Annotated in this window: 43 protein-coding genes (2 of these 43 cut by a window edge); 31 read left to right on the top strand and 12 right to left on the bottom strand. The window is 63.2% G+C overall.

All coding sequences use genetic code 11. The features are described 5' to 3' along the window. The 3 genes from ACOY6C_RS12875 to ACOY6C_RS12865 form a co-directional block, all read left to right on the top strand. On the top strand, window positions 1-495 hold the 3' portion of the coding sequence (locus ACOY6C_RS12875; RefSeq protein ID WP_420905875.1) for a 5-formyltetrahydrofolate cyclo-ligase. Its footprint begins 186 nt before the window's first position; only the last 495 of its 681 coding nucleotides appear in the window; its start codon lies beyond the left edge, outside the window; its stop codon occupies window positions 493-495. A gap of 221 nt (window positions 496-716) precedes the next feature. Then, complete coding sequence (gene rny / locus ACOY6C_RS12870) at window positions 717-2,276, top strand: ribonuclease Y (protein WP_420905874.1); 1,560 nt, start codon at window positions 717-719, stop codon at window positions 2,274-2,276. Window positions 2,277-2,659: 383 nt separating this feature from the next. Beyond that, window positions 2,660-3,805 carry a glycosyltransferase family 4 protein gene (locus ACOY6C_RS12865; RefSeq protein ID WP_420905873.1) on the top strand — a complete coding sequence of 382 codons (1,146 nt, stop codon included), beginning with the start codon at window positions 2,660-2,662 and terminating at the stop codon, window positions 3,803-3,805. Here ACOY6C_RS12865 and ACOY6C_RS12860 read toward each other — a convergent pair. After that, entirely contained in the window at window positions 3,802-4,197 is a 396-nt protein-coding gene (locus ACOY6C_RS12860; RefSeq protein ID WP_420905872.1) for a hypothetical protein, read from the bottom strand. The two genes, ACOY6C_RS12865 and ACOY6C_RS12860, sit on opposite strands and share 4 nt — an antisense overlap. 155 nt (window positions 4,198-4,352) lie before the next feature. Between ACOY6C_RS12860 and ACOY6C_RS12855 the strand changes: the two genes are divergently transcribed. The 12 genes from ACOY6C_RS12855 (at window position 4,353) to ACOY6C_RS12800 (ending at window position 16,131) form a co-directional block, all read left to right on the top strand. Then, window positions 4,353-4,808 carry a CBS domain-containing protein gene (locus tag ACOY6C_RS12855; RefSeq protein WP_420905871.1) on the top strand — a complete coding sequence of 152 codons (456 nt, stop codon included), beginning with the start codon at window positions 4,353-4,355 and terminating at the stop codon, window positions 4,806-4,808. After that, complete coding sequence (tsaE, locus tag ACOY6C_RS12850) at window positions 4,805-5,314, top strand: tRNA (adenosine(37)-N6)-threonylcarbamoyltransferase complex ATPase subunit type 1 TsaE (RefSeq protein ID WP_420905870.1); 510 nt, start codon at window positions 4,805-4,807, stop codon at window positions 5,312-5,314. Before ACOY6C_RS12855 ends, tsaE begins: the two co-directional genes overlap by 4 nt. Then, window positions 5,307-6,278, top strand: coding sequence for an aminoglycoside phosphotransferase family protein (locus ACOY6C_RS12845; RefSeq protein WP_420905869.1), 972 nt, complete (start codon window positions 5,307-5,309; stop codon window positions 6,276-6,278). Before tsaE ends, ACOY6C_RS12845 begins: the two co-directional genes overlap by 8 nt. Before the next feature lie 78 nt (window positions 6,279-6,356). Next, complete coding sequence (locus ACOY6C_RS12840) at window positions 6,357-7,070, top strand: nucleotidyltransferase family protein (protein ID WP_420905868.1); 714 nt, start codon at window positions 6,357-6,359, stop codon at window positions 7,068-7,070. Window positions 7,071-7,144: 74 nt separating this feature from the next. Beyond that, window positions 7,145-7,816, top strand: coding sequence for a protein-L-isoaspartate O-methyltransferase family protein (locus ACOY6C_RS12835; RefSeq protein ID WP_420905867.1), 672 nt, complete (start codon window positions 7,145-7,147; stop codon window positions 7,814-7,816). Window positions 7,817-7,849: 33 nt separating this feature from the next. Further along, window positions 7,850-9,094: an aspartate kinase gene (locus ACOY6C_RS12830; RefSeq protein ID WP_420905866.1), complete on the top strand. Its 1,245-nt coding sequence runs from the start codon at window positions 7,850-7,852 to the stop codon at window positions 9,092-9,094. Between the two features lie 79 nt (window positions 9,095-9,173). Continuing rightward, window positions 9,174-10,772 carry a citramalate synthase gene (gene cimA, locus ACOY6C_RS12825; RefSeq protein WP_420906121.1) on the top strand — a complete coding sequence of 533 codons (1,599 nt, stop codon included), beginning with the start codon at window positions 9,174-9,176 and terminating at the stop codon, window positions 10,770-10,772. 56 nt (window positions 10,773-10,828) lie between these two features. Then, the gene (locus ACOY6C_RS12820; protein ID WP_420905865.1) at window positions 10,829-11,167 is read left to right on the top strand and encodes a P-II family nitrogen regulator; all 339 of its coding nucleotides are present in this window, start codon (window positions 10,829-10,831) and stop codon (window positions 11,165-11,167) included. 3 nt (window positions 11,168-11,170) lie between these two features. Further along, the gene (locus ACOY6C_RS12815) at window positions 11,171-12,058 is read left to right on the top strand and encodes a cyclic nucleotide-binding domain-containing protein (protein ID WP_420905864.1); all 888 of its coding nucleotides are present in this window, start codon (window positions 11,171-11,173) and stop codon (window positions 12,056-12,058) included. Window positions 12,059-12,084: 26 nt separating this feature from the next. Next, on the top strand, window positions 12,085-13,482 hold the full coding sequence (locus tag ACOY6C_RS12810; RefSeq protein WP_420905863.1) for an NAD(P)/FAD-dependent oxidoreductase: 1,398 nt from the start codon (window positions 12,085-12,087) through the stop codon (window positions 13,480-13,482). A gap of 205 nt (window positions 13,483-13,687) precedes the next feature. Further along, complete coding sequence (locus ACOY6C_RS12805; protein WP_420905862.1) at window positions 13,688-15,493, top strand: putative bifunctional diguanylate cyclase/phosphodiesterase; 1,806 nt, start codon at window positions 13,688-13,690, stop codon at window positions 15,491-15,493. Continuing rightward, a complete protein-coding gene (locus ACOY6C_RS12800; protein ID WP_420905861.1) occupies window positions 15,490-16,131 on the top strand; it encodes a 3'-5' exonuclease in 642 nt (213 codons plus the stop codon). The genes ACOY6C_RS12805 and ACOY6C_RS12800 overlap by 4 nt, the downstream gene beginning before the upstream one ends. Window positions 16,132-16,234: 103 nt before the next feature. On the opposite strand, the gene ACOY6C_RS12795 is transcribed toward ACOY6C_RS12800, so the two are convergent. After that, window positions 16,235-16,555 carry a hypothetical protein gene (locus tag ACOY6C_RS12795; RefSeq protein WP_420905860.1) on the bottom strand — a complete coding sequence of 107 codons (321 nt, stop codon included), beginning with the start codon at window positions 16,553-16,555 and terminating at the stop codon, window positions 16,235-16,237. A 167-nt stretch (window positions 16,556-16,722) separates the two neighbouring features. On the opposite strand from ACOY6C_RS12795, the gene ACOY6C_RS12790 reads away from it, so the two are divergent. Both ACOY6C_RS12790 and ACOY6C_RS12785 read left to right on the top strand, forming a co-directional pair. Beyond that, window positions 16,723-18,471 carry a WD40 repeat domain-containing protein gene (locus ACOY6C_RS12790; protein WP_420905859.1) on the top strand — a complete coding sequence of 583 codons (1,749 nt, stop codon included), beginning with the start codon at window positions 16,723-16,725 and terminating at the stop codon, window positions 18,469-18,471. 105 nt (window positions 18,472-18,576) lie between these two features. Then, a complete protein-coding gene (locus ACOY6C_RS12785; protein ID WP_420905858.1) occupies window positions 18,577-18,819 on the top strand; it encodes a hypothetical protein in 243 nt (80 codons plus the stop codon). A 293-nt stretch (window positions 18,820-19,112) separates the two neighbouring features. Here the strand turns inward: ACOY6C_RS12785 and ACOY6C_RS12780 are convergent, their stop codons facing one another. Then, window positions 19,113-19,781 (bottom strand): hemerythrin domain-containing protein, encoded by a 669-nt coding sequence (locus tag ACOY6C_RS12780; RefSeq protein WP_420905857.1) that lies wholly within the window; start codon window positions 19,779-19,781, stop codon window positions 19,113-19,115. 288 nt (window positions 19,782-20,069) lie between these two features. On the opposite strand from ACOY6C_RS12780, the gene ACOY6C_RS12775 reads away from it, so the two are divergent. Both ACOY6C_RS12775 and ACOY6C_RS12770 read left to right on the top strand, forming a co-directional pair. Further along, complete coding sequence (locus ACOY6C_RS12775) at window positions 20,070-21,425, top strand: hypothetical protein (protein WP_420905856.1); 1,356 nt, start codon at window positions 20,070-20,072, stop codon at window positions 21,423-21,425. Window positions 21,426-21,587: 162 nt separating this feature from the next. Then, a complete protein-coding gene (locus tag ACOY6C_RS12770) occupies window positions 21,588-22,211 on the top strand; it encodes a DUF3782 domain-containing protein (protein WP_420905855.1) in 624 nt (207 codons plus the stop codon). Window positions 22,212-22,253: 42 nt separating this feature from the next. Here the strand turns inward: ACOY6C_RS12770 and amrS are convergent, their stop codons facing one another. Continuing rightward, window positions 22,254-23,321 carry an AmmeMemoRadiSam system radical SAM enzyme gene (gene amrS / locus ACOY6C_RS12765; RefSeq protein ID WP_420905854.1) on the bottom strand — a complete coding sequence of 356 codons (1,068 nt, stop codon included), beginning with the start codon at window positions 23,319-23,321 and terminating at the stop codon, window positions 22,254-22,256. Between the two features lie 365 nt (window positions 23,322-23,686). Between amrS and ACOY6C_RS12760 the strand changes: the two genes are divergently transcribed. Continuing rightward, window positions 23,687-24,169: a ferritin-like domain-containing protein gene (locus ACOY6C_RS12760; protein ID WP_420905853.1), complete on the top strand. Its 483-nt coding sequence runs from the start codon at window positions 23,687-23,689 to the stop codon at window positions 24,167-24,169. A 94-nt stretch (window positions 24,170-24,263) separates the two neighbouring features. On the opposite strand, the gene ACOY6C_RS12755 is transcribed toward ACOY6C_RS12760, so the two are convergent. After that, window positions 24,264-26,456 carry a DUF6044 family protein gene (locus ACOY6C_RS12755; protein ID WP_420905852.1) on the bottom strand — a complete coding sequence of 731 codons (2,193 nt, stop codon included), beginning with the start codon at window positions 26,454-26,456 and terminating at the stop codon, window positions 24,264-24,266. Window positions 26,457-26,871: 415 nt separating this feature from the next. Here ACOY6C_RS12755 and ACOY6C_RS12750 point away from each other — a divergent pair, with 415 nt between their 5' ends. The 4 genes from ACOY6C_RS12750 to metF all read left to right on the top strand — a co-directional run bounded on the left by ACOY6C_RS12750 (window position 26,872) and on the right by metF (window position 30,045). After that, window positions 26,872-27,756: an HDOD domain-containing protein gene (locus ACOY6C_RS12750; RefSeq protein WP_420905851.1), complete on the top strand. Its 885-nt coding sequence runs from the start codon at window positions 26,872-26,874 to the stop codon at window positions 27,754-27,756. Window positions 27,757-27,880: 124 nt separating this feature from the next. After that, the gene (locus tag ACOY6C_RS12745) at window positions 27,881-28,261 is read left to right on the top strand and encodes a magnesium transporter CorA family protein (RefSeq protein ID WP_420905850.1); all 381 of its coding nucleotides are present in this window, start codon (window positions 27,881-27,883) and stop codon (window positions 28,259-28,261) included. A 135-nt stretch (window positions 28,262-28,396) separates the two neighbouring features. Next, window positions 28,397-28,981 carry a hypothetical protein gene (locus ACOY6C_RS12740; protein WP_420905849.1) on the top strand — a complete coding sequence of 195 codons (585 nt, stop codon included), beginning with the start codon at window positions 28,397-28,399 and terminating at the stop codon, window positions 28,979-28,981. 167 nt (window positions 28,982-29,148) lie between these two features. After that, window positions 29,149-30,045 (top strand): methylenetetrahydrofolate reductase [NAD(P)H], encoded by an 897-nt coding sequence (gene metF / locus ACOY6C_RS12735; protein ID WP_420905848.1) that lies wholly within the window; start codon window positions 29,149-29,151, stop codon window positions 30,043-30,045. 102 nt (window positions 30,046-30,147) lie between these two features. On the opposite strand, the gene ACOY6C_RS12730 is transcribed toward metF, so the two are convergent. The 4 genes from ACOY6C_RS12730 to ACOY6C_RS12715 all read right to left on the bottom strand — a co-directional run bounded on the left by ACOY6C_RS12730 (window position 30,148) and on the right by ACOY6C_RS12715 (window position 34,722). Continuing rightward, entirely contained in the window at window positions 30,148-31,428 is a 1,281-nt protein-coding gene (locus tag ACOY6C_RS12730) for a DUF4340 domain-containing protein (protein ID WP_420905847.1), read from the bottom strand. A gap of 180 nt (window positions 31,429-31,608) precedes the next feature. After that, a complete protein-coding gene (locus ACOY6C_RS12725; protein ID WP_420905846.1) occupies window positions 31,609-32,973 on the bottom strand; it encodes a GldG family protein in 1,365 nt (454 codons plus the stop codon). Between the two features lie 28 nt (window positions 32,974-33,001). Further along, window positions 33,002-33,769 carry an ABC transporter permease subunit gene (locus ACOY6C_RS12720; protein WP_420905845.1) on the bottom strand — a complete coding sequence of 256 codons (768 nt, stop codon included), beginning with the start codon at window positions 33,767-33,769 and terminating at the stop codon, window positions 33,002-33,004. Continuing rightward, entirely contained in the window at window positions 33,766-34,722 is a 957-nt protein-coding gene (locus ACOY6C_RS12715) for an ABC transporter ATP-binding protein (RefSeq protein ID WP_420905844.1), read from the bottom strand. The genes ACOY6C_RS12720 and ACOY6C_RS12715 overlap by 4 nt, the downstream gene beginning before the upstream one ends. A 376-nt stretch (window positions 34,723-35,098) precedes the next feature. On the opposite strand from ACOY6C_RS12715, the gene ACOY6C_RS12710 reads away from it, so the two are divergent. The 5 genes from ACOY6C_RS12710 (at window position 35,099) to rlmM (ending at window position 43,897) form a co-directional block, all read left to right on the top strand. Beyond that, window positions 35,099-36,397 carry an ammonium transporter gene (locus ACOY6C_RS12710; protein ID WP_420905843.1) on the top strand — a complete coding sequence of 433 codons (1,299 nt, stop codon included), beginning with the start codon at window positions 35,099-35,101 and terminating at the stop codon, window positions 36,395-36,397. A gap of 106 nt (window positions 36,398-36,503) precedes the next feature. Further along, a complete protein-coding gene (gene glnA / locus ACOY6C_RS12705) occupies window positions 36,504-37,925 on the top strand; it encodes a type I glutamate--ammonia ligase (RefSeq protein ID WP_420905842.1) in 1,422 nt (473 codons plus the stop codon). A gap of 199 nt (window positions 37,926-38,124) precedes the next feature. After that, window positions 38,125-40,452, top strand: coding sequence for a methyl-accepting chemotaxis protein (locus ACOY6C_RS12700; RefSeq protein ID WP_420905841.1), 2,328 nt, complete (start codon window positions 38,125-38,127; stop codon window positions 40,450-40,452). A gap of 477 nt (window positions 40,453-40,929) precedes the next feature. Further along, window positions 40,930-42,660 carry a 2-isopropylmalate synthase gene (locus tag ACOY6C_RS12695; protein WP_420905840.1) on the top strand — a complete coding sequence of 577 codons (1,731 nt, stop codon included), beginning with the start codon at window positions 40,930-40,932 and terminating at the stop codon, window positions 42,658-42,660. A 145-nt stretch (window positions 42,661-42,805) separates the two neighbouring features. Next, complete coding sequence (gene rlmM, locus ACOY6C_RS12690; protein WP_420905839.1) at window positions 42,806-43,897, top strand: 23S rRNA (cytidine(2498)-2'-O)-methyltransferase RlmM; 1,092 nt, start codon at window positions 42,806-42,808, stop codon at window positions 43,895-43,897. Window positions 43,898-43,959: 62 nt separating this feature from the next. Here rlmM and ACOY6C_RS12685 read toward each other — a convergent pair whose 3' ends face one another. Next, window positions 43,960-45,162: an HD-GYP domain-containing protein gene (locus ACOY6C_RS12685; protein WP_420905838.1), complete on the bottom strand. Its 1,203-nt coding sequence runs from the start codon at window positions 45,160-45,162 to the stop codon at window positions 43,960-43,962. Between the two features lie 48 nt (window positions 45,163-45,210). Beyond that, entirely contained in the window at window positions 45,211-45,942 is a 732-nt protein-coding gene (locus ACOY6C_RS12680; protein ID WP_420905837.1) for an SPOR domain-containing protein, read from the bottom strand. Window positions 45,943-46,071: 129 nt separating this feature from the next. Here ACOY6C_RS12680 and recC point away from each other — a divergent pair, with 129 nt between their 5' ends. Both recC and recB read left to right on the top strand, forming a co-directional pair. Next, window positions 46,072-49,653, top strand: a complete 3,582-nt coding sequence (gene recC / locus ACOY6C_RS12675) for an exodeoxyribonuclease V subunit gamma (protein ID WP_420905836.1) — start codon at window positions 46,072-46,074, stop codon at window positions 49,651-49,653. Beyond that, the gene (recB, locus tag ACOY6C_RS12670) at window positions 49,650-53,315 is read left to right on the top strand and encodes an exodeoxyribonuclease V subunit beta (protein ID WP_420905835.1); all 3,666 of its coding nucleotides are present in this window, start codon (window positions 49,650-49,652) and stop codon (window positions 53,313-53,315) included. The genes recC and recB overlap by 4 nt, the downstream gene beginning before the upstream one ends. Window positions 53,316-53,366: 51 nt before the next feature. Here recB and ACOY6C_RS12665 read toward each other — a convergent pair whose 3' ends face one another. Further along, window positions 53,367-57,671: the 3' portion of an nSTAND1 domain-containing NTPase gene (locus tag ACOY6C_RS12665; protein ID WP_420905834.1), read on the bottom strand. 222 nt of this gene lie beyond the right edge of the window; only the last 4,305 of its 4,527 coding nucleotides appear in the window; its start codon lies beyond the right edge, outside the window; the stop codon is at window positions 53,367-53,369.

The raw sequence follows: 57,671 nt of genomic DNA, 5'->3' as shown, positions 1-57,671 counted from the left end.
GTCCTGGGCGCCTCCTTTTTTGACGAGGCGCGCACGATCGGGTTGTACCTTCCCTTTGACCACGAAGTCGATCCCTCCCTTCTCATCCACGAGACCGTTGGTTCCGGACGTCTGGTGTTTCTGCCGGTCGTCGATGGCGCGAACCGGTCCATGCGCTTCGTCCCTTATCAACCGGGAGACCCGTTGCAAGTCGGCGCTTACGGGATTCGGGAACCGGTCGTGCCACCGGATGGCGGGCAGGGGCTGGATACCCTGGATCTGGATCTGTTGTTTCAACCCCTGATCGGTTTCGATCGCGCGGGTGGTCGGTTGGGATTTGGCGGCGGGTATCATGATCGTGCCCTGGCCGCGCGCGGTGAAGCGACGCACCCTTTGTGCGTCGGATTGGCCTATGCCTTTCAGGAGTTGCCGTTTCTACCCCGGGAACCCCATGACATCCTCATGGATTGGGTGGTCACGGAGCGGGGGGTGGTGGCATGCCGGGAGTATCGTTGACATCATCCTGGATCTGGCCGTTGCGAAGGATTGCATGAGCTGACCTGTGGGTTCATAGGGGGAATGGCAAGAAACCGAAGTGGCCTTTGAAGAGCGCGCTGAAAAACACAGTCAAAAGCCAAACCTCGGAGACTCCGTCTCCGAACCTGTGCCGGGGACCTTGCGGTCCTCCGTCCCCTGCGATGGTGGGGGTCCTGAATCGTTACGCGAAAGGTAAGTCGATGGAGATCGTGATGCTGTTGGTGGGCGTGGCGCTGGGCGCCGCGATTCCCTGGGCGATGATGCAGCAGTCGCGGCGTCAGCAGGCGAATGCCATGCGTGAGCGTGAAGAGCGCATCGAGCGGATGACCCGCGCCGCCGAGGAGAAGGTGGAACAGGCCGGTCGCGAGGCGAAACTGTTGGCCAAGAGCGAGCGGTTGCGGGTCGAGGAGGAGGTGAAGGAGCAGTTCCGCGAGCGTTCCGAGGAGCTGGAGAAGCTCAAACAGCGTTTCGACAAACGCGAGGAACAGCTGGATCGCAAATTCGATCAGCTCGACCAGCGCGAACGGGAGGTGGATCGTCGTCGGAACCAGGTCGAGCAGGAGCAGCGCGCCCTGGATGCGCGCAAGGAGGCGTGTCAACGCCAGGAGGAGGCGATCGTCCAACGGCTGGAAGAGGTGGCCGGTCTGACCACCGAGCAGGCCAAGGGGCAGTTGGTGGGCGGTTTGCGGGAGGATGTGCGGCGCGAGGCGGCCAACTTCATGAAGCGTGCCGAGGATGAGGCCAAGGAGAGCGCCGATCGCAAGGCCCAGGAGATCATGGCCACCGCGATTCAGCGCCTGGCGGGCGAGTTCGTGGTGGATCGCACCGTGACCGTGGTGCCGATCGCCTCCGAGGAGACCAAGGGGCGGATCATCGGACGCGAGGGACGCAACATCCGCGCGCTGGAGGCGGCCACCGGGTGCGATCTGATCATCGACGACACCCCGGAGGCGGTGGTGATTTCCGGATTCAATCCGGTGCGGCGTCAGGTGGCCCGTCAGGCCCTCGAGGAGTTGATCGCCGATGGACGCATCCATCCGGCCCGCATCGAGAGCGTGGTGCGCAAGGCGGAAAAGAACGTCAACAACGAGATTCGCGAGGCGGGCGAGCAGGCGATTTTCGAGTTGGGGCTCTCCGGGATCCATCCGGACATCGTGAAGATGGTGGGCACGCTCAAGTTCCGCACCTCCTACACCCAGAACGTTCTCTCCCATTCGGTGGAGGTGGCCCGTTTCGCCGGAATGATGGCCGAGGAGCTGGGGTTGGACTTCGCTCTGGCGCGGCGTTGCGGGTTGCTGCACGACATCGGCAAGGCCATGGATCACGAGATCCAGGGTTCCCACGCGGTGATCGGCGGCCAGTACGCCAAGAAGTACAAGGAGCACCCGCTGGTGGTCAACGCCATCTGGTCGCACCACTTCGACATCGAGCCGATTTCGGTCTACGGTCCCTTGATCAACGCCGCCGATGCCCTCTCCGCGGCCCGTCCCGGCGCGCGGCGCGAGAATGTGGAAACCTACATCAAGCGGCTGGAGATGCTCGAATCCCTGGCCATGGATTTCCCCGGCGTGGAGAAGGCATTCGCCATCCAGGCCGGACGGGAGTTGCGGGTGATGGTGGCCTACGACCGGGTGAAGGACGAGGGGGCCCTGACCCTGGCGAGCGAGATCGCCAACCGGGTCGAGAACGAAATGACCTATCCGGGTCAGATCCGCGTCACCGTGATCCGCGAGATGCGCGCCACCGCCGTGGCGCAGTGAGCGGTGAGAAGATCCCCGCTGTGTCAACCGTGATCCGCGCGTGCGCGCCCACCGCTGTGGCGCAGTGAGCGGTGAGAAGATCCCCCGCTGTGTCACCGTGATCCGCGCGTGCGCGCCCACCGCCGTGGCGCAGTGAGCGGTGAGAAGATCCCCCGCTGTGTCACCGTGATCCGCGCGTGCGCGCCACCGCCGTGGTGCCGTGAGCGGTGAGAAGATCCTGCCGCGTCACCGCGTGATCCGCGAGGTCCGCGAGGTCCGCGAGGTCCGCGAGATGCGCGCCACCGCCGTGGCGCCGTGAGCGGGCACGGCGTTCGGGTTGGATGCGGGTCGGGGTGTCGCGGCAGCGAACCGCGAGGACGGGGGCTTGGAGCGGGTGGTCGGAGATGACGTCATTACGGGATGTGCGCCTGACCCTTTTTTTCACCGCCGGCATGTCGCTGTTTGAGTGGGACCGGCTCGGGATGTTCGAGCGCGAGGTGGCGTTGTATCGGGCCTTGCGACCTCATCTGGGCGGGATGTCGTTCGTGACCCACGGTGACCGACGGGATTTGGGGTATCGGGAGCGGTTGCCGGGGATCGACGTGCAGTGCAACCGTCTGAACCTTCCCTGGCCATGGTACTGGCGCTGGCTGGTCGGCGTGCCCGCCGCCTGGAAACGGGGCGTGGTGGTTTTCAAGAGCAATCAGATCCCTGGCGCGGATACCGGGTTGGCCCTGGCCAGACGGTTCGGCAAGCCGTTCATCGCCCGGTGTGGGTATCTGCACTCGGGGGCGATGCGTTTGCGTCACGGGGAGGGATCTCCCGAGGCGGTTCGGGCGATCGAGCGGGAGGGTCGGGTGTTTCGTGCCGCCGACCGGGTGGTGGTGACCACTCCCCTGATGGCCGCGCAGGTGACCGGTCAGCACGGCGTGCCCGCAGAACGGGTGCGGGTGATCCCCAATTATGTGGATACCGACCGGTTTGCCCCGCAACCGGGTCCGAGAGGGGCGGAGGACGGCGCGAAGGTGCTGTTTTTGGGGCGTTTGGATGCGCAGAAGGATCCGTTCTTGTTGCTCGATGCCATGCACGGCGTCGATGCCACGCTCTGGATGGTGGGTGACGGGCCCTTGCGGGAGGCGGTGGCCAGCGAGGTCGCGGCCCGTGGTCTGCGTGCCGAACTGTTGGGGATCCGACCGCACGCGGATTTGCCGGAGTTGATGAACCGGTCGGATCTGTTCGTGCTCCCCTCGCCGCGGGAGGGTCATCCGAAGGCGTTGCTGGAGGCCATGGCCTGTGGCATGGCGGTGGTCGGTCGCAACGACGCGCCGGGGGTGCGCGAGGCGATCTGCCACGAGGAGACCGGTCTGTTGTGCGATCCGACTCCGGAGGGGTTGCGGGCGGCGATCGTGCGTCTGCTCGCCGATGGTGACTTGAGGGCGCGTCTGGGGCGCAATGCCCGCGCCCATGCCCTGGAAACCCTCTCCTTGCGACGGGTCGTCGAGATGGAGTTGGCGCTTCTGAGCGAGATCCTCGCGATTCCCGTTGCTTAAGGTTTTTCCGTGATCTCCATCCGTTCCACGTCCGCCAGGGTGATGCGTCGGCCATCCAGGGTGTCGAAGGAGCGTCCCTGGATCTTGTTGCGTTGCGCCTGATAGACCGTGGTGTGCATGGTCTGGACGTGGATCACCCGCACATCGACCACCTGGCGGGCCTCGTGCCAGTCGTGATGGATGAACCAGCCGATCCAGATGACGGCGATGACGAGCAGGGTCAGGGAGGTGGTGCGCAGGGAGTCGCGACCGACGCGCTGGAAACGTCGCACCGCTGCGTGCTGGGGGGTGATGTTGAACGGTTCCGGCGGCAGGTTGCGTCGGGCGTGGAGCTTGCCCATCAGGTAGACGCCGACGAACATCAGGGCGGGAAACCAGAATTTCCAAAACATGATGGTGATTTTTCCTTGGGTCTTGAAGAGACGGTCGGGCTTGGCCAAACCGTCTTGGAGGGCGAAGGGAACTATTGCCGGTTTCCCGTGATCCAGAGTAACATGGAATCGTGAGGATATCGACCACGCTCGTTGAGGACCCAGGAGAGTCGGCGATGAAAGCCAAGGATATCATGGTGCGTGATGTGATCACAGCCCCCCCGGAGATGTCCGTGCGCGATCTTGCGCGTCTGCTCACCGAAAATCGCATCGGTGGCGTACCCATTGTCGAGGAGGGGCGCCTGTTGGGCATGGTCACCGAGGAGGAGCTGTTGTCCCAGGTCAAGACCATCCATCCGCCGCTCATGATCACCATCCTCGACGCGGTGATCCCCATTGCCGGGGAGTTCCGCTACGAGGAGGATCTGCGCCGCATGGCCGCCTCGACCGCGGGGGAGATCATGCGCATCGATCTGGAAGCGGTGGACGAGGAGACCGAACTGGCCGAGATCGCCACCCTGATCAGCGACCGGCATGTGGCGCTGGTTCCGGTGTTGCGGGGCGAGTCGCTGGTCGGGATCATCGGCAAGCGCGACGTCATTCGCGGCATGCTGGCGGATGATGCCGCGTGAGCGGAGCGGATGCGACCAGCTGGAGCGGTGAGAGCCGTTCCGAGGCCGAGACCGAGGGATGGGGTCGGGAGTTGGGCGATTGTCTGGCCCCTGGGGTGGGGGTGCTGCTGCGCGGCGATCTGGGGTGCGGCAAGAGCGTCTTTGCGCGCGGGGTGTTGCGTGGCCTGGGCGTGGCGGATGACTACATCACCAGCCCTACCTTCACGCTGGTGAACGGCTACGACGAGGGACGCCTGCCGGTGGCCCATTTCGACCTCTATCGGCTCTCCGATCCCGAGGAGCTGGAGGGGATCGGGGTGGAGGAGTATGTGGACGGGCGCGGCGTGGTGCTGGTCGAGTGGCCGGAACGCGGCGCGGGTGTCGATTTCGGCGCGGCGCTGGAGGTGCTGCTGGAGGATCGCGCCGACGATCCGGAATTCCGGCGCGTCACCTTGCGCGCCTCGGAGGGTTTGAGTCGGAGCTGTCTGGATGGATTCGTCGCCAAACGGAGTGCGGGACGTGGCTGAGAGGGCTCGGGATTTCATCGCCACCCATCTGGGGGAGGAGACGACCGTCCACAAGGTGGCGGGCGATGCCTCGTTCCGGAGTTATTACCGGGTCGCCTCGGCGCGCGGACGCTACATCCTCATGGATGCGCCGCCGGACAAGGAGGACTCCGCGCCGTTCGTGGATATCGCCCGGTTTCTGCGCGGCCATGGGGTGCCGGTGCCGGAGGTGGTCGCCGAACGGCTCGACCGGGGGTATCTGCTGCTGGAGGATTTCGGCGATCAGACCTACCTGAAGGCGCTCGAAGCGGGCGAGTCGCCGGAACGGCTCTATCGCGCGGCGGTGGAGACCTTGATCGGGATGCAGGACACTCCGGCGGATGGCCGCTGCGTGGCGCATGATCGTCCCTACGATCGGGCCATGCTGCGCCGGGAGTTGGCCCTGTTCACGGACTGGTACATCGAGGGGATCGTCAAAACCCCGATCACCTCCGAGGATCGCCTGGCCTTCGACCGGGTGTTCGACGTCCTGCTCGACCGGGTGCTCGAGCAGCCCTGGACCCTGGTCCATCGGGATTATCACAGCCGCAACCTGATGTGGTGCGACGGACGGGTGGGGGTGCTGGATTTTCAGGACGCGGTGATGGGGCCGATCACCTACGATCTGGCCAGCCTGTTGCGCGACTGCTACATCGCCCTCGATCGCCCGTTCCGCGAGGCGGTGATGGGGTGGTGGTTCGCCGACCCGCGCATTCGCGCCCGTTACACGGTGGATTGGCCGACTTTCCAGGCCGATTTCGAACGCATGGGGATCCAGCGCAATCTCAAGGCGATCGGCATCTTCGGACGGTTGTCGCTGCGCGATGGCAAGCATGGGTATCTCAACGACATTCCCCGCACCCTGGGGTATGTGCGCGAGACCCTTCCGGCCCATCCGGAGCTGGCCGAACTGGAACGTCTGATCGACCGCTACGCGCCGGGTTGAGACAGGGGGTGCGGGCATGCGGGCGATGATCCAGCCGTCGAACCAGGCCGTGCCGTTGCGGGTGGGGGAGTCGCCGGCATGCAGGCGATGATCCTGGCTGCCGGATACGGCAAGCGGCTGCGTCCCCTGACCGATACGCTTCCCAAACCGCTGGTGGAGATGGGCGGACGTCCGCTCCTCGACCACACCCTGACGCGCCTGGCCCACCTCGGGGTCCGCCGGGTGGTGATCAACGTGCATCACCTGGCGGACCGGATCGTCGATCACGTCGGGGATGGGGTGGTTTTTGGCCTGGAGGTGGTCTGGTCGCGCGAGGAGTCGCTGCTGGAGACCGGCGGCGGGGTGCGCCTGGCCTTGTCTCATCTTGGCGCCGAGCCGTTTCTGGCCGTGAATGGGGATGTGGCCTGGGATCTGGATCTGGCCTCCCTGGTCGTCGGGTTCGACGAGACGCGCATGGACGGGCGGTTGGGACTGGTTCCCACCCTGGATGGCGGACGCGGGGACTTCAGCATCGATCCGGTCGATGGCCGTTTGTGCCGCTCCGTGGACGGGGAGACGGGATGGATCTACTCCGGGTTGCAGATGATTCGACCCGGCGCCCTGGAAGGATATCCGATCGAACCGTTCTCCCTGAACCGTTTCTACGACGATGCCATCCGATCTGGCCGGCTGTTCGGCGTGGTGCTGGAGGGGTTCTGGGCCGACATCGGCACCCCGGAACGGCTGGAACGAACCCGCGCGGCGTGGAAAAACCGCTTTGCAATCGGTCCGGGGTTGGCATATAAAGGGTAATGCTGTTGACTCTTTTTTCGGGTTGCGTCCAGCGGGCGAAACCCGGTCGGGATGCGGGGGATCCGACCCCCTTCATGGATATTCAACAAAAGGGAATGATGACGATGGACTACAATCTGGCCCGGGTCAACATGGTCAAATCCCAGGCGGTGCCGAACATGGTGCTCGATGAGACGCTGCTCGCCGGCATGCTGCGGGTGTCGCGCGAGGCGTTCACCACGCCGGCCCACAGGATGTTGGCCTACTCCGACATGCCGGTTGCCTGGAACGATTCGGGCCGACGCTCCCTCACCCCGTTGCAGACCGGCCAGATGATTCAGGCGTTGGCCCTTTCCGCCGGGGATCGGGTGCTGGTGATCGGGGCCGGCAGCGGCTACGAGAGCGCCCTGCTCGCCGCCATGGGCATGAAGGTGTTCGCCCTCGAATCCGATGCCGAGCTGGCGGCGCGCGGGGCCAGGCTCACCGAGGGCGCCGACGTCACCTGGCGGGTCGCTCCTCTGGCCGACGGCTGGAGCGAGGCGGGTCGCTACGACGGCATCCTGATCTGTGGCGCTGTGGCGACGGTTCCCAACAAGATCGTCGGTCAGATGCAACCGGACGGGGCGTTGACCGCGATCCTGGGGTTGACCGGCGACGTGGTGATGCGGGGGGTGAAGATCTCGGGCGTGCCAGCCCGCGAGGAGGCGCTTTTCGATACCGTGGCCCCGATTCTGCCCGGTTTCGGCGATGGCGGGTTTCGGGTTTGAGGGGTTTCAACGTCAATCAGGGATGAGACAACCGTGAGTTTGATTGTACAAAAATACGGCGGGACCTCCGTGGGCACCATCCAACGGATCCGCAACGTGGCCGCGCGAGCGGTCGCGGCGCACCGCGCGGGACACCGCGTGGTGGTGACGGTATCGGCCATGGCGGGCGAGACCAATCGCCTGGTGGCCCTGGTGGAGGAACTCTCCGGCGGCGACTACAGTCAGCGGGAGTACGACGTGGTGGTGGCCACCGGCGAACAGGTGTCGATCGGTCTGCTGGCCATCGCCATCGACTCCCTCGGCGTGCCGGCCCGCTCCTATCAGGGGTGGCAGGTGCGTCTGGTGACCGACAGCGTGCATGCCAAGGCGCGCATCCTGGACGTGGAGGCGGCCAACATCCTGGCCGATCTCGACGCGGGCCGCATCGTGGTGGTGGCCGGCTTCCAGGGCGTGGACGAGCATGGCGCGGTGACCACTCTGGGGCGCGGGGGGTCGGACACCTCGGCGGTGGCGATCGCCGCCGGTCTGAAGGCCGACTTCTGCGACATCTACACCGACGTGGACGGGGTGTACACCACCGATCCGCGCGTGGTGCCCAAGGCGCGCAAGCTGGATCGCATCTCCTACGACGAGATGCTGGAGATGGCATCGCTGGGGGCCAAGGTATTGCAGACCCGCTCCGTGGAGCTGGCCAAGAAGTACAAGGTCCCCGTGCGGGTGCTCTCTTCCCTGGAGGAAGGGACTGGAACTCTGTTGACCGAAGAGGATGATGACATGGAACAAGTCGTGGTTTCCGCCATTGCGTTCAATCGGGATGAGGCCAAGATCACGGTCCTGGGCGTGCCCGACAAGCCCGGCATCGCCGCATTGATCTTCGGCACCCTGGCCGACGCCAACATCAACGTGGACATGATTCTCCAGAATGTCTCGGTTTCGAGTGGCGAGACCGACCTGACCTTCACCGTGCCCAAGGGGGATTTCCGCCAGGCGATGGAGGTGCTGAAAGGGCCCGTGGCCTCGATCGGCGCCCGCGATCTGGTGGGGGATCCGGACATCGCCAAGGTGTCGGTGGTGGGGGTGGGCATGCGTTCCCATTCGGGGGTGGCGCAACGGATGTTCAAGGCGCTGAGCGCCGAGGGGATCAACATCCGCATGATCTCCACCTCGGAGATCAAGATCTCGGTGGTGATCGACGAGAAGTACATGGAACTCGCGGTGCGTGCCCTGCACGCGGCATTCGAACTGGACAAGGACGCCGGAGATCGTGTCGGAAAGTGATCCGCATCAATCGGGTCGGGGGCGGGTGACCGCCCCGGCCAGGCCGTCCGGCAAGGGCGGCGGCAAGGGCGTGGGCGAGATGATCGCCATCTACGATACCACGCTGCGTGACGGTTCGCAGAGCGAGTCGGTGCAATTTTCGGTCGAGGACAAGCTGCGCATCGCCCGGCGTCTGGATCTGCTGGGCGTGGATTACATCGAGGGCGGCTGGCCGGGGGCCAATCCCAAGGATGAGGCCTTTTTCGCCCGTGCCAAGGATTTGAAACTGGAACGGAGCCGGTTGGTGGCGTTCGGTTCGACGCGGCGCGCGAAGGTGAAGGCCGAAGACGACACGGTTCTCAACGCCCTGCTGGCCGCCGGGACCGGAGTGATCACCATTTTCGGCAAGTCGTGGCCGTTGCATGTCACCCGCGCCCTGGGAATCGCGCCGGCGGAGAACCTGGAGCTGATCTTCGATTCGATCCGCCATCTCAAGGCGCGGACCGATCAGGTCTTCTTCGACGCCGAACACTTTTTCGATGGCTTCAAGGCCGATCCGGATTATGCCGTCAAGGCGCTGATGGCGGCGCGGGATGGCGGGGCCGACGGTCTGATCCTGTGCGATACCAACGGCGGTTCCCTGCCGGGAGAGATCGCCGCCATCATGAGACAGATCGCCCTGCCGGACGTCCGGTTGGGGATCCACTGCCACAACGATGGCGGGCTGGCGGTGGCCAACACCCTGGCCGCAGTCGAGTGCGGGGCCACCCAGGTGCAAGGCACGATCAACGGCCTGGGCGAACGGTGCGGCAATGCCGATCTGACCACCGTGGTGGCCAACCTGTTGCTCAAGATGGGACGTCACGCCCGTCTCGGGGTCGAGGGTCTGCCGCGTCTGACTGGGGTGAGCCGCTTCGTGGACGAGATGTGCAACCGCTCGCCACAGAAGAACCAACCCTTCGTGGGCGCGTCGGCCTTTGCCCACAAGGCCGGGGTGCATGTGGCGGCGATCCTCAAGGATCCGGTCACCTACGAACACATCGATCCGGAGCAGGTCGGCAACGAACGGCGCATCCTGGTTTCGGAACAGGCCGGACGCAGCAATCTGGTCCACAAGTTCCGTGAAATGGGCATCCTGGATGTGGATCCCAACGATCCTCGTTTGCAGGATCTGCTCAACGAACTCAAGGAGTTGGAGTTCCGCGGCTACCAGTTCGACGCCGCCGAGGCCTCCTTCGAACTTCGGGTGCGCAAGGCGCTGGGTCAGTTGCCGGAGTACTTCCTCGAGCAGGGGTTCCGGGTGATCGACAACCGCATGGTGCGCGATGACGGCGCGTGGATCATGGGAGCCGAGGCCACGGTCAAGCTGGTGGTGGGCGGGCAACCGGTCCACTTCGTCGGCGAGGGCAATGGTCCGGTGGATGCCCTGTACACCGTGTTGCGGCGCGCGCTGGAGTGGCACTATCCGGCCATCAACACCGTGACCCTGGTCGATTACAAGGTGCGCATCCTGCCCCAGGCGCTGGGCGGACGCTCCGGGACCGGCTCCATGGTGCGGGTGCTGATCGAATGGCGCGACGAAGAGCGTTCCTGGGGCACGGTCGGAGTGTCGGAACACATCATCGCCGCCTCCTACGCCGCCATCATGGATGCCTTGATTTTCAAACTCTACAAGGATGGCGCGACCCCGGCGGTATGACCGGGTAGTGGTGTGAATGATTTTTGGAATCCCGCAAGCATGAAGAAGGGTGAAACATGAAAAAAATCGAGGCGATCATCAAACCTTTCAAGCTGGATGACGTCAAGGAGGCTCTCTCCGAGGTGGGAATCCAGGGGATCACCGTCACCGAGGTGCGCGGTTTCGGTCGGCAGAAGGGCCACACCGAACTCTATCGCGGGGCGGAATACGTGGTGGATTTTCTGCCGAAGCTCAAGGTCGAGGTGGTGCTGGACGACGATCGGGTGGATCAGGCGGTCGAGGCGATCGAACGGGCGGCCCGGACCGGTCGGATCGGCGATGGCAAGATCTTCGTCACGCCCGTCGAGCGGGTGGTGCGCATCCGGACCGGCGAACGCGACGCCAATGCCCTGTAAGCGATGAGGGGGGGGCGGGAACTCGGCACCCATTTCCAGCCTGGCGAGGTCATCTTTCGTCAGGGCGATCCCGCGCGTTGCATGTACGTGATCCAGAAGGGGAGGGTGGAGATCGTCATGGAGTCGGAGTTCGGGCCGCGTCACCTGAACTCCTTGAAGGATGGGGACATCTTCGGCGAGATCTCGCTGTTCGCCGAAAAGGCCCGCATCGCCACGGCGCGCGCCGTCACCGAGGTGCGCGCCCTGCAACTCGACGAGAAGACCTTTCTCTCCCGTTTGCATCAGGATCCCTCCCTGGCGTTCCGGCTGATCCGCAAGCTGGCGCAGCGCATCCACGAGCAGGATCACGAACTGATGCGTGATCACGCCGACGAGATGGAGATCTGCCCGGTCAGCGGCTTCACCAGTTACATCGATCTGGCCACCTTCCTGGAAACCGAGGTCAAACGGGCCAGACGACTCAAACAGACCATGGCCTTCGCGATCCTGGTGGTGGACGACTACGCCGGGATTTTGGAGAAGCGCGAGGAGGAGGTCGGCGAACAGGTGTCGCGGCGTCTCTCCGAGGTGATCCGCGAACATGTCCGTCGCACCGACGTGGCGGGGCGCTTCGGCGCGGATCGGTTTGGCATTCTGCTCTACGAGGCCGATGGCGCCTCGGCGGTGCATGTGTGCGAAAAGGTGCGCGCAGCCTTTGCCGCTCAGCCGTTCGAGGCGGCGGATGGGCCTTTCCATGCCACCGTGACCTGCGGGGTGGCGATTTTCCCGGAGCATCAACAGTCCGCCCAGCTGAATCAGGCGGCCTATCGGGCGTTCATGAAAGGAAAGACGCGCGGAGGCAATGGGGTGATGCTCGCGGAACCGGGGGTGGTGGAGCGGTCGCGGGCCTGATCAAAAAACACCAGGGGTGGCGATCGATGAAACTCGCGGATCAGTCGCGTGTGGCCGTGGTCGGGGGTGGACCGGCGGGATCGATGGCCGCCTATTTTCTGATGGAGATCGCCACGCGGGTCGGTTTGCGCCTGAACGTGGATCTGTACGAGCCGCGCAACTTCTCCCGGCATGGTCCGTCGGGGTGCAACATGTGCGCCGGCGTGGTCTCCGAATCCCTGGTGCAGACCCTGGCCGCGGAGGGGATCAACCTGCCGCCGATCGTGGTGCAGCGCGGCATCGACTCCTATGTGCTGCACACCAGCGATCAGCCGCCGGTGGCGATCGCCACGCCGGTGGACGAGTTGCGCATCGCCACGGTCTACCGGGGGGGCGGCCCGCGGGCGCCGGAGGGCGAACAGAAGTGGATCAGCTTCGACGGCTATTTGTTGGAGATGGCTCGCGAGAAGGGGGTGCGGGTGTTGTCGCGGCGGGTGGCGGAGTTGGCCATGGATGCCCAGGGACGCCCGATGGTTGGGGTGGGCAATGGCGAATTCGAGACCTACGACCTGCTGATCGGTGCCGTGGGGGTCAACACCGGGGCGATGAAGCTCTTCGAGGGGCTGGGCATTGCCTTTCAACAGCCGCCGGTCAAGCGCGGCTTCGTCTCAGAGATCCATCTGGGCGTGGAGACGGTGCAGAAGTATCTGGGCAACTCCATGCACATCTTTCTTTTGGATATCCCGAAACTCAAATTCGCCGCCGTGATCCCCAAGGTCGAGTACGCCACCATCTGTCTGTTGGGCGAGGATATCGACAAGGAGTTGGCGGAACGGTTCATGAACGATCCGGAGACCCGGAGCTGTTTTCCCCCGGAGCTGGATTGGCGGATCGGGGAGAAGGTGGCCTGCGGCATGGGTCAGGCGTGTCAGTGCGGGCCGAAACTCAACGTCGGGGCCGCGATCAATCCCTTTGGCGATCGGGTGGTGCTGGTCGGGGATGCGGCGATCTCGCGTCTTTACAAGGATGGGATCGGCGCGGCCTACATCACCGCCAAGGCGGCGGTGGTCACCGCGCTCTTTTTCGGGGTGTCGGCCAATGACTTCCGACGCCGCTACCAACCGGTGGTGGATGGAATCGCCAAGGACAACCGGATCGGGGCGATGATCTTCTGGGTCACGGTGTTCTATCAGAAATGGCTCTTTCTGCGGCGTGGCATGGTGCGGATGGTTCGTGGCGAGAGGGAGTTGCCAGGAGAACGACGGGACATGAGCCGGGTTTTGTGGGACACTTTTACCGGCAGCGCCACCTATCGGGAGATCCTGATGCGTGCGTTGACCCCTCGTTTCGTGTTCCGGCTGTTGCAGGCGACGTTGATGAGCGCCCTCTCGCGGACGATAGGCGGCGGGATGCGGGACGATCCATCCCGTCCATCATCCGGGTGAAGGCCGCTTGGGCATGGTCGTGGCGGGAAATGCGGGAACTCTTTCGACTTTCGGTTAATCATGGTGTATGATCGACTGATTGCATCAGGATGGGTTCTGTTTGAACATCGTGGTACCACCCGTCCGGGGGTTCCACGCCAGGAGGGGTGAGGGGGGTTCTCTCCCCAGGATGCACCATTCGTATCGCGGATGAAGAGCGAGGCCCATGATCGATCTGTCTGAAAAGAGAATGAGCCGCCCTATGGGCGGTGATGGTCGTCAGAATGCCCGGTTGCTCAAAATCCTTCTGGAGAACAGTGCCGATGGTGTGCTGCTGTTGGATCGGCGCGGCGTGATCCGGGGGGTCAACGATGCCTGCACCTTGTTGACCGGTTATACGACACGCGAGTTGAAGAACCGCCATATCCGGCGTTTCTGGAAGCACGAAGGGGTCGGCGATCAACTGACCACCATCGGAGATGCCTTGTGGTTCCGGGGATACTGGATCGGCCACATCACCCTGCCGGTCAAACGGGGTGGAACGGCTCGGTTCTCACTCAGGGTCATGGCCGTGCTGCCGGATCAGGGCCCGGTGCGTACCATCGTCGCGCAACTCGGCAGAATCGACGGTGGCGCGGCGGTGCCCGCCTTGTTGTTCGATCCCATGTCCGAGCATGGCTCCGAACGTCCCTTGTCAACGGAGTCGTCCGACTCCACCTGGGATCCCTTGACCGGCCTGCCCAACCTGGCGCTGTTTCAGGACCGCCTGCGTCAGGCCCTGTCCCAGGCCGCGCGTCGTCAGCACGCGGTGGGTCTGATCTTCCTGGATCTGGACAATTTCGCCGTGATCAACGACTCGCTGGGCCGGGAACGTGGCGACGAGGCGTTGCGGGAGGTGGCCCGTCGTCTGGCCCGGTGTCTGCGGACCAGCGACAGCGTGGCGCGCATCGGTTCGGACGAGTTCGCCCTGCTGCTGATCGACATCGACGATGTGACTGCCGCGGTGCGCAATGTCAGCGTGGTGGCGCGCAAGCTCCATGAGATCCTGGATGAGCCGATCGTCATGGGCAGCACGGAGTTGCGGGTGTCGGCGGCCATGGGGATCACCCTCTCCCCGCAGGATGGTCACGAGGCCGCCCAGTTGTTGAAAAATGCCGCCACCGCCCTGTCCCACGCCCGTCGTCGGGGCCGCAACAACTATCAGTTCTTCTCCCAGGAGATGACCGAAACCGCCAAGCGCCGTTTCGCGATGGAGACCAGTTTGCGTCATGCCATCGAACGGGAGGAGTTGGTGCTCTATTACCAACCCCAAGTGGATCTGGATACCGGCCTGGTGGTGGGCGCCGAGGCCCTGGTGCGATGGAGACATCCGGAACGGGGGCTGGTCTCCCCCATGGAGTTCATCCCCGTGGCCGAGGAGACCGGCTTGATCCTGCCGATCGGCGAATGGGTGCTGCGTACCGCCTGTCGTCAGTTGGCCGACTGGGGCCGGATGGGTCTGCCGATGATTCGCGTTGGGGTGAATCTGTCGGCCTTGCAGTTCCAGCGACAGGATCTGGTGAAGATCGTCGATTCGTGTCTCAAGGAGACCGGCATCGATCCGCAGTGTCTGGATCTGGAGATCACCGAAAGCGCCATCATGGAGGATGTGCAGAAGGCAGTGGATGTGCTCAACCGCATCAGCGCCATGGGGGTCAAGCTCTCCATCGACGACTTTGGCACCGGCTACTCGTCGTTGAGCCAGCTGCGCCATTTCCCCTTCAAGACCTTGAAAATCGATCGCTCCTTCATCCGCTCCATCGAGAACAATCCCGGTGACGCCGCGATCGTCAGCGCCATCATCGCCATGGCGCACAGTCTGCATCAGACCGTGATCGTCGAGGGACTCGAAACCGATGCCCAGTTGGAGATCATGCGCAATCTGAACTGCAACGAAATGCAGGGGTATCTGTTCAGCGCGCCCACCTCTGCCGAGGCTTTCACCGAAATGTTGCGGTGTGGCGCGTCGCTGTCGCCCAAGGAGGGGGTGTGAACGGTTTGTTTCCCCATCCGAGAGTTCCCCGCGAGTGGATGCGCAAGCTGACGCCCGAGGAGGTCAATCAACTGCCGGTGCGGCGCTGGGATGGTCCGATCCGTCTGATCCGCGACGACGCCGAGGCCGAGGAGGCTGCCGTCCTTCTGGCGCGCGAGTCGGTGCTCGGGTTCGATACCGAAACCCGTCCGTCGTTCCGCAAGGGCGAGAATTACTTTCCGGCCCTGGTGCAACTGGCGGGTGCCGAGACGGTCTATCTGTTCCAGCTTAAGGGGATGGAGCGTTTCGACGCCTTGTCCGCCATTTTGAGTGATCCGGCCAGGCGCAAGGTGGGGGTGGGGCTTAATTACGACGTGCGCGCCTTGCAGACGCTCTTTTCGTTTCAACCGCGCGGATTCATCGATGTCGGCGAGGTGGCCCGGCGTGCGGCGATCGCCAGTCAGGGGTTGCGCGGTTTGGCCGCGCATTTGTTCGGCATGCGCATCTCCAAGCGGGCCCAGTGTTCCAACTGGGAGAATCCGGAACTCAAGCCGTTCCAGCTGGTCTATGCAGCCACGGATGCCTGGATCAGCCGGGAGATCTATTTGCGCATGCACGAAACCGGGGTTTTCTCTTCGCCGCTGGCATCGATTGGGTGATCATCGGTTGGCGGGGATGAGGGGGGGTAACCCATCATGCAGGTTGCGGGTGCGGGTGGCGATGTGTGCGTCTGATGCGGCGTGAACGGCGCGGGGTGCGGAATCAGTGGACCGTGACCCGAGAGAACTTGCCGGGCTTGGTCTGGGTCGGCCAATCGTCGGTCTGGATCACCTCGTCGGTGAGCAGACGTCTGGCGCGGTGATGGATCTCATCCCACATCAGGGTGAGCTTGCCAAGTTGGGCCACCATCAGATCGGTGTCGGATGTGGGTGGGAGCGACTCGGTGGTGGTTTCGTCGGTGTCCCGGATCGAGGCGATGCCAATCAGCAGCGAACGACGGGCTTGGGCAGCGATGTGAGCGATTTTTTCCAGGGAGTGTGAATCCAGGTGGGTGAGATCGGCTTCAAACAGTCGCAAATCCATGATTCGTCTCCGGGTGCCACGCGATGTCCGACACGAGGGTGCTGGGGCGGATGGTCCACGCTGGCCATCATTCTATCTCACTATAATCTAAATTGCGTTCAAACGCCATGAAAAATGCGCACGGGATTCCTTCTTGGTTGCGAAAATCCCCCCCGGTTTGTTCATTCTTGTCTATCTTTTTGATTCTATTGTTTTCATCTTTTGTGGTTCCGGCAACGATCCTCCAGGCGGAGGAGCGCGTCCCCTCTGTCGGTCCGGTGCTGCGGGTGGAGAGCGGCATGCATGCCGGCCTGGCGCGGCGCATCGATTCCGATGCCGAAGGGCGTTATCTGGTGTCGGTTTCGGATGACAAGACCCTCAAGATCTGGTCGGTCGGGGATGGCCGGTTGCAATCCACCATGCGGGTGCCGATCGGCCTTGGCAACGAGGGCGCCCTGCATGCCGTGGCCTTTTCGCCCGATGGCCGGACCGTGGCGGTCACCGGTCAGACCGGTCCGGAGTGGGACGATGGCTATTGCATCTACCTGATCGACGTGCAGGGTGGGGAGATCCGGCGGCGCATCGTCAATCTTCCGGAGGCGGTGACCCACATGGCCTTTTCTCCCAACGGGGTGTTTCTGGCCGCCGTGTTCGGGGAGCGTGCCGGTCTGCAGGTGTTCACCATTCCGGACGGAACCCGGATTTATGCGAGTGAACCCTATCAGGTGCCAGCCAACTGGGTCGATTTCGCGCCGGATGGTCGCATGGTGGTCAGTTCCTACGATGGCGCCCTGCGCATGTACGATGCCAATTTCCGTCCCAGCGTGGCCAAGCAGTTGGCCAAGGGCGGCAAACCCCATGGGGTGGCCTTTTCACCGGATGGCAAGAAAATCGCCGTGGGCTTTCGCGATCGGGCCACGGTGGCGGTGTTGTCCGCGGATGATCTCACGTTGAGCTACCTTCCGGACGTCTCCGGCGTGGCCGGGAACCTCTGGACGGTCGGCTGGTCTGCGGATGGGACCCGTCTTCTGGGCGCGGGAAGCCATGCGGGGCGGGGGAAGTCGCTGATCCGCTGGTGGAGCCATGGCGGGTTGCCGGATGGCAACGGGCGCGGCGAGTATATGGATCTGCCTGCCTCGAATGGCAATGTGATGCAGATTCTGCCTCTCAAGAGTGGTGGCGTGGCCTTCACCGCTGCGGATCCGGCGTTGGGGGTGTTGGACGGGCAAGGGTTCGCGGTTTTTACCCGCGAGCGCGCCATCGCCAATTTCCAGGGCGGTGCCAGACGTCTGCTGGTTTCGGATCGGGGCAACGTGGTGGAGTTCGACTACGACGCCTCGGGGAGCAATCGGGGACGGTTTACGGTGGACAAGCTGTTGTTGCAGAGCGCTCCGACTCCGGGAGCCGGTTTGCATGAACCCCTGGTCGCCACGGACGAGGTGAACGTGACCGGTTGGTGGGGCGATGGGAGCAAGGTGACCTTCAATGGCATGGAGTTGTCGATGTCGGAGAAAGAGATCTCCTGTTCGTTGGGCATCGACGCCAAGAACCGCTTCTTTGCGCTCGGAAGCTCTTTCTCCCTGCGGCTTTACTTGCGTTCCGGGCAGTTGCGCTGGCAGGTGCATACGCCGGGTCCGGTGTGGGCGGTGAATGTATCGGGTAACGGGCAATGGGTGATCGCGGCCCTAGGCGACGGGACGATCCGTTGGTACGACGCCATGCGTGGCGAGGAGAGCATGGCGCTGTTCGTCTCCAAGGATCAGCAGCGCTGGGCGGTGTGGTCGGCGCGGAACTTTTTTGCCGTTTCTCCGGGCGCTTCGAGCCTGATTGGCTGGCACGTCAATCGTGGCAAGGGGCAATTGGCGGATTTTTATCCTGTCGGCCAGTTTCCGCAGTATCAGAACTCCGAGTTTTTCAAGACGTTATTTCAACAGTGAGGAGGCCGGATCGTATGGCATGGAACATGCAATGGTTTTCTGCAAAGATTAAGGCGTGTTCAGAACCTCTTTCGCTCTTGATGGATGCAGTCCCGGAGGCAAACCATGAAATACGTGGTGGAACTTTTCGATGGCAAACGGATTCGCGGCCTGTTGATGGATCGGCAACGCAAGGATGAACTGCTGGCCGCCCTTGACCACATCGACCCGGCGTTGGGGATGGTGGTGCTGGAGATCACGCCTCAACCGCTCTGGAAGGCAGAGCGGGAGGTGGAACAGAGCCGTCGGCGCACAATCGGCTGGATGGATCCGGCCCGTACCGTGCCGGTGGACCGCATGATGGCGTGATCGGTGGCACGGGGCTGACCAAGGCATCTGGGGCTGCCCGCCCCAGGCCCCGGCTGGAGTCATCTGGGGCTGCCCGCCCCAGGCCCCGGCTGGAGTTTCTGGGGCTGCCCGCCCCAGGCCCCGGCTGGAGTCATCTGGGGCTGCCCGCCCCAGGCCCCGGCTGGAGTCATCTGGGGCTGCCCGCCCCAGGCCCCGGCTGGAGTTTCTGGGGCTGCCCGCCCCAGGCCCCGGCTGGAGTCATCTGGGGCTGCCCGCCCCAGGCCCCGGTTCCCTTCCACGCCAGCAGGTCGCGCTTACACCGCCTGCATCGCCTTGAGCAGCGGTTGCACATCTCCCAGATGCATGTCCCCCATCGGGTAGAGCATCTGCTCTTCTTTGATGTTGTGTTGACGCATCAACACCATCAACGTGCTGGCGCTCCGGGTCACCCCGGAAACATCCCCGCTGGCGACCGCCTGTCCCATCTGACCGATCACCCCCAGCATCTGCCGATGCTCCATGCGCATCACCATGGTCGGACCCTGGGTCATGCCGGTCGTCTGCTCGAAGGCTGGGAAGAACCGCTTTTCCTCCATGTCGAAATGGTGCGTCATGGCGACCTGGAAGGCGGCAAACCGTTGCCGGGTCGTCTCCAGTTCCCCGGCCTGGGCGGCGTTTTCCATCTCGGCATAAAGCGCGTCGCACCGTTCGTGGTCAAATCCCATGAATTCGCTAATCCTGCGTATCCGTCCACCCGGCACCCGACGCACCGCCACGCGCCACCGCGCCGGACCGTTCTCCAGGGGCAACCAGTCGAACTTCCCCCAGTTGGAAGCCTGAAACGGCTCCAGCAGGGTTGCCAACGACGCGTCACCGATCAACTCCAGGGCGTTCCCCTCGGTCAGGGAGGCGAAACCGGCGTTCAAGCGCTCCAGACGGGTTGCGTCATCCACGCCCGTCAGATTCAATACCGTATTGTTCATGGTGTGTCCTTGTTTGTAAACTGGCATGATGGGGGAAGGCTCCCCTCGCCCCCCGGACCGTGGGCATCCCTTTCGGGAGTTTCACGATAAACTTGTGCGACGGTCCTGGCCTGCGACCGCCCCCTTCACCACCCCGTCGCGCGTTTGAACCCTTGATCGCGCCTTTGTCACGGCATGAAGATAAGCATCCGTGGTCATGACTGCCTTGACATTCATCAATCCTGGCGCAACGATCGCGAAAAAATATCATTCTCGCATCCATTCCCATACTTATAGAAGAGACTACCCATGCTACCCACCGCCGGACTGCGCATCGATCAGGCTCCTCCCATGAGCCTGCCGTTTCGTTTCTTCGCCACCGCGCCGCTGTTTCTCATGCTCGCCGGCGCGGGGATGGTCCATTGGGGCGACGAGCTTTTCATCGCGCCGCTCATGCCGGTCAGCGTGGCCACCCTGCATCTGCTGCTGATCGGCTGGATGGTGATGATCGTTTGCGGGGCGATGATCCAGATGATTCCGGTTCTGGCCGGCATCCCGGTCCCCTGGCCCGGAACCATTCCTTGGGTCCATGGCGGATTGATCGTGGGCACCCTCGCGTTCGCTCTGGGTCTGGCCAGCGAACCGATGGCGCCGGGTATGCTTGTTTTCGCGGCAGTCGTCCTGTTCATGGCCTTGGGCGGATTTCTTGTACCCATTGCCGCCGCGTTGGTCAAGGCTCCGGCGAAACATCCCACGGTCAACGGCATGCGGTTGGCCATGGCGTGCCTGGTCGGAACCGCGCTGTTGGGGGTGTTTTTCCTGGTGGAACATGCCTTTGGATTCATCGATCTCGACCGGCGCATTCTGGTGGGGATCCACCTTGCCTGGGGACTGCTCGGCGGCATGGGGGTGTTGATTCTCGGGGTTTCCTTTCAGATGCTGCCGATGTTCTACATGACTCCGGCCTTTCCCGCCCAGGAGTCACACCGCGTCCTGATCGGCCTGGCCCTCTCCCTGCTGCTGCTTCCTGTGGCACTGGTTGTCGCCGGCGTGGATGCCATCTGGGTCTGGATCGCCGCCTTGCCGGGCCTGGCTGGTTTGATCCAATACGCCATCACCGTCCGGAGCATGCTGCGCGAGAGAAAACGCAAACGGGTCGATCCCACCCTGCGCCTGTGGCTGTTCGGGTTTGGGTGCGCCGTGGCCGCGCTCGCCCTGCTCGCAGCATGGCCCGCCACCGAGGAGGGAGGGTGGCGGTTTCTTTTTGCCACCCTTTTTGTGTTGGGTTGGGTGACCCCTGTCATGATCGGCATGCTGCATAAGATTGTGCCGTTTCTGGTTTGGTTCCATCGTTTCAGTTCGCTGGCCGGACTGGTCGAGATTCCGATGATGGACGATCTCACCCCGGAGCGGGCCGTGGATGTTCAGGTGGCACTGGTGATCGGTTCGGTGGTGGCGTTGCTGGTGGGGATTCCGACCGGGTGGGAACCTCTGCTGGTGCTGGCCGGGACCGGCTGGATCGCGGTGGGGGGGATTCAGCTGTATGCGTTGTGGTTCGCTTTGCGCATCAAGCCGCCCGAAGCGCCGGTCATGCCGGATTTCGCCAGTTTCTTCAAGGATATGCCTGTCGCCCCCACGCCTGAGAACACCATGCCCGGAAGGTGAACCACGACAGGATTCGGGATCGATCCCCTTTTCGGGAAAGAGGTGAATCAGACTTGCGCGGTTGTTGATAAAGTTCTTGGAAATAACCTTGCTTCGTGCTATTGGTAAGCTTATAGGGTCGTTGGTTTCACACGATTGAGTATGGCGCGACGGAGACTTGAAATGAGCGATACCCTGACCGTGCAGGATGTTTGGAAAGCCTTCATGGAGACCGATCGACGCATGAAGGAGACCGACCAGCGCATGAAGGAGACCGACCAGCGTTTGCAGGAGAGCGATCGACAGTTCCAGGAGACCAAACGGTTCCTGCGCGAGATGTTCGCGGAGACCGATCGGCGCATGAAGGAGACCGATCGCAAGCTCGATCGGTTGGGCGGGCGTCTGGGGGAGTTCGTCGAGGGTCTGGTCGCTCCGGCCTGCAAGAATCTGTTTGCCCAGTGGGGGATCCCGGTGCATCAGGTCAGTCGGCGCGTGGAGGCGGATCAGCCCGGCGGACGCCACATGGAGATCGACCTGTTCGTGGTGAATACCGATGCGGTGGCCCTGGTCGAAGTGAAGAGCAAACTGTCGGTGGAGGATGTTCGGGAGCACCTGGAGCGGCTTGCCGAGTTCAAGGCGTTCTTTCCGCGCTACGCCGATTGTCGGGCCTATGGCGCCGTGGCGGCCATGGTGATCGATGAAAATGTGCGCCGTTTCGCGATTCACCAGGGGTTGTTCGTGATCGAACAGGCGGGTGAGACCCTGCGCATGGCCAACGAGGCGGATTTCGTGCCCCGCTGCTGGTAGAGATCGTGCGTGTCTTTTCGTGGTCCGCGCGGAGCGGCACCATCACACCTCCCCCACCCGCAGAGGTGTCCGACGCGCCCCCCAGGTGCCCGGAGTTTCTTGAAAACGGCCTGGAATGGCCATGCCGCACTGCTGGCAGCTCCCTTCGGGGGTGAGTCCCCAGCGTCCCAGTTGATAGCCGCGTCGTTCGATCAGAAGCTCCCCGCAACGGGGACACCAGGTGCTTCCGCTGCGCCAGTCGTTGACGTTGCCGGTGAAGGCGAAACGGATGCCGTTCTCCAGGGCGATGCGGCGTGCCTTGAGCAGGGTTTCGAGCGGGGTGCGCGCCAGGTCGCGCATCTGCCAATCCGGATGGAAGGCGGTGAAGTGGATCGGCACCTCGGGTCCCATCTCCTCGGCCACCCAGCCGGTCAGGGCATGGAGTTCCGCGTCCGAATCGTTTTGACCCGGAATCAGCAGGGTGGTCAACTCCACCCAGACGTTTGTCTCCCGCGCCAGGTGTTTCAACACGTCGAGGACCGGTTGCAAGTGCCCGCCGGTCAGTTTCCGGTAGAACGTTTCGGAGAAGGACTTAAGATCCACGTTGGCCGCGTCCATGTGCGAGAAGAACCAGGCCGCCGGTTCCGGCTCCATGTAGCCGGCGGTGACCGCCACCGAACGGACGCCGAGCGCCCGGCAGGCCAGGGCGGTATCCACCGCGTATTCCGCGAAGATCACCGGATCGTTGTAGGTATAGGCCACGCTCAGGCAACCGGCGCGGGCGGCGGCGGTTGCGATCATCTCCGGGGTGGCCTTCTCGGCGATGCGCTCCATGTGCCGGGATTTGCTGATGTCCCAGTTCTGACAGAACTTGCAGGCCAGGTTGCATCCGGCGGTGCCAAAGGAGAGGATCGAGGTGCCTGGATAAAAATGGTTCAACGGTTTTTTTTCGATCGGATCCACGCAAAAGCCGCTGGAGCGGCCATGGGTGGTCAGCACCAGACGATCGGACTCGCGGGCGCGCACGAAACAGAAGCCTCGTTGTCCTTCGGACAGCTCGCAGTGACGCGGGCAGAGTTCGCAGACGATTTTGTCGTTCTCCAGCGTGCGCCAGAAGCGGGTGGGTGTCATGGTGGTTCGGCTCCGTGCGATCCTTGATTTGCTTTGAGGGGAGACCCCCTTTACCCTCCTGATCATGGAACTCCCTGACGGGAGTTCCATGGTTAAGATGGCGTAACCATTCAGGCTCCGTGCATTTGGCGGGGTCCAGGGGCCAATGGCCCCTGGTGGAATCCAAAGGCAACGCCCGGGCCTCTTCCTTTGCCTTTGCATAGAGCGGGGTCCTGATATCGTTACAAGAGGGCGTGGGTGGCATCATCATACCCGAGGAAGCATTGAATTCCTATTCCATCTGTGGCTTAATAGGTATCGCCTGCGCGGTTGTTATGCATGTCGCGGGGGGGGTCGACGAACTTTCAACGTCCAAGGAGTGATGCATGGAAAAAGCCATCGATATCATCAAGCAGGCCCTGCGCAACGAGCTTCACGCTTCCTCGTTTTTCGCCAAGGCGGCGGAGTTGACGAAGGATGACGAGTCCAGGATGCTGTTTCTGGAACTCGGCGGCATGGAAGACGATCACGCCGCCGCCCTCGTGAATCGGTTGAAAAATGCCCCGTGCGCCAAGGACACGGATCTGCCGGCCTTGTTGAAGCAACTGGAGAACTCTCCCGAACCGGTCCTGCCCGCCGCCGAGATGGCGATCATCGAGAACGGCGATCCCCGTGCGGTGTTGCGTCTGGCCATCGACCTGGAAAATCGCGCCATGCAGACCTATGTCCGCCTGGCCGAGGAGAGCACCGATCTGGAGGTCAAGAGCTACTGCCTGGATCTGGCCAAGGAAGAGGTGAGCCATGCGACGGCCTTGACCAAGCTCCTGCGCAGCCTGGACATGGACGAGGATGACCGTCCAGGGTTGTGAATCGCGGATGGGTCGCCAGGAAGATTGCGAGAAGCCGGAGAGGAGACTCTCCGGCTTTTTTTGGTTCTGTTCGGGCGAATCCCGGTGACGTGGGTTATTTTCCGGGCCGGTAGGGCGGATGGTAATCCAACGCCAGCCGGCTCTCCCCGGCGGGCAGTTCGATCCCCTGAAAGGCGTGATCCACCGGTCGAATCGTTCCGGGCGCTCCGTTGATCGTCACCCGCCAGTAGGGGTCGTGGGCGTTGGTGATGAGAAGCCATCCTGCGCCATGGCTGGTGGCGGTGATCTCCAGATGATCCGGTGTGTAGCGGGTGAAACGCGCCTCGCCCTGGGCAAGGGGGCGCAAGGTTTCTTCAGACCACTCCGGAAAATCGCGCCGCTCCACGAAAAGGGTTGTGGCCAACTCCTGGAGGGTGGCCCGCTCCATGGCATCGAGCAGAGTGGATCCATCCGCGAACAGCCGTGCCTGTTCCGGCACGATCAGCCGAGGCAGGACCGCGCGATTTTCGTAGACGTAATAAGCGTTGTGGGGGATCGATCCGGTCAACGTCATCCAGACCTTCTCCCGCAACCGTTTCTCCTCCCACGCCCGGCCCTGGATCAACTCCTCGCGCGGATCGTGCCATGGCGCCAGCGACGGGTGTTGCAGCGGCCATTGGGAGATCAGAAAGCGGGTATTGGCCAGGGAGAGCAGTTCGATGTTGAACCAGTCGTTCGCCTGGAGCGTGGCGCGCTCGGCGAAGCGCGGTTCCGGGCGCATGAAGAGGTAATACCATTTGATGGTGCGTTCCCGTTGTTCCGGATGGGCGGCGAGGGATTTGGCGATCACCCGGCGCCAGAACTGGTGGTAGCGGGCCGAATGGAGCCGGTAGTACCCATCCACGCTTTCGAGGCCGTAGGCATGGAGTTGTGCCGGGTAGATCCGGTCCCCGGAGGCGCTGGCGACGGTTGGCGGCCAGGTGCCGACGCTGCCGACCCGGAAGGGTGCGGTGGCGTGGTCGCCAAGCGCGCCGAGTTTTTTCAGTACCGGATTCTGGAACTGTACCGTGAAGTTGTCCGTGGAGAGCCGGTGCAGGAGTTTGCGGGTGGTGTCGCTCCAGCTGATCAGGGGGAGGAGCAGGGCGAGCGCGGTGATGGTCGTGATGCCGATGCGACCGGCTTTGGGGAGGGTTGCGCTGTTCTGGCGTGCCAGATGGAGTCCAGCCCCACCCAGAAGCGGCCCCAGAAAGATGGTGAACTGATTGAAATCAAGAAGGTTACCCCGTCCTGGCGAGATCCACTCCTGCCACACGCATTGCAGCCAGAAACCGAATTCGGAGCCGATCGCAACGATCATGTGCAACGCGAAGAGTCGCCAGGCCCAGGTGGCCCGGCCCTTGGCGATCAGCATGCCGATCGCAAAAAGGCCCAGATAGAGGCCGTTCTGAGGGAAGAGACGCCAGCCGATGACATCCCACACCTGGTGGAACATGTCGGCGAGGGAGGGGATCGGGATGGGTCCGGTCAACGGATCCATGCCTCGGGAGGTCACCGGGCTGTAGGCGAGCAGGGCGAGCAGTTGCGGGGTCTCACCCAAGGTGATGCCGAGGGCGAACAGGGTGCAGGGAGCCCAGATTTCCGCGATCCGCCGGCCTCGCACAATCCGGAACCAGAACGGCAAACCCACGAGAATAAAGAAGGTATAGAGAACCGATTGGGCCACCAGGGCGGTGAAGAGTCCCAGCAGCAGAGCCAGCGGGAGGGGGCGCCAACCAGGCCGGGCGAGAATGTTTTCGAACAGCAGCAAGGTCATGGCAATGGCTGGCAGGCCAAGGGCGTCGAGCAGCCGGATGTCCTGGACCCCCCAGAGATACAGGGAGAAGGCCAATCCCGAGAAGGTGGCGGCGACGGGATCGAAGCGGAGGATCTCGCGGCAGAGGCGAAAGGTGAAGTAGCCGGCCAGAAACCGTTGCAACCACATCACCAGACCGTGGACCGCCCAGGCCGGCAGCAGGAGATAGGGGAGGCCGTCGATGAGAAAGCTGTCCGCGTTGGGGTGGATCAGGGAGGGCATGCCCGTGCTGAACTTGGGTTGCCAGTAGGTGATCCCGTGGGTGAGCAGATCGCGGGCTGCGGCGATTCTCAAGGGGATGTTGAAATCGGCGTTGTCCTGGATGCGCAGGTAGGAGTAGGGGCCCAGGATCCAGTAGATGGCTGAGATCAGCAGAGACCAGGCCAGCCAGAAGAGGAGTCGGCGGCGCGGATGTTCGGGCTGGTTGGCGTCGGCAGAGGTGAGGAGTTGAAGCATCGCACGGATCCGGAGCGGTCAAGAGCACGCGGGGCGGGTTGGTCCTTATGCCTGGATTCGTCAGGGAGGGTCCACGGCAAGGGACGGGCGGGAGTTTTTCGCCATTCGGTCACGTTAAGGATTCAACCCGCCAGCGTCAAGTTCAAACGGCATTTTTATCGTGGAACTTCCGCAAAGGAGCGTCACGGTCGGGGGATATGGGGCTCTTGCCATCATGGTTGAGCCCGGCAAGCGGTCGCCAGGTTGATCGACGCGCTGACCCGCCATGCGCCATGACCGTTTGCGCGGGTGGGTCGTGGTGCGCCATGCGATGGGATATGGCCTTCTGCGGGCATTGGGACTATACTTTGACGCGATCAAGATCGCCTCGCGAACGGTGACGAGGTTGGCTCGAGCGATGGGTGGCGGGATGACGATGGCGGGAAACGCGAAGAGTGTGGAGAAAAAACGCGCGGATAGAGCCAGGGAGCTGATCCGGGATCTGGTCATGCCCTCGCGTCCGGATCTGTTGCTGGAGGCGATGCGCGCCCAATCCGGCTTTGCGCCCGATCCGCTGGCCGTGACCGCCTTGATCCTCGAGGATGTGGCCTTGGCCGCGGCGGTGTTGCGCGCGGCCAACCAGGAGTTGGCAGGGTGGAAACGTCGGGTCGCCTCCATCGAGGGGGCGGTGGCCCTGTTGGGTTTCGACCGGGTGCGCGCCATCGTCTCCGAGCAGTTCCTGAGCGCCTCCCTGGTGGCCCGCGAGGGGCCCATGCAGAGCCTGCGTCTGCGTGCCGTGGCTTCGGGTCGTTTGGCCGCCCGTCTGGCGCGCCGTCTCCCCGAGGTGGCGCCCAACTGTCTGAATGGCTACCTTCCCGCCGTGGCGCCCGACGAGGCCTACACCGCCGGATTGCTGCACGACTGTGGCTTGATCGCCATGCTGCGAGCTTATCCGGATTATGCGCTTTTTTGCCGGCAGACCCATGGGCAAGGGGCGGTCGATCTGGTGGCCGCCGAGAACGCCCGCTACGGCACCAACCATACCCTGACCGGTTACTGGCTGTTGCGCTCCTGGAAGGTGCCGGAGTCGCTTTGTGATCTGGTGGGCGTGCATCACCGGGTGGACGATTTCAACCGTCCCGGTCGCAAGGCCAGCGAACGCCGTTTGTTGGTCCTGCGGGCCATCCTGCATCTGGCCGCCTCGGTGTGCGGCGGGGATACCCCGTCGGCGTGGCTGGTCGCGCAAGAGCCCATCGCGACCTTTTTCGGGTTGGAAACCAGCCAGTTGGAACGGTTGCGCGCCGACGAGGGAGGCGATTGAGTGCGCAAGTTCCATGATTGGCTTGGATTTTTGTTTAGAAGTATGTTCTAATACGCATCGACGGTCGCATGGGCTGCAATCATCGCAGCTATGAGGAACATCTGACTCTTGATTGGAGGATGTCATGGCACAAAAAAAGAAAGTCAAAAAGAGAGAACAGAACAAATCCGAAGCCAAACAGTCCGCGGTTCTCCAGGATCCGCGCGTCGATGCGCTGGAAAAACGGATCGCCAGCCTGGAAAAGCAGGTGAATCAGAAAATGGATCAGCTGGCCGAGCGCAACTCCGCCCTGCTGCGCAAAACCACCGAACAGATGCGTCAACTGTCCGATCGTCAGGCGGCCCTGCTGCGCATGACCGCGGAGCGTGAAGCGCAACTTTCCGAGCGCAACTCGGCCCTGCTGCGCAAAGTCACCGATCAGATGGATCAACTCGCGGAGCGCAATGCTGCCATCCTGCGCAAACTGAGTGAGCCCGCCGAAAAGACCAAAGCCGCGGACAAATAATCCGCATCTGAGTCCTGGAGCGTTTTTTTTCGGGGGGGCGAAACAGTCGCTTCGTTGTCGGGGGATCGTCAAGGCGTGGATTGTCGTCCACCCCGAGCGCGATGAACGACTCGTTATTTCCAAGGGGAGTGGGGCATGTTGCGAGCGGGGTGGTTTGGATTGACGCGGTTGCGTTTTGTGGTGGGCATTTTGTTGGTGATGGGGATTGCCGGTTGCGCGGCGACTCCCGAGTCTGTTCCTCCGACCGGCAAGGAGATGGTCGAGGCAACGGCTGTCGCGCCACAACCCCAGGTTCATGTCGCGGAAGTGGCCAAGCCGCCGGTTGATGTGTCGCCGAGCATGTCTGCGGCAGGCAAAAGTTGCCCGTGCTGCAAAAAGAGCTGCGTGGCGGCGGATATGAAAGACGGCCAGTGCGCCAAATGTGCCAAATGCGCCAAGTCCACCAAGTCCACCAAGTCCACCAAGAAGTGCGATTTGGGTGCCAAGAAGGCCCAGTCGTGCGACAAGAAGCGTGACGCCTGCGCCAAGATGAATTCAGGCAAAAAATCCTGCAAGCCAGGCGCCATGGCGGGCAAGGGGTGTGACAAATGCCCCACCAAGTGCGATCACGAGGCCATGAAGGATGGCTGCTGCGCCAAGTGCGGCACGGATGTGCAGAGCGGCAAGAAGTGCGAACTGCCGGCCATGATGCCTGGGATGATGGACCATCAGCATCAATGATGACGCGCCCGGGCGGGCGTCTGGTGTGGCGTTGGCCGTGTGTTGATCAGGTGGACGGGATCGATCGGCTCCGGGGGAGGGGACGATCGATCCCGTTTTTACCGTTTATGTTTGGGATCCGGGAAGGGATCCTGTCGGGATGAGAACCGGACATCAGAAGGGATGCCATGATCATGGATGCCAGTCGGGTGAATGACGGGAGCAGGCGGGTGCGACCGGGGTTGTCGTTCGAGTTTTTTCCTCCACGTCAGCCCGAGGGGGAAAAACTGTTCTGGAATACGCTCGAAACGTTGATCCCCCACCATCCGGATTTCGTCTCCATCACCTGCGGGGCAGGCGGAAGCCGCCAGGGCGGGAGTGGTGAGCTGGTGCGTCAGGTGCATGAACGCACCGGTTTGCACACCGTGGCCCATCTGACCTGCGTGGGAGCCAGTCGGGCCGAACTGACCGAAATGTTGCGATTCTATCAGGGATGCGGCATTCCGTCGATCCTGGCTTTGCGCGGCGATCCGCCGCGCGGGGAACCCGAGGGAGCTTTCGAGCGCGGCGCGTTTCGTCATGCCGAGCCGTTCGTGGCCTTCATCCGCGAGTATTTCCCCGAGTTTCGTCTGGGTGTGGCCGCCTATCCCGAGGGTCACCCCGAGACCCCGGATAAAGCGCGGGATGAGCTGCATTTCCGGCGCAAGGTCGAGGCGGGCGCGGATTTCGCGGTCACCCAGTTCTTCTTCGAAAACGAGGTCTATTTCCGCTTTGTCGCTTCGTGTCGCGAGAAGGGGGTGAACGTTCCGATCCATCCCGGCATCATGCCTGTTACGGATTATAAGCAGATCAAGAGGTTATCCGAGCTGTGCGGATCAACCCTGCCGGTTTGGCTCACCTCGCGTTACGAGGCGATTCGGGATGATCCAGAGGCGATGTTGCGCACCGGCGTGGAGATCGCGGTGGCCCAGTGTCGGGATTTGTTGTTGCGTGGCGCGCCGGGATTGCACTTCTTCACGCTCAATCAGTCGTTGGCGGTACCAAGGATTCTCGATGCGTTGTCTGAGGAGTTCTATGCCGGGTAGGTTTGTCGCGCCCAACGGATCACTCGGGAGACCGTGGGCCGGGTGACCCGTTGGGCGCGATGTTTTTTTTGTGAACCGGTTTATCTTCTAAAGTAAACCGGTTTATTTTTGTTTGCTCTTGTCCGTTTCAGACGGGTTCAATAAGGTCTGTGCCGCCTTGGTCAGGTTTTCCGCCTGGAGCGGGGTCAGTTCCAGGGATACCGGGCGTCCTGGCGGGCTGATCCAGGTGTGTTTTTCATCTTTGTGCAGAGCATGGCTCCGTGTCTGTTCTCCGGTGCCGAGGGTGATGGTCAGCCAGGCCGGACCTTCACGTGGCGCATCTCCGCGGTGGGCATCCTGGGTCAACATCTCCTCGAGGGTGCTCCATTCCGGGTTGGGCCATTTCCCATCCTTTTTCTCCGCTTCCAGAGATTTGCCCTCGCCTTCCAGCTTCATGCCGTTGATTTCCAATTTGCTTGCCACCGGGCGCATGGCCACCAGATCCATGGGGTTCTTGTCCAGTTCTTCGATGATGTATCTGGGCAATGACAGTCCATCCGGTTCACCGGGACGCATGGCGAGATTTTCTGTCTCGGTCTTATAAATCGGTATCTGTTCTGTTTCGCCGTTGGTGGTGGTTAACGCGATGAGCCAATCCGGATCGCCGTTGGGTGTGGTCTTGCGGAACTGGGTACCGGATGAGCTGGTCAGGGCGAAGCTCCAGGCGCGCAATCGGTTGTCATCGGCCCGATCGACGAGCGGAACCTTCAGATCCCAGCGATCTTCGTTGCTTTTGGTGACCGTGATGTCGCCCTGCGATTTCCGTTTGACCGTGATGGAGGTCAGATCGACCGCCTGGGTTTTGGCCAGGTGTTTGTCGCGGAGCATGTCGTTTTTTTGCAGGAGTTTGGTCAACTCCTTGTCATCGATCATCACCACCGGCCCTTTTTCGCCCAGGGCAAGGTAGCGTTTTTTGGTCGAGGCGGGCGCGGTTCCTCCGACCAGGATCAATCGTTCGGCATGGCTGGCGTCCTGGACCTTGAGGCGTGCCAGGGGGGATGTCAGGCCGAAGGCGGAGGCATCGGTGAGGGTGTCGGTGATTTTTTTCTCATAGGATTTGGAGAGGATTTCCAACACTCCTTGTACGGCTTCGTTGTTGGTGCGCAGCCGGGCGGGTCCGGTGATTTGCCAGCCATTGTTCTCTTTGGCGATGGTGAACGTTTCGCCCGTGTTGTCGCGGAACTCCAGGGTGGTGACGGCTTCGGCGCGGATGGGGCTGATGGTGCGGGACTCCTGGTCCGCGCGCTCCTTGGCGGTCTCCTTGGAGTCGGCCCACCAGAGACCGCCGCCGGACAGACCAAGAATGATCAACAGAATCAAATTGTTGCGCCAGCCTTGGGACATGGGTGCCTCGTGAAGCGTCAAGAGTGGTTGTTGAATGTGCCAGTCACGGAGGACCGGGGGCGATAATCGCCCCCGGCCCCCTGTCATAGAAGGGGGCCTGAATAGTTACGGAACAACTTCGGAGTCGTTGCCTTCGACTCTCCGCCGGGGGCCGAGCCGGCCCCCGGCGAACGTTTGAACTCACCGCCGCCGCCGCTTGAACCAAATCATCGCGCCAATCGTCAACAACCCCACCGGAACCAGCACCACCAATCCCCAGAAAAGCAACAACGCCTGCTCGCCGGTCATGGTCAACCCGGCATCCTGCACCTCCTTGGGCTTGATGGCGATGAAATTCTCATCCTCGGCCAACCATCGGGCAATGTTCAAGAACAGATCCGCATTGCCCAACGCGGTGACATACGCATCAGCCAGGAAATTCGAATTCGCGGTGACCACCAAACGCCGCTTGTCGGCCTGAATCGCCGCACCGAACAGAACCGGTCCCTTGCGATCCTGCCCTGGGGTGAATTCCACCTTGCCGCTGGTCAGATCGCCCGTCTCCAACCAACCACGCGCCGCCCCCTCCAACAAACGGGTACGCTGCTCCTTGCCATCGTTCGGGGTCGGTTCCAGCTCCATGCCACCCGTGTCCGGAAAGATGGTGGCCGCGCTCATTCCCTTGGTGATCGCATGCTCCGACGGATAGCGATTCACCAACGGCGTGGCCGCCGACCCCCCCAGCATCTGCGCCGCCGGATCGACGGTCACCCCCTTGAGCATCGTGATGCCGTGCGGCTTGACGATCGACTCCAGACCCGCCTCCCCCTCGGGGCCGAGCAGCAGCAACAACCGCCCCCCGGCATCGTACCAGTTCTTCAGACGCAACGTTTCGACCGGGAGGAATGCCTTGCGCGGCCCGCCGACGATCACCACCGCGGTGTCATCCGGGATCTTTTCCGTTTCGGCCAGATTGATCTCCTCGATCTGATACCCCTCACCCTTGAGCAGGGCCTTGGCCTGGGTGTAGGCGAAACGGTCCTGACCGTTGCCGCTCTCGCGACCTTCGTTCAAGGGGTGCTCGCCGTGACCGGTGACGAAACGGATTGTCTTGGCGCTCCCTTTTGCGAGGCGGATCAGGCCGTTGGTGATCGCCTCCTCGGTCGATTCGGTGACTTTTTCGTTTTTTTCGCCAGTCCGCAGAATCACCGTGCCATAAACCGCCACCTCGGCCTGACGCGCCGCTGCCGGATCCAGATCGGGATCCACGTAGCGCACGGTCACGGAGCTGTTGGCGACCTGGTATTTGTCCATCAGATCCTGAATCTGCTGCTTGCGATCGCCGCGTTCCTGCACGAACACGGTCATGGTCAAGCCTTCGGGGAAGGCTTTGATGGCCTTGAGCGACTGCTCGGCCAGGGTGTGACGCCCCCCCTTGGTCCAGTCCCAACGGACCTGATGGCGGTGACTGGCGTAGGCGGCCAGACCCAGCAGAAGCGCCAGGATCAGCCCCATGACGAAGTTCTGGGAACGGAGATTGAAACGGGTGGAACGGTCCATCTTCATGGTCATCGGTCTCCTTGCATCTTCTCGATCAACCCTGGATCCGCTCGGCCATCAGCCTTTGCCGGGCGAACAGCAGGCCGGCGGCGGACAACAGCACGAAGTAGATCAGATCCGCGCTGCTGACCACCCCCATGAGGAAATTCTGGTAGTGGTTCATGAGCGAGAAGTAGGCGAGCATCTTGTCCACCTGACCGCCACTGGCGTTGCCCATCCAGGAGAGGATCCACAGCATGAGCAGCACGCCGAAGGAGAGCACCGCCGCGACATTGGGATTCTCCGTGGCGCTCGAGGCGGCCAGACCCACGGCGCCGAAGGCGGCGGCGGTCAGGAACAGTCCGAGCAGCCCGGCCAGGAACTGACCGGTATCCGGATCGCCAAAGGGATAGAGGGTGAGGGGCGGAATCGCCAGCAATCCGATGGCAATGGCGAGAAACAGCAGCAGCCCCAGATATTTGCCCAGCACGATCGTCATCGGCGACAGCGGAGACGAGGCCAAGGCCGGCCAGGTTCCCTGGCGTTTCTCCTCGGCGATCAGCCGCATCGAGATCAAGGGCATCAGCAGCAGCATCAGGATCGCGGCATTGCCGAGCATCGGCGCGATGGTTCGCTCGGTCAATGGCAGGCCGCCGCGCATGCCGTAGGCCTGATACTCGACCATCTGGATCTGATAGCTCAACACGCCGGCATTGAACATGTAGGCGCAGATGGCGAACAACACCGCGAGCAGGGTCCAGGCCAGGGGCGAATGGAACATGCCGCGCACTTCGCGGACGGCGATGGTGACGATGGCTCTCATGCGGCGGACTCCTCGCCCTCTTCCGGGCGCTCCTCGCGGGTGGTCAGTTGCAGGAAGATCTCCTCCAGGGAGCCTCCCGCCGGGGTCAGCTCGCGCAAATCCCACCCCTGGCTCACGGAAAGACGCAGCAACTCCGGCACCGGATCGGACTCGGGAAGCGCCCCGATCAGCCAGCCATCGTCGCGCGGATGGATGTCGGCCACCCCGGCGATGGCCCGCAGCGCTTCGGGAGAGGGGAGGCTGCGCCAGCGCGCGAAGTGGATGCTTCGACCATGGCCCCGTTTTTCCAGGGACTCCAGGGTATCATCCGCGACGATGCGCCCCCGATGGATCACGGCCACCCGCTGACAGGTCATGCGCACCTCGGGGAGGATGTGGCTGGAGAGCAGCACCGAATGCTCGCCCCCCAACTCCCGGATCAAGGCGCGGATTTCGCGGATCTGGATGGGATCGAGTCCCACGGTGGGCTCGTCGAGCACCACCACGTCCGGGGCGTGGACGATCGCCTGGGCGATGCCGGCGCGCTGTTTGAACCCTTTGGAGAGGTTGCGCAGCAGTCGGTTGGCGACCGCGGTCAATCCGCATCGTTCCATAGCCCGGTTCACGGATTCCGTGAGCCGGTTTCCAGGAACCCGACGCAGGGTGGCCAGATAATCCAGGTACTCCCGAACGGTCATCTCGCCGTAAATGGGCGGATTTTCCGGCAGGAAGCCGATTCGGGCGCGTGCCTCGACCGGATTTTCCAACACATCCACCCCGGCCACGGCGATGCTTCCCTCGCTGGGGGAGAGCAGACCGCTCAACATGCGCATGGTGGTGGTTTTGCCCGCGCCGTTCGGGCCCAGGAAGCCGACCACCTCGCCGCGTCGCACTTCGAGGTCGATGCCATCGACCGCCGCGATGGGGCCGAAGCGCTTGCTGACCCCGGACATCCGGATCATGGTTTCCGTCATGCCTGCTGTTTCCTTGAAGGGTATTTGGATCGGTTGAAGATCGGGTTGCGCGCCGGCAGGCACGTTCAATCATTCAAATGTGCATATAGGCATCGCCGGGTTGGATGCAAGGGGCAGGCGCGAAGAATTTGTGTTGGGCAGTGCCTGACGATTAATCGGGCTTTGGTGGATTATTAGACAGGCCCATGATTAAGAATTAAGCATGGGTTTTGTCCGCATACGGACAAAATTTTTCAATAAACAATAATAAACAACAGGTTGAACCGATTGTCCGAAATGGAACAAAGCTTGCGAAAGTCAGCCGCAACGCCCTTTCGGGCATGGTACGCTTTTTGGATTGGTTGCACATCTGAGTGGGAATGAAGAGGGTAAGCCCATGCTTTCGAGAATCGTTTTCGCGGTGTCGCTGCTTCTGCCCACCGTGGGTTGGAGTGCGGAGGCCGCACCGGTCACGTTGAATCTGGCCAACACCGCCTGGTTGCTCACCGCCACCGCCCTGGTGCTCTTCATGACCCTGCCGGGCCTGGCCCTGTTTTATGGCGGGCTGGTGCGCACCAGAAACGTGTTGTCCCTGTTCATGCAGTGCTTCGCCATCACCTGTCTGGTGTCGCTTTTGTGGCTGGCCTACGGCTACGCCATCGCCTTCGGCGAGGGTGGGGCGGTGCAGGGCATGATCGGCGGGCTGGACAAGGGGTTCATGATGGGGATTACCCCGGATACCCTGAAAGGGGATGTTCCGGAAACGGTCTTCTCCATGTTCCAACTCACCTTCGCGATCATCACCCCGGCCCTGGTGGTCGGTGGTTTCGCGGAGCGGATGCGCTTCTCGGCGGTGCTGTGGTTCACCGGTCTCTGGCTGACCCTGGTCTATCTTCCCCTCTGCCACTGGGTATGGGGTGGCGGGTGGCTGGCCACGATGGGATTCATGGACTTTGCCGGTGGATCGGTGGTACATATCAACGCGGGCATCGCCGCCCTGGTCGCGGCCCTGATCATCGGCAAACGGCGTGGTTTTCCCACCACGATGATGCCTCCGCACAACATGACCATGGTCTTCACCGGCGCCGCCATGCTCTGGGTGGGCTGGTTCGGCTTCAACGCCGGCAGCGCCCTGTCGGCCAATGGTTCGGCGGGCATGACCATGATGGCCACCCACATGGGCGCCGCCGCAGGATCCATCGCCTGGATGACCGTGGAGTGGCTCCGCCACGGCAAACCCAGCGTGCTGGGCATCGTCACCGGCATGGTGGCCGGGCTCGGCACCGTCACCCCGGCCTCGGGCTACATCGGCCCCATGGGCGGACTCCTGATCGGCGCCATCGCTGGCGTGGTCTGCTATTTCGCCACCCTGACGGTGAAGCGGAAATTCCAGATCGACGACTCCCTGGACGTCTCCCCGGTCCATGGGGTGGGGGGCGTGATCGGTACCCTGCTGACCGCCGTCTTCGCCTCGCCGGATTTTGGCGGCGTGGGGTATGCGGAAGGGATGGACATGGCCTCCCAGCTCGGTGTCCAGCTGGTGGGCGTGGTCGCCACCCTGCTCTGGAGTGGCGTGTTGACCGTCGCCATCCTCAAGGGGATCGATGCCTTCGTGGGACTGCGTGTTTCCAGGGATGAGGAGACCGAGGGTCTGGACTTGGTGCTCCACGACGAAAGAGGCTACAATCTGGAGTAATGCCTGCCCGTGACGTTGTACCCGCGCGGCGCGGCGTCACGATTTTTTTTACGAACGGTTTTCATTGTTCGACATTCACCCCCAAGTAACGAGAGGTTAAGACCCCATGTCAGATCAAGACGCGATTCGCAATGTGATGGCCATGATGGAAACCCACGACGTCCGCTTCGTGGACTACCGCTTCACCGATTTCCACGGCAAGTGGCAGCACATCTCCACCCCGGCCAAAATGCTCACCGAAGAGGTCTTCGAGACCGGCTTCGGTTTCGATGGCTCCTCCATCGCCGGTTGGTGCGAGATCAACCAGTCGGACATGGTTTACAAGCCGGATGCGGCCACCGCCGTCATGGATCCTTTCACCGATGTCCCCACCCTGATCCTCATCTGCGACATCGTGGATCCCTTCACCGGTGAGGGCTACAGCCGCGACCCCCGCGCCGTGGCCAAGCGCGCCGCCGCCTTCCTCAAGTACACCGGCATCGGCGACACCGCCTATCTCGGGCCAGAAGCCGAGTTCTTCATCTTCGACTCCGTGCGCTATGCCTCGCGCATCAACAAGGTGTTCGTGGAGATCGACTCCATCGAGGGCGCCTGGAACACCGACACCGACTACGAAGAAGGCAACACCGGTCACCGTCCCGGCATCAAGGGCGGCTATTTCCCGGTTCCGCCGGTGGATGCCTATCAGGACATCCGCTCCGAGATGTGCATGCTCATGGAAGAGATGGGCCTGAACATCGAGTTCCACCACCACGAGGTGGCCACCGCCGGTCAGTGCGAAATCGACATGCGCTTCTCGGATCTGGTCTCCATGGGTGACAACATCCAGAAGTACAAGTTCGTGGTCCACAACGTCGCCCATCAGCAGGGCAAGACCGTGACCTTCATGCCCAAGCCCATGAGCGGTGACAACGGCTCCGGCATGCACGTCCACATGTCGATCTGGAAGGATGGCAAGCCGCTGTTCGCCGGCAACCAGTATGCCGATCTCTCCGAGATGGCCCTGCACTTCATCGGCGGCATCAAGAAACACGCCCGTGCCCTGAACGCCTTCACCAACTCCTCGACCAACTCCTACAAGCGTCTGATCCCCGGCTTCGAGGCCCCGGTGCTGTTGGCCCACTCCGCGCGCAACCGTTCCGCCAGCATCCGTATTCCGGCGGCCACCAATCCCAAGGCCAAGCGTTGCGAAATCCGCTTCCCGGATCCCTCGGCCAATCCGTATCTGGCCTTCTCGGCTCTGCTGATGGCCGGTCTGGACGGCATCGAAAGCAAGATCGATCCGGGCGCGCCGATGGACAAGAACCTCTACGACCTGCCCCCGGAAGAACTCAAGGGCATTCCGACCGTCTGCGGTTCGCTGCGTGAGGCCCTGGACGCTCTGGACAAGGATCGCGAGTTCCTGAAAAAGGGCGATGTCTTCAGCGACGATCTGATCGATGCCTGGATCGATCTGAAGATGCAGGAGGTCTACAAAGTCGAGCACACCCCGCATCCGGTCGAGTTCTCGATGTACTACAGCGTGTAAGCGTATTCCTGCTGTATTGATTGAATAAAGCCGTCCCCAAGGGGGCGGCTTTATTTTTTGAAATGGCCGTTCCATTTAAATAAAATGGTTGAAATGGAGGGGGGGCTGGATTAAGGTATCTGGATTCATTGTTTACAACAGGAATGCATTTATTATTTAAATAATCTATATTGTTCTTTCTGTCGTCAAGGTGCCCCACATGCAATGGCGTCATGGTTTGCGCTTCAAAATCTTGTCGGTGATTCTGCTTTCCATGGCGATCATGGGGGGCGTTCTGAGTTATTTGGGCTATCGGGATGCGCGTATCGCGGTGATCCGCAAATCCGAGGAGAAGGCCCAGGTCTTCGGGGGGATCGTCGAACAACAGATTCAGTCGCGCGGGGTGGATCTCTCCCTGGCCGTGGAAGCCTTGCTGAATGGTCAGGAGTTGGTCAGGGCGTTTGCGCAACGGGATCGGGAGTCTCTTGCCAGGATGACCGCGCCCTTTTTCAAGGAACGTCTGGATCCCCACTACAAGATCGATCAGTTTCAGTTCCACCTGCCGCCGGCGATCAGTTTTCTGCGCGCCCACAAGCCCTCCCAGTTCGGAGATGACCTCTCGGCCTTTCGCAAGACGGTGGTCGTGGCCAACGAACGACGTCAACCCGTGGTCGGTCTGGAGGTGGGGCGCGCCGGACCGGGATTGCGGGTGGTCTATCCGGTTTTCCACAACAAGGAACATATCGGTTCCGTGGAGTTGGGAGGCAGCCTGGGCGATATTTTCGACGTGGCGCGCAAGACAACCGGGATGGCGTTCGCCATAGGCATCCATGATCCCGTTTTCAAGGCGGTCAAGCGGAGCGTGGACGAGAAGAACGACGTGGTGGTGTCGGATCTGATCTACTACGAATTTTCCGATCCCCTGGTGCGAACCCTGTTGCCGCTGGCGGGCACGGGTTCGGATTCGAACACGGTGATCCTGGACCGGGGCCGCAGCTGGATCGCCTCGGGATTTCCGTTGCGGGATTTTGGCGGCACGATCATCGGACAGGTTCGCGTTTTCAACGATGTCACCGAACTGCTCGCCGAGGCCCGCAGTTCCGCATGGAACAAGATCGTGGTGATCGTGGTGCTCGTGTTGCTCTCCAGCCTGGCTCTGTTCGCCATGATTCGTCTGCTGGTTCTGGTGCCGGTGAAGAGACTGGTGGCCTTTTCCGGACGTTTGGCCCAGGGAGACCTGACCGTCACCATCCGGCATGATCGCAAGGACGAGTTCGGCGTGCTGTTTCGCTCCATGGAGGAGATGGTTCAACACCTGCGCGCGTTGATCACCGGCATCGTCGATCACGCCGGTCGGTTGTCCGACAGCGCGGAAGATCTGAATCGCGTTGCCGGGGATCTGGATCAGGGTGCGACAGGTCTGCACGACAAGGGCAAAAGGGGATTGGCGTTCTCCATCGAACTGCGCGGCGATATGAGCGGCGTCGATCAGGCGGTGCGTGCCATGACCCACTCCATGGAGGAGGTGTTGCGTTCCGCCCAGGAGATCAACAACAACATGGGAACCATCTCCGCGGCGGCGGAAGAGGCGAGCGCCAGTCTGAGCACCGTGGCGAACTCTGCGGGAACCTTGTCGAATGGCATGAGCGGCGTGCTTGGGGCGTCCGAGCGTTCCAGCGCCAACATGTCCGGCGTGGCGCAATCCGTGGAGGTGATGAACACCTCGCTGGCAGGGGTCCGGGAGCGGTGCTCCGAGGCTGCCGAGGCTTCCGAGGAGGCCCGTCGCGCCGTGGAGGCCAATGCCGAGGTGATGGCGCGTCTGGTGGATTCGGTGCGCGAGGTGGGCAATGTGGTGGGATTGATCCAGAGCATCGCCGAACAGACCAACATGCTGGCCCTGAACGCTTCGATCGAGGCTGCCGGGGCCGGGGAGTCGGGCAAGGGGTTCGCGGTGGTGGCCAACGAGGTCAAGGAGTTGGCCCGTCAGACCGGTCATGCCACCGGAGAGATCCATGGTCGCATCGAACAGATCCAGGATTACATGGAGCATGTCAGTCGCGCCATGGAGGGGGTGGACCGGCGCGTCTACCGCATTCGCGAGGTCAACGGCGAGATTCTGGATGCCATGGTGGATCAATCCCGTACCGTGCATGGCATTTCCGGTTCCATGGACGCGACCGCCGGCGAGACCGAGGAGGCGACCCGACTGGTCGGCGAGATCACCCGAGAGGTCGAGGAGGTGAGTCGCAGCGTCCAGGAGATCGCGCTGGGCATCAACGAGGTGACGCGCAACGTCTCTTCGGCCTCGCGCGGCGTGGATGGCATGACCCGTTCCGTGGAAACCACCTCGGCACACGGGGATGTGATCGGCACATCGGTGGAGGGAACGATCCTACACTCCGAAGAGCTGGGTGGACACATGCAGGAGGTGTTGGTCGCGGCTGAACAGATGCGCGGCATCAGTGCCACCGTGACCGCCCGTGCGCGCACCGCCGAGGAGATCGTCGCGCGCCTCGAGGAGGAGTTGAAGCGCTTCCGTCTGAATTGACCGGCGCTGGGAATCGTCCGGAGGAGATCTCCGCCCGACTCGAAGAGGCGTCGAAGCGGTTTCCGTTCGCACGAAGCGTCGCTGGAAAGCGCCTGCCGGCGATCCGACCGTTTTTTGTTGACGCCCGCCTCCGTTCCATGCCAACATCTTTCCCATGAACCAGACCCTCTTCATCTCCTCCCTGCGACTGCGTGCCATTCTGTCTGGTGGCCATGGCCACCCGTGGGCGCGCGGCATGCGGAGTTGAACCTGGTCTGAAATCCGAATGAATGGTCCAGATTCCCCAAAGCCCCGGCTCACACGATCCGGGGTTTTTTTATGGCGTTTTTCACCCAACAAGGAGAGCACCGACATGAACATTTCCCGACTTTTTCGACTGAGTGGCGGTCGCCGGAGCATGGCCCGAGCGGGCGGCGGCGACCGGAGTTGTTCCTTGAACGTTTGCGTCCAGCCGCCCTTTCGAAGGAGACCTGTCCGATGTTGACCGATTCCGCCGTTCAAGCCCAGGATGGGGAGCGTCCCACCGTTCCGTCCACCCCTGCAACGCCCTTTGCGCGTCTCGCCGGCAAATACCGTCCCGTCCCGCCCGTTCCCTTGACCGATCGTCACTGGCCGGCGCGTGTGATCACCGCCCCGCCCATCTGGTGCGCGGTCGATCTGCGCGATGGCAATCAGGCTCTGGCCGCCCCCATGTCTCCGGAGCGGAAGGGGCGTTTTCTCGACATGTTGCGACGCATCGGTTTTCGCGAGATCGAGGTCGGCTTTCCCGCCGCATCCCGCGACGATCATGAATTCGTGCGTCAGGTGGTGGCCCGTCAGGCCGGGGATCCGGCGCTCGTGCCCCAGGTGTTGACCCAGGCCCGCCAGGCGATCATCGCCAGGACCTTCGAGTCGTTGCGCGGCGCGCGGCGGGCGATCCTGCATCTGTACAACTCCATCTCCCCGGTGCAGCGACGGGTGGTCTTCAACATGGATCGCGCCGGGATCGTCGCGCTGGCCCGCCAGGGTGCCGAGTGGGTACGCGAGCATGCCGAACGGATGCCGGAGACCGAATGGATTTTCGAATACTCCCCGGAGAGTTTCTCCTCCACCGAGCCGGAGTTCGTGCTCGAGGTGTGCGATGCGGTGTGTCAGGTGTGGCGTCCGACCGTGGAGCGCAAGGTGATCATCAATCTCCCCGCGTCGGTGGAGGTGGCCTCTCCGAACCACTACGCGGATCAGATCGAGCATTTCCATCGCCGTTTTGCCTGGCGCGAGGCGGTGATCCTCTCTGTGCATCCCCACAACGATCGGGGCTGTGCGGTCGCGGCGGCGGAACTGGCCATGCTGGCCGGCGCGGAGCGGGTCGAGGGGACCCTGTTTGGCAATGGCGAGCGCACCGGCAATGTGGATCTGATCACCTTGGCCTTGAATCTCCACACCCAGGGGATAGACTGCGGATTGGACTTCTCGGATCTGGACGGGATCGTGGCCGTTTACGAGGAGATGACCCGGCAGTCCGTGCCGATTCGTCACGCCTATGCCGGAGAGCGGGTTTTCACCGCCTTTTCCGGATCGCATCAGGATGCCATCCGCAAGGGGATGGCCGAATGGCGGGTCACGGGTGGATCCTGGGAGGTGCCGTATCTGCCGATCGATCCTGGGGATATCGGGCGGGGTTACGAGGGGGTGATTCGCGTCAACGGGCAGTCGGGCAAGGCCGGGGTGGCGGAGTTGGCGGAACGGGCGATGGGATTTCCCTTGCCGCCGAGTTTGCGCGCCGAGTTCGCGCGCGTGGTGCAGGATCTGGCCGACAGCCGCCAGGACGAGCTGTTGGCCGGGGAGATCGGCGCGCTCTTCGAGGCCCGTTATGTCACCCCCGAGGGGGCGCTCGCCTATCTCTCCCATGCCTGTGGGCGGGTCGGGGAGGAAACCGGGCGGTTGGTGAGCATGCGGCTGGTGGTGCGCGAGCGGGGCGAGGAGCGCCACTTGAGCGGAATCGGCAACGGTCCGATCGATGCCTGTCTGCGGGCTTTTCCTTCCGGGTGGCGGATGTGGCATTATGAGGAGCACGCCTTGGATCCGGGCAGCGCGGCGCGGGCCGTGGCCCTGGTCGAGCTGGAGGATGGGTTGGGGCGGCGTGCTTTTGGCGTGGGTCGGGATTGGGATATCGTCACCGCGGCCATCAAGGCGGTGCTGGCGGCGATGAACCGGGTGATGACCGGTTGAGTTTTGTCCCCATTCAGGATCTCTGCAATCGTGGGGGTCTTGAATGGGGATCGATTTTTTTTCGAGGGGTCCGGGATCCGAGGCGCTTGCCGCTCCGGATCCCGGGCGTTCAGGTTTGGATTTGGATGGGGATGGGAGGATGCGGATGGACCCTTGCACGCGGTTGTTCGCCTATTGCCGACCGGGTTTCGAGCGGGAGACCCTGGCGGAGATCCGGGCGCGCGGCGAGCGTCTGGGCATGCCCTGCGCGGGGGAGGCGCGGGACCGTTCCGGTGGGGTGCTGATCGGGTTGGACCATCCGCATCAGGCGGTGTCGTTGTTCAAGAAACTGGGGGATCCCCAGCCGGTGTTCGCCCGTCATCTGTTGGCCTGTGACGCGGGTGGGGAGCCGTTGCCGCCGGGAGACCGGATCGCGCCGCTTCTGACCCGTCTGGAGCGGCTCGCCGAGCGGCATGGACCGTTTGCCACCCTTTGGATGGGCGCGCCGGACTCCGAGGAGGGGCGCGCCCTGACCCCGCTTTGTCGGGCGCTGCAAGCGCGGTTGGAGTCTGGTCTGCGTGATCTCGGGGCGCTGGATGGGACGGGCGTGACCCGTGCCGAGGTGGTTCTGCTCGCTGGAACCGAGGCGTTGACCGGGATTTCGTGGATTGGGGAGGCGTCGTCCTGGCCGATGGGGATCCCCCGGTTGCGGCGACCGGTTGCGGCCCCGAGTCGTGCCTCCCTGAAGCTGGAAGAGGCGCTGGTGGTGTTGTTGAGTGCCAGGGAGCGGTCGAACTGGCTGGCGTCGGGACGATCGGCGGTCGATCTGGGCGCGGCTCCTGGCGGTTGGAGTCGGATGTTGTTGGCCGACGGGTTGCGGGTGATCGCGGTGGATCGGGCCGAGCTGGCCCCGGAGTTGAAAAGGGAGCCGCGTTTGCGTCATGTGCGCGAGGATGGTTTCCGGTTTCGGCCCGAGCAGACGGTGGATTGGTTGTTGTGCGACATGGTGGAGCAGCCGCGACGCATTGTCGAGCTGGTGGCCAACTGGGCGGTTGCGGGTTGGTGTCGGATGGCGTTGTTCAATCTCAAGTTGCCGATGAAAAAGCGCTTCGAGGAGTTGGAGCTGTGTCGCGGGCGGTTGACCGGGGCGTTGCGGACGGCGGGGATCGCGCATCGATTGGATTTCCGCCATCTTTATCACGATCGCGAGGAGGTGACCGGGCTGTTGCGGGTGACGGGTGGCAGGAGAGGGGGGTGAGTGGTCAAGAAGCGAGGGCTGGAAACACGAAAAATCATTTTCTTGAAGAGCGCGCTTCCCGCTCACGCGAACGCCCGATCCACCGCCTTGACCAGCCCCGGATCGACCTCGCCCTCCGCGACCAGCCGATAAAGGATCTCCATGGTCTGCCGGTGGGTGAGAGATTGCCGGTAGGGTCGCTCCTCGGTGAGTGCCTGGTAGATATCGAGCACCGTCAGCAACCGCGACCAGATGTCCAGCTCCTCACCCGGCAACCGCAAGGGATAGCCGGCGCCATTCAACTTTTCATGATGGTTGGATGCCCACTCGGTGATCTGCTCGAGTCCGGGAATCCCTTCCAGACACTTGCGGGTGAAATAGGTGTGCTCCATCATCCGGGCCCGCTCCGCGTCGTCCAGCTTGCCGGGCTTGTCGAGAATGGCGTTCGGCATGGCCAGCTTGCCCACATCATGCAACGCCGCCGCGATGCGCAACTGGAGAATGGTGGTCGGATCGGCACCCAGATACCCGGCCATGCGCGCGGTCTTCTCCTCCAGACCGCTGGAGTGACTATGCGTGAACCGGGATTTTGAATCGATGATGCGGCTGAAAACCCGCGAGATCTCCAGAATCTCCTGCCAGTCGGCCTCGATGGCAAGCTCGGGCATGGTCCGGTTCAAGGCGACGTCCAGGAACGGATCGCGCAGATCCAGCCAGAAAGAGGTCGGCGCGCTGATCTCGGTGAACAGTTCCACCAGCGCGGGTGAGAAGTGAAGGCCACGTCTGGCCTGAAGGAATTTGAGAACCTGTTCACGCTTTCCCGGTCGGGCCTCGCCAAGATTGAGCTTGAGATCGGTGTAGTCGGCCAGGGCGATCACCTGGGCCATCCAGGGAATCGCCTCCCCTTCCACACCAAAGAAGCCGGAACCATCCCAGTTTTCGTGATGCAGAAGAATCGTTTCGAAGGTGTCCCCCTGAAAAGGAAACCGGCTTACGTTTGTCTCGCCGATTTCACAGTGAGCCGGCATATCCTCAACCTGCAACAACCGGTCGCGCTGCTGGTCGGGACGGGTGAGGTTCTCTTGCGCCAGGCCGTTGTCGTGCAGAATCGCCAGGGCCGCGCAATCGAACACCTGGGCGTCGTTCATCCCCATGGCCCGTGCCAGACGCATGGCAACCAGAGCCACCCGGCGTCCATGGTTGCTGGTGGCGCCGAGCAGCTCGTTCTCCACGCAGTCGATGGCCATGGAGAGTCCCAGGAGATAGCGATTGAGGTTGAATGGCATCGATCTTCCTCCAACAGGATCCTGTGCGGGTGAATCGGAAGTCTTGGATCAATGGCCCGGTCCCAGCACCGTGCCAGCCACCCCGGCCTGACGGCTCGCCAACGCGGCGGCGGCACGGGCGCGCTGCGCATCCTTGAACGGTCCCATGCGCACCCGGTACATGGTCTTGCCACCCGCCTTGATCGGCTGCTGGGTGACCGGGACCGGCCTGCCGTCGAGCTTCAACGACGCCAACCGGGCGATCAGGGCGTTGGCCTTCTCCTCGGTGGAGAAGGCGCCCATCTGCACCGTGTGGCCCCCCTCCTCGGCAGCCGGCCTGGTGGCGGCGTCTTCGGTCGGCGGACGCGGCGGCGGGGGCGGCATGCCGGCGTTCGACAGGGCGGCGGGCGGCGGATTGAAGGTCGTGGGTCCGGGAATCTGGGGCATGCCCGGAGGCGGCAGGTGCGCGGTCCTGGTCTGAGCCTTGGGGGGCTCGGCCCGGGTCTCGGCGGTGGGTTTGGCACCGTTCCCGGCTTCCGGATGCTTCATCAGCGCCTCGGGGATCTTGACTTCCACATGCGGCGTGGTAACGTTCGAAGGAGTCGGCGCGGGTTTGGTCTCGCTTCCCTTGTCCGGGGTCTGCTCGGTTCTGGCCGCGCTCACCGGCGGGCTGTCCGTGCGCGCCACCCGATCGCGGGAGGAGATCATCGCCTCCACCGCCAGCACGATCACGATGAACGCGAACAGACCGTTCATGATCATCACCAGGACGAACTGTTCCCGATTCGGGGATATCTTCATGGTCACTCCACGGAGCGGATTGAAACGACTGGTCACAAGGTAGCCTCTCTCTTAACGTATGTCAATCCGGATCCCGTGGCGATCCGGGTGCCAACACGTCTGAAAACCTTCAACATCCGATCTGTCATCATGCCCTTCGACCCTCCCCAGAGCGGCTTGACCCTGATTCACGGCAATCGCATCGAGCTGCTGCGCGACGATCTGGTGTCCCGCCTGCAACACGAACCCCTCGCGCCACTGGTGAATGAAACCATTCTGGTGCAGAGCAACGGCATGGCCCAGTGGTTGAAACTCGGCCTGGCCCAGGCCCCTGGCGTCGCTGGCGGACTCGGCATCGCGGCGGCACTGGAGATGCTGCTGCCGGCCCGGTTCGTGTGGCGGGTCTATCGGGCGGTGTTGGGGGAGGATGCCGTGCCCGAGGAGACCCCGTTCGACAAGACCCGCCTTGTCTGGCGGCTGATGCGACTGTTGCCGGAGATCGTCGCGGGGGAGGCGTTTGCCGCGTTGCGTCATTTTCTGCGCGAGGATCCGGAGCGGCGCAAAACCCATCAACTGGCGGAACGGCTGGCGGATCTGTTCGACCAGTATCAGGTCTATCGCGCCGACTGGCTGAGCGCCTGGGCGCGTGGGGAGGATGCGTTGATCGATGCGCGCGGTCGGCGGACCGCCATGCCCGAGGAGCAGCGCTGGCAGGCGGAACTCTGGCGCATCCTGATCGACGACGTGGCGCGGGGGGTCGGTGAGTCTCCCCATGGTCGGGGTCGGGCCGAGGTGCATGCCGCCTTTCTGCGTCGTGCCATGGAGGGGGCGCGGACACCGGTCGGACTGCCGCCTCGGGTCGCCATCTTCGGCATCAGCTCCCTGCCGTACCAGTCGCTCGAGGTGTTCATGGCGCTCTCCCGCTGGACGCGGGTGTTGATGTATGTCCACAACCCGTGTCAGCTTTATTGGGCCGACGTGATCGCCGGTCGGGAGCTGTTTCGCCATCGTGGGGTGGCGGGTCACGGGCGGGGAGGGGAGGCGGTCATCGCGGACGATGCGTCGCTCCATCTTCAGGCCCATCCGTTGTTGGCCGCCTGGGGGATGCAGGGCCGGGATTTCATCGGCTTGCTGGAGGATGCGGTCGGCGAGGGGGCGTTGTGGAGCGAGGGGGTGGCGCTGGCCTTCGAGCCGGAGCGCGAGAGCTGTTTTGTGGGGCGCGGGGAGGCGGCGGGAAGCCTGCTCTGGCAGCTCCAGGAGGATATCCTCGAGCTGCGTCCCCTGGCCGAGACGCGGGACACCTGGCCGCCGGTCGATGCGGACCTGGATGGATCGTTGCGCTTTCACATCGCCCACGGCGCCGGGCGGGAGGTGGAGATTCTGCATGATCAACTCCTGGCCGCCTTCAACGCCGATGCGAGCCTGAATCCCCGCGACGTGCTGGTGATGGTGCCCGACATCGATGAGTATGCCGCCCATGTTCAGGCGGTGTTCGGGCTGCACGCTCCGACGGACCCGCGTTTCATTCCCTTCGTGGTGGTCAACCGCACCCGGCGACAGACCGACCCGTTGTTGCGGGTGGTCGAGAAGCTGCTGACCCTTCCGCGCGCGCGGGTCACCTCCAATGACCTTTTGGACTGGCTGGAGATCCCGGCCTTGCGGCGTCGTTTCGGCATCGGCGTGGAGGATCTGCCGTTGTTGCGGCGCTGGATCCGGGATTCCGGCATTCGCTGGGGGCTGGATCCGGGCCATTGCGCGGCGTTGGGGGTTCCCGAGGATACCGAAGGAGAGCGCACCCGCCACACCTGGCGTTTCGGACTGGAGCGCATGCTGTTGGGGTATGCGCTCGGGGATCGGGGTGGCCCCTGGCAGGGGGTGGATCCTTTTGACGAGATCGGGCTGGGGGATGGGGAGCTGTTGGGTCGCTTGAGCGATCTGGTGGCGGCGGTGGCGTGGAGCTGGCGCGAACTCTCCACCCCTGCCACCGTGCCCGAATGGTGCGGACGGTTGCGGGGGCTGTTGGCGCGTTTTTTCGATCCGGACGAGGAGGATGCCGACGCCTATACCTTGCTGCGGCTCGAGGAGGTGCTGGATCCCTGGGAGGCCATGTGCGCCGAGGCCGGATTGACCGATCCCCTGCCCGAATCCCTGGTCGCCGAATACTGGCTGGCCTGTCTGGAGGATGGCGGGTTGTCGCGCGGCTTTTTCGCCGGATCGGTCACCTTTGCCACCCTCATGCCGATGCGGGCCATTCCGTTCCGGCAGGTCTGCCTGCTGGGCATGAACGATGGGGCCTATCCCCGTCCGGGAACGCGCGTCGATTTCGATCTGATGCACGGGCGCTACCGTCCCGGCGACCGTTCGCGGCGCGAGGACGACCGCTATCTGTTTCTCGAGGCGCTGCTGTCGGCCCGTGAGCGGCTGGTGATCTCCTGGGTGGGACGCGGCATCCACGATAACGCCGAACTTCCCCCCTCGGTATTGGTCGGACAGCTGCGCGACCATCTGGCCGCCGGCTGGACCCTGGCGCGTCGCGATGGGGGCCCGCCGGACTCCGGTGCGTCTCTGGTCGCGGCCCTCACCACCCTCCACCCCTTGCAGCCGTTCAGCCCGGACTATTTCCCCGCCGGAGAGCGGGGCGTTTCAGCTCTTTCAACCGGTCAACGCCCAAAGGGAGAGCCACGGTCGCGGGGCGAGGGGATTCCCCCCCCATCCTGCAAGTTCACCTATGCCCGCGAATGGCGGCCCGCACCGGTCGCGACGGGGGATGGAGAGAGCCTGCCGTCGCTCCTGCCGCCGCCGAGTCGCGAGGAGCCGTTGCGGCTTCTGGATCTGGCCCGACACTTCAAGGATCCGGTCAAGAGCTTCTTTCAGCAGCGGTTGGGGGTTCGTTTCGAACGCGAGGCGCTGTTTCTGGAGGATCATGAGCCGTTCGAGCTGGACGCCCTGGAGCAGTGGGGGCGTGTCGATGAGCTGTTGAACCGTCGCCAGCCTGAGGCGCTCGAGCTGGGGTTGGCGCGGATGCGTCTGCGTGGGGCCCTGCCGGCGGGTGGGCATGGGGAGCGTTTGATCGGGATGTTGCGGGAGACTCTGACCCGCCTGAACGGACGGGAGACGCGGTTCGTCGCCCGGTGGCCCGAGGAGGAGGAGGGGGAGCGGAGCTTTCGGTTCGAGAGCGCCGCCGAAGGGGGGGCGGTGCGGGTGGTCGATCGGCTGCGCGGGGTGCGGCGCGGGTCGGGGAGCGGGTTGGGAAGAATCGTGCGCACCGCCAGTCGGCTGCTTGATGCCGGAACGATCCGACCCGAGGCCCTGTCCGTGCCGTGGATCGAACATCTGGCCTGGGGGATGGTGGCGGGGGATGTGACCACGGTGGTGTTGGGTCGGGATGGGGGGATCGAGCTGGTCCCGCTGCCGCCCGGCGAGGCGGAAACGGCCCTGGAGTCGTTGATGGGGGCCTGGGTGCAAGGTATGCGCACCCCGTTGGCCTTTCTGCCCGCCGTGGGCTGGGCCGGGTTCGACGATCCGCAGAAAGCCGAGAGGCGCTTTGTCCGCGAGCGGGTGTTGAACCCCTATGTCCGGCGCGTGTTCCACGATTTCGAGGCCTTCGCGGCGGTCGGCGCGTTGGAGGGGTGGTCGGAAAAACTGCTGGCGCCGTTGCGCGAGGCGGCCAGCGTGATCGAGGAGCTGGATGAATCCCTGGTGGGGGATGGCTGGATGGAGGAGATCCCGTGAGCGCCCCGCAAGAGCTGCAACCTCTGACCTTTCCCCTCTCCGGCGTGCGGCTGGTGGAGGCGAGCGCGGGCACGGGCAAAACCTACACCATCGCCTTGTTGTATGTGCGGCTGGTGCTCGGCCATGGAGTCGTCGAGGGGGGACGGGGTGCGCTCAACCCTCCGGAGATTCTGGTCGTCACCTTCACCCGTGCCGCCACCAGCGAGTTGCGCGAGCGGATTCGCGCCCGGCTCGGAGAGGCGGCGGCCTGTTTCGAGGATGAAACGCCCATCCAGGGGGGCTGGGATCCGTTGCTTGTCGTCTTGCGCGCCGATTATCCGCCCGCCACCTGGGCGGGGTGCGCGCGACGGTTGCGGCTGGCCGCCGAGTGGATGGACGAGGCGGCGGTGGAGACCATCCATGGCTGGTGCCACCGCATGCTGCGCGAACACGCCTTTGACAGCGACTCCCTGTTCACCCAGGAGCTGGTGGCCGATCAGCGCGCGCTGCTTGCCGAGGTGACGCGGGATTACTGGCGGGTGCATCTGGCGCCGTTGTCGTTGGTCGAGGCCAGGGAGCTGTTCGACTGCTGGCCCGACTACAACCGGTTGGCGCGCGGGGTGGAGCGGCTGTTCCGCCAGGTGGGGTTGCTGGAGGATCCGGGCCCGTTCGCGGCGATCCTGGACGAACGAAGCGCGATCCGTGCCGAATTGGGCGCGGTCAAGCGACGATTCGGAACCTGGATCGGTCCCATGCGCGCCATGCTCGATGAGGCGGTGGCCGGCAAGCGGGTGAATGGCTTGAAGATCCAGGCGCGTTACTACGGACCGTGGCTGGAGGCGCTCGGGCGCTGGTGCGCGGATCCGGAGGAGCTTTTTCCCGCGCTGACCGAGGCGGCCTGGTGGCGGTTGACCCCCGGTGGATTGAACGAGGCGTGGAAGGTGGGATCCCCCCCCGACCATCCGGCCTGGGAGGCGATCGTGGAACTGCGTGCAACCCAGGCCCGCTGGGAGGGGGTGTGCCGGCGGTTGTGGGTGCATGCCGCCATCTGGGTGGCGGCGCGCTTCGCGGCGGCCAAGCAGGGGTTGGCCGTGATGGAGTTCGACGACGTGCTCACCCGACTTGAGTCCGGGTTGAACGGTGCGGGCGGTGCCCGTCTGGCCGGATTGATTCGTCGGCAGTTCCCGGTGGCCCTGATCGATGAGTTCCAGGATACCGATCCGGTGCAATACCGGATCTTTGCCGCCATCTATCGCGATTTGGATGGATGCCGCGATGGCACGGCGCTGGTGTTGATCGGCGATCCCAAACAGGCGATCTACGCCTTTCGCGGTGCGGACATCCACACCTATCTGAGCGCGCGACGGGTGCTGACCGGGCGGATCCACACCCTGGGGCGCAACTTCCGCTCCAGCGCGGCCATGGTGGCGGCGGTCAACCGGGTGTTCGCCGACGCCGAGGCACGGGTGGGTGCGGGGGCTTTTCTGCATCGGCGCGGGGAGGAGGATCCGATTCCGTTTCATCCGGTGGTCGCCCAGGGGCGGGAGGCGCGCTTCGAGGTCGAGGAGACGCCCCAACCGGCCATGACCCTGGCCGTGAGCGACGGGCCGCGTCCCTGGCTGGCCGATGCCTGTGCGAGCGCGATGGTCCGGCTGTTGGAACTGGGACGTTCGAACCGGGCCGGATTCCGGGATGGGGTCGGCGCGCTGGTGCCGCTTCTTCCCAGCGATATGGCCGTCCTGGTGCGGAGTCGCGCCGAATACGGGTTGATGCGCGCCGCCCTGGCCCGGCGCGGGGTGCGCTGCGTCTATCTCTCCGATCAGGAGTCGGTGTTCGCCTCGCCGTGCGCGGTGGAGCTGCGCCATTGGCTGGCTGCCTGCGCTGCCCCCGAGGATAGCCGCCTGCTGCGCACCGCCATGGCCACCGCCACCCTCGGGGTGAGTTGGCTGGAGATCGATGCCCTGGCGCGGGATGAGCGGTTGCTGGAGCAGCGCATGCGCCAGTTCGCGGGGTTCAAGAGCTGCTGGCGGCGCCAGGGGGTGCTGCCGATGCTGCGCCGGATGATGCACGAATTCGGGGTGCCTGCGCGGCTGTTGCACGGTTCGCTGGAGGGGGAGCGGAGCGGCGAGCGGCTGTTGACCGACTTGTTGCATCTGGCCGAGCTGCTGGGACGGTGGGAGGCGGACGGCGAGGGGGAGCTGGCGGTGATCCGGCTCCTTGATGAGGCGTTGCGGGAGGCCGGGGAGGGGGCGCGGGAGGCCGGGGAGCGGTTGACCCGTCTGGAGAGCGACGCCAACCTGGTGCGCATCGTCACGGTGCACAAATCCAAGGGGCTGGAGTACCCGTTGGTCTTTCTCCCCTTTGCCGGCAGTTGCCGTCCGCTGGGCAAGGGGGATCTGCCGGCCCGTCTGCACGACGATGAAGGCGTGGAAAGCCTCCTCATGACCGCCGACGAGACCCTGTTGGCGCGGCTCGATTTCGAACGCTTGCGCGAGGAGACCCGCCAGTTGTACGTGGCCCTGACCCGTGCCCGGCATGCGGTGTGGGTCGGGGTGGGGGTGGAAAAGGGGTTCGAGAAGAGCGCGCTTTCCCGTCTTCTGGGCGTGGCGGCGGAGAAGGGATGGACCGCCGAGACCCTGATGTCGCATCTGGCCCGGTTCGAGGAGGGGGATGGCGCGATCCGGATCCTGCCTACTCCGGAGCCGACCACGCAGCGGTTTGGCGCCGATCAGGATGGCGCGGCGGTCGGACCGGCGCGGCAGGCGCGGCGGCGGGTGCGGGATGGGTGGTGGATGGCCAGCTATTCGGCGTTGCTGGCGAGTTCGGCGGGTGGGGGCGTCGAGAGTCTGGAGAGCGCGGGAGAGGCGCGGTTTCGCGAACTGGCCCTGGAGCGTGACCAGCGGGCTCGGGCGCCGTCCGAGGGGATGTCGCCCGAGCCGGGGATGACGGGTCTGCACCCCTTTCCGCGTGGGGCCAGGGCGGGAACGGTGCTGCATGAACTGCTCGCCTGGTGTGGCGGGCGCGGCTTCGGCGCGGCGGGCGCGGATGCGGAAGGGGTGCGCGCGGAGGTGGCGCGGCGTCTGAATCCGCGTGGCTGGTCGGCCTGGATCGACCCGTTGAGCGCCTGGTTGACCCGCTTTCTGGCCACCCCCTTGCCGCTGGACGGGCTCGGTTCGGAAGTTTCGTTAAGCGATCTGGAAACCTGGCAGGTGGAACTCGAGTTCTGGCTGGCGGTCGAGCGATTGCCGGTGGCCGGGCTCGATCGCTGGCTGCGCGCCACCATCGAGCCTGGCTGCGAGCGTCCGACCCTCGCGGATCGCACCCTGCAAGGGATGCTCAAAGGGTTCATGGACCTGGTGTTCGAGCACGGAGGGCGCTACTACCTGATCGACTACAAATCCACCTGGCTTGGTCCGGATGATGCCGCCTGTACCCCCGAGGCGATGCGGGCCGCGATCCTGCACGCCCGGCATGACCTCCAGGGGGTGTTGTATCTGTACGCCCTGCATCGTTTGTTGTCGGTGCGTCTGGTCGATTACGACCCGGCGCGCCATCTGGGCGGGGCGTTGTTTCTCTTCCTGCGCGGTCTGGACACCCCAGCGCGCGGCATCTGGCGCCTGGAGGCGACCCCGGCGATGCTGGCGGTGCTCGATGGATGGTTTGGCCAAACCCCGGAGGGGTGAACCGGACGTTTTCCCCCCCCATCTGCAAGGGGCTGTCCCGTGCCCGCCGGGTTATTTTTTCTGTTCAGCTGTTTTGGCTTTGAATTGCCGGGCCTTGGGAGATTCCGGCTCCCGCGCCAGCCAGTTCTCCACCACCTTGGCGGCTTCGGTTGTGTCGTTGTTCTCAAGCAAAAACTCGACAAGCTGTTGATAGGGAATGCTCAGGTTGAACTGGAATGGTCGCTGCTTGGGGAAGGCGTCAAACATCCGTTCGATCAGGGCAATCTCGGTCCGGAAGTGGCCCATCGCCTCCTGTTCCTGTCCAGACTGTTTGCGCAGGATCATTCCCATCCGCTCATGGCTGATGGCCAACCCTCTCTGCCATTGGGTGTTGTCAGGATCGAGTTCGGCCAGACGTTTGGCGATCGCCATGCCGGCGCGAAACTCGGTGAGTGCCGCAGCCTGTTCGCCCTGCGTTTGAAGAATCTCGCCAAGCTTGTTGTGGCTTATGGAGAGGTCGCGCTGCCATTCGGTGTTGTCGGGATCGAGTTCGGCCAGATGTTTGGCGATCGCCATGTCGGCGCGAAATTCGGTGAGTGCTGCATCCCGTTCTCCCTGCGTTTGAAGAATATCGCCAAGCTTGTTGTGGCTTATGGAGAGGTCGCGCTGCCATTCGGTGTTGTCGGGATCGAGTTCGGCCAGACGCTTGGCGATCGCCATGCCGGCGCGAAACTCGGTGATTGCCGCAGCCTGTTCGCCCTGCGTTTGAAGAATCTCGCCAATCTTGTTGTGGCTCACCCATACGTCGCGCTGCCCTTCGGTGTTGTCAGGCTCGAGTGCGGCCAGACGTTTGGCGATCGCCATGCCGGCGCGAAACTCGGTGAGTGCCGCAGCCTGTTCGCCCTGCGTTTTTAGCATATCGCCAATCTTGTTGTGGCTCACCTGTAAGTCGCGCTGCCATTGGGTGTTGTTGGGATCGAGTTCGGCCAGACGTTTGGCGATCGCCATGCTGGCGCGAAACTCGGTGAGTGCCGCAGCCTGTTCGCCCTGCGTTTTTAGCATATCGCCAATCTTGTTGTGGCTCACCCATACGTCGCGCTGCCATTGGGTGTTGTTGGGATCGAGTTTGGCCAGACGTTTGGCGATCGCCATGCCGGCGCGAAACTCGGTGAGTGCCGCAGCCTGTTCGCCCTGCGTTTTTAGCATATCGCCAATCTTGTTGTGGCTTATGGAGAGGTCGCGCTGCCATTCGGTGTTGTTGGGATCGAGTTCGGCCAGACGCTTGGCGATCGCCATGCCGGCGCGAAACTCGGTGAGTGCCGCAGCCTGTTCGCCCTGCGTTTGAAAAATCCCGCCAATTTTGTCGTGGCTTATGGAGAGGTCGCGCTGCCATTGGGTGTTGTTGGGATCGAGTTCAGCCAGACGCTTGGCGATCGCCATGCCGGCGCGAAACTCGGTGAGTGCCGCAGCCTGTTCGCCCTGCGTTTTTAGCATATCGCCAATCTTGTTGTGGCTCACCCGTAAGTCGCGCTGCCATTCGGTGTTGTTGGGATCGAGTTTGGCCAGACGTTTGGCGATCGCCATGCCGGCGCGAAACTCGGTGAGTGCCGCAGCCTGTTCGCCCTGCGTTTTTAGAATATCGCCAAGCTTGTTGTGGCTTATGGAGAGGTCGCGCTGCCATTGGGTGTTGTTGGGCTCGAGTTTGGCCAGACGTTTGGCGATCGCCATGCCGGCGCGAAACTCGGTGATTGCCGCAGCCTGTTCGCCCTGCGTTTGAAGAATCTCGCCAATCTTGTTGTGGCTCACCCATACGTCGCGCTGCCCTTCGGTGTTGTCAGGCTCGAGTGCGGCCAGACGTTTGGCGATCGCCATGCCGGCGCGAAACTCGGTGAGTGCCGCAGCCTGTTCGCCCTGCGTTTTTAGCATATCGCCAATCTTGTTGTGGCTCACCTGTAAGTCGCGCTGCCATTGGGTGTTGTTGGGATCGAGTTTGGCCAGACGTTTGGTGATCGCCATGCCGGCGCGAAACTCGGTGAGTGCCGCAGCCTGTTCGCCCTGCGTTTGAAGAATCTCGCCAATCTTGTTGTGGCTCACCCATAAGTCGCGCTGCCATTGGGTGTTGTTGGGATCGAGTCTGGCCAGACGCTTGTCGATCTCTTGTGCCTTGCGATGCAGGTTTTGGGCTTCGGTCAAGTTACCGAGGTCTGTGAAGACATTGCCAATATTATTCAAGGCCGCGGAGAGTTGGCGCTGTTGCATGGGCTCGAGCTGGGAAGGTTCGCCCAGGCGCTCATAATACGCCAAAGCCTTGTGTGCGGTCTCTTTCATCAGGTCCAGGCGGCCCAGGGGGATCAGTCGATCCCGTAAATCAAAGATGACGAAATTCACCAGCTCTTCCGCCTGGCTGCGGGCCTGTTTTTCCTTGGTGCGCGCCTGAGCCTCCAGTTTGAGCGACTGTTCGGCCCTCTGTTCCTGTTGGTAGGCGCGCCAACCGAAGCCGCTGGCGGCCAGGGCCAGTCCGCCCAGGCCGATGGCCACCCAACGCGCCCGGCGCAAGCGACGATCCCGTTGCTCCTTTTCATGGCGGGAGGAGTGTTCGATGAAGGCTGGAACCCCTTCGGCCAATTCGTCGCGGCGCTGGCGCAACAGCTCTTCCGCCTCGGCCAGTCGCTTGCCCGCCGGCAGCAGCAGCTCCGGATGCTCGCCACCCTTCTGCCAGACGCTCCTGTCCGCCTCCAGCCGATCGCGCAGTTTCAAGAAGGCCCGCTCCTCCTCGATCAGTCGTTTCAGGCGGGGCCAGCGGGTCAGCAGGGTTTCATGGGCCAGGTGGAAGGTGGCTTGCAGGGCATCGCCACGGGTCACCACCAGCCGTCCATGGACGAATTTTTCCAGAATACGCGCCTTCTCCGGGGTGTTGGCCACCTCCCGCTGGTTGGCCGCCCGGCTGGTGATGCGGTCATCCTCGCTCTGGGTGGTCACCAGGGCGCGCAGCACCGCCGCCAGAGTCGGACCATCCAGCTCCTGGCAGATCTCTTCCGCCCGTTGGGCGATGGCCCCCACCAGTCCACCCAAAGTCCGGTAGCTGGTTGAGGTCAAAACGTCTCCTTTGGCCAGCGCCACATCCTGACGATAGAGTTCATCCAGGGCGAACTCCAGCAGCGGCAGGGATCCAGGCTCCAGCTCGGCCTCTTGCAGGATCAGTTCATCCAGCCGCAGTCCGGTCTCCTGGTCCACATCGAAGCCAAGACCCGCCGCGTTCGCGGGGCGCGTGATCATCTGTTCGATTTCCGGCAGACTGGGTGGCGCCAGGTGGTATTGACCGAGCCCAGAGGCCAGATCGCGCAACCGGGGGAGGTCGTCCAGGCGGTGGAAAAAGTCGCTGCGCATCGCCGCGATCACCCACACCTGCCCGGTTTTCGCCAGTGCTTCCAGAAATCCCACGAAGCGGTCGTTCTCCTCGGCGGTCAAGGAGACCGAGGTGAAGATCTCCTCCAACTGATCCACCACCAGCACCAGGCGACCCGTCTTGCCCGATGAATCATCCCTGGCAGTCTTGCTGATGACCTGCATGGCCACCTGAATGTCTTTGACGCCTGAAGCGGGATTGGCCTGCCATAGTCCCCCCAGGGTTTTATCGTCGATTTTCTCTCCTCCCAGTTCGGGCGCCCCATCCATCAACAGCGCCCGCGCCAGACCGACCCATGGGTTTCCTTCGCCATCGCTGGGGCGGAACCGGGCCATCCGCCACCACCCCACGCCGCTCACCACGCCTGGAATGGCCAGATGCGGCAGCACGCCGGCCCGGATCAACGACGATTTGCCACTGCCGCTGGCCCCGAGAATCAGCAGAAAGGGAATCGCCTTTTCAGCCCTGTGGACCAGTTGGTCGATCACCTTCCGCTCAGCCTGTTCCCGGCCAAAAAAGACCGGTGCGTGTTGAGTGTCGAAGGGTTGCAGGCCGCGAAACGGAGAGCCGTGGTTCCAGGTGATGCCTGGTTCGCTGGCATTGGCTCCGACGTCACCCTTGGCAATCCGTTTTTTGATCAAGCGGCGCAAGTCCGCTTCCAGTTGCTTTTCGAAGGTGTCCGTAGGGTCGAATGTGTGGTAATCCCCCTCCCGGACCTGCCCATCGCAGGGTTTGAAGTGGCGATCCAGAAAGTTTTGCAACGCCTCCCACTGGATGCGGCGCGCCCGCGCCTCCTGGTCCTGGGTGTTGACCGGCATCATGGCCGGGGTGGTTTTCAAGTAAAGCAGCAGATCCGGCTTGCCGGTAGCGCGGTTGGCCTGTTTGGCGTTTTCGAACTCCCACTCGGTGCCGGTCGGGATCCGACCATCCGCGTCTCGATACCGATCCGGCAATGGCGATCCGAGCCGCGA

The organism is Candidatus Magnetaquiglobus chichijimensis (genome assembly GCF_045865675.1).
Taxonomy (GTDB): domain Bacteria; phylum Pseudomonadota; class Magnetococcia; order Magnetococcales; family Magnetaquicoccaceae; genus Magnetaquiglobus; species Magnetaquiglobus chichijimensis.
The sequence above is the reverse complement of the archived record's forward strand: the minus strand, read 5'-3'. Positions and strand labels throughout refer to the sequence as shown.

Coding starts and splice junctions, on each gene's coding strand:
- rny (WP_420905874.1), top strand. CDS start 717: ATGGAGATCGTGATGCTGTTGGTGGGCGTGGCGCTGGGCGCCGCGATT.
- ACOY6C_RS12865 (WP_420905873.1), top strand. CDS start 2,660: ATGACGTCATTACGGGATGTGCGCCTGACCCTTTTTTTCACCGCCGGC.
- ACOY6C_RS12860 (WP_420905872.1), bottom strand. CDS start 4,197: ATGTTTTGGAAATTCTGGTTTCCCGCCCTGATGTTCGTCGGCGTCTAC.
- ACOY6C_RS12855 (WP_420905871.1), top strand. CDS start 4,353: ATGAAAGCCAAGGATATCATGGTGCGTGATGTGATCACAGCCCCCCCG.
- ACOY6C_RS12840 (WP_420905868.1), top strand. CDS start 6,357: ATGCAGGCGATGATCCTGGCTGCCGGATACGGCAAGCGGCTGCGTCCC.
- ACOY6C_RS12835 (WP_420905867.1), top strand. CDS start 7,145: ATGGATATTCAACAAAAGGGAATGATGACGATGGACTACAATCTGGCC.
- cimA (WP_420906121.1), top strand. CDS start 9,174: ATGATCGCCATCTACGATACCACGCTGCGTGACGGTTCGCAGAGCGAG.
- ACOY6C_RS12820 (WP_420905865.1), top strand. CDS start 10,829: ATGAAAAAAATCGAGGCGATCATCAAACCTTTCAAGCTGGATGACGTC.
- ACOY6C_RS12815 (WP_420905864.1), top strand. CDS start 11,171: ATGAGGGGGGGGCGGGAACTCGGCACCCATTTCCAGCCTGGCGAGGTC.
- ACOY6C_RS12810 (WP_420905863.1), top strand. CDS start 12,085: ATGAAACTCGCGGATCAGTCGCGTGTGGCCGTGGTCGGGGGTGGACCG.
- ACOY6C_RS12805 (WP_420905862.1), top strand. CDS start 13,688: ATGATCGATCTGTCTGAAAAGAGAATGAGCCGCCCTATGGGCGGTGAT.
- ACOY6C_RS12795 (WP_420905860.1), bottom strand. CDS start 16,555: ATGGATTTGCGACTGTTTGAAGCCGATCTCACCCACCTGGATTCACAC.
- ACOY6C_RS12785 (WP_420905858.1), top strand. CDS start 18,577: ATGAAATACGTGGTGGAACTTTTCGATGGCAAACGGATTCGCGGCCTG.
- ACOY6C_RS12780 (WP_420905857.1), bottom strand. CDS start 19,781: ATGAACAATACGGTATTGAATCTGACGGGCGTGGATGACGCAACCCGT.
- ACOY6C_RS12775 (WP_420905856.1), top strand. CDS start 20,070: ATGCTACCCACCGCCGGACTGCGCATCGATCAGGCTCCTCCCATGAGC.
- ACOY6C_RS12770 (WP_420905855.1), top strand. CDS start 21,588: ATGAGCGATACCCTGACCGTGCAGGATGTTTGGAAAGCCTTCATGGAG.
- amrS (WP_420905854.1), bottom strand. CDS start 23,321: ATGACACCCACCCGCTTCTGGCGCACGCTGGAGAACGACAAAATCGTC.
- ACOY6C_RS12760 (WP_420905853.1), top strand. CDS start 23,687: ATGGAAAAAGCCATCGATATCATCAAGCAGGCCCTGCGCAACGAGCTT.
- ACOY6C_RS12755 (WP_420905852.1), bottom strand. CDS start 26,456: ATGCTTCAACTCCTCACCTCTGCCGACGCCAACCAGCCCGAACATCCG.
- ACOY6C_RS12750 (WP_420905851.1), top strand. CDS start 26,872: ATGGCGGGAAACGCGAAGAGTGTGGAGAAAAAACGCGCGGATAGAGCC.
- ACOY6C_RS12745 (WP_420905850.1), top strand. CDS start 27,881: ATGGCACAAAAAAAGAAAGTCAAAAAGAGAGAACAGAACAAATCCGAA.
- ACOY6C_RS12740 (WP_420905849.1), top strand. CDS start 28,397: ATGTTGCGAGCGGGGTGGTTTGGATTGACGCGGTTGCGTTTTGTGGTG.
- metF (WP_420905848.1), top strand. CDS start 29,149: ATGATCATGGATGCCAGTCGGGTGAATGACGGGAGCAGGCGGGTGCGA.
- ACOY6C_RS12730 (WP_420905847.1), bottom strand. CDS start 31,428: ATGTCCCAAGGCTGGCGCAACAATTTGATTCTGTTGATCATTCTTGGT.
- ACOY6C_RS12725 (WP_420905846.1), bottom strand. CDS start 32,973: ATGAAGATGGACCGTTCCACCCGTTTCAATCTCCGTTCCCAGAACTTC.
- ACOY6C_RS12720 (WP_420905845.1), bottom strand. CDS start 33,769: ATGAGAGCCATCGTCACCATCGCCGTCCGCGAAGTGCGCGGCATGTTC.
- ACOY6C_RS12715 (WP_420905844.1), bottom strand. CDS start 34,722: ATGACGGAAACCATGATCCGGATGTCCGGGGTCAGCAAGCGCTTCGGC.
- ACOY6C_RS12710 (WP_420905843.1), top strand. CDS start 35,099: ATGCTTTCGAGAATCGTTTTCGCGGTGTCGCTGCTTCTGCCCACCGTG.
- glnA (WP_420905842.1), top strand. CDS start 36,504: ATGTCAGATCAAGACGCGATTCGCAATGTGATGGCCATGATGGAAACC.
- ACOY6C_RS12700 (WP_420905841.1), top strand. CDS start 38,125: ATGCAATGGCGTCATGGTTTGCGCTTCAAAATCTTGTCGGTGATTCTG.
- ACOY6C_RS12695 (WP_420905840.1), top strand. CDS start 40,930: ATGTTGACCGATTCCGCCGTTCAAGCCCAGGATGGGGAGCGTCCCACC.
- rlmM (WP_420905839.1), top strand. CDS start 42,806: ATGGACCCTTGCACGCGGTTGTTCGCCTATTGCCGACCGGGTTTCGAG.
- ACOY6C_RS12685 (WP_420905838.1), bottom strand. CDS start 45,162: ATGCCATTCAACCTCAATCGCTATCTCCTGGGACTCTCCATGGCCATC.
- ACOY6C_RS12680 (WP_420905837.1), bottom strand. CDS start 45,942: ATGAAGATATCCCCGAATCGGGAACAGTTCGTCCTGGTGATGATCATG.
- recC (WP_420905836.1), top strand. CDS start 46,072: ATGCCCTTCGACCCTCCCCAGAGCGGCTTGACCCTGATTCACGGCAAT.